42 protein-coding genes, 1 pseudogene and 1 riboswitch are annotated in these 50,795 nt (G+C 45.1%); of the genes and pseudogenes, 30 read left to right on the top strand and 13 right to left on the bottom strand.

What is annotated here, in order from left to right; all coding sequences use genetic code 11:
* Both FTU01_RS12795 and FTU01_RS12790 read left to right on the top strand, forming a co-directional pair.
* Positions 1-120 (top strand): annotated as a pseudogene (locus tag FTU01_RS12795) (IS30 family transposase); the annotation flags it as partial.
* Positions 121-169: 49 nt separating this feature from the next.
* Entirely contained in the window at positions 170-481 is a 312-nt protein-coding gene (locus FTU01_RS12790; protein WP_159124191.1) for a hypothetical protein, read from the top strand.
* 141 nt (positions 482-622) lie between these two features.
* On the opposite strand, the gene FTU01_RS12785 is transcribed toward FTU01_RS12790, so the two are convergent.
* On the bottom strand, positions 623-817 hold the full coding sequence (locus FTU01_RS12785) for a DUF3565 domain-containing protein (protein ID WP_004781474.1): 195 nt from the start codon (positions 815-817) through the stop codon (positions 623-625).
* 130 nt (positions 818-947) lie between these two features.
* Here FTU01_RS12785 and gshB point away from each other — a divergent pair, with 130 nt between their 5' ends.
* A complete protein-coding gene (gshB, locus tag FTU01_RS12780; RefSeq protein WP_180002589.1) occupies positions 948-1,895 on the top strand; it encodes a glutathione synthase in 948 nt (315 codons plus the stop codon).
* Between the two features lie 39 nt (positions 1,896-1,934).
* On the opposite strand, the gene FTU01_RS12775 is transcribed toward gshB, so the two are convergent.
* Positions 1,935-3,137 (bottom strand): CynX/NimT family MFS transporter, encoded by a 1,203-nt coding sequence (locus tag FTU01_RS12775; protein WP_180139374.1) that lies wholly within the window; start codon positions 3,135-3,137, stop codon positions 1,935-1,937.
* 409 nt (positions 3,138-3,546) lie between these two features.
* On the opposite strand from FTU01_RS12775, the gene murG reads away from it, so the two are divergent.
* The 7 genes from murG (at position 3,547) to lpxC (ending at position 11,656) form a co-directional block, all read left to right on the top strand.
* Positions 3,547-4,644 carry an undecaprenyldiphospho-muramoylpentapeptide beta-N-acetylglucosaminyltransferase gene (gene murG / locus FTU01_RS12770; protein WP_159123787.1) on the top strand — a complete coding sequence of 366 codons (1,098 nt, stop codon included), beginning with the start codon at positions 3,547-3,549 and terminating at the stop codon, positions 4,642-4,644.
* 12 nt (positions 4,645-4,656) lie between these two features.
* A complete protein-coding gene (murC, locus tag FTU01_RS12765; protein WP_005232692.1) occupies positions 4,657-6,105 on the top strand; it encodes a UDP-N-acetylmuramate--L-alanine ligase in 1,449 nt (482 codons plus the stop codon).
* Positions 6,106-6,158: 53 nt separating this feature from the next.
* Entirely contained in the window at positions 6,159-7,088 is a 930-nt protein-coding gene (locus FTU01_RS12760) for a D-alanine--D-alanine ligase (protein WP_180139373.1), read from the top strand.
* Between the two features lie 3 nt (positions 7,089-7,091).
* Complete coding sequence (locus FTU01_RS12755; RefSeq protein WP_180139372.1) at positions 7,092-7,946, top strand: cell division protein FtsQ/DivIB; 855 nt, start codon at positions 7,092-7,094, stop codon at positions 7,944-7,946.
* A gap of 71 nt (positions 7,947-8,017) precedes the next feature.
* Positions 8,018-9,280: a cell division protein FtsA gene (gene ftsA / locus FTU01_RS12750; RefSeq protein ID WP_159123790.1), complete on the top strand. Its 1,263-nt coding sequence runs from the start codon at positions 8,018-8,020 to the stop codon at positions 9,278-9,280.
* Positions 9,281-9,439: 159 nt separating this feature from the next.
* The gene (gene ftsZ / locus FTU01_RS12745) at positions 9,440-10,627 is read left to right on the top strand and encodes a cell division protein FtsZ (protein ID WP_034170248.1); all 1,188 of its coding nucleotides are present in this window, start codon (positions 9,440-9,442) and stop codon (positions 10,625-10,627) included.
* Positions 10,628-10,753: 126 nt separating this feature from the next.
* Positions 10,754-11,656 carry a UDP-3-O-acyl-N-acetylglucosamine deacetylase gene (gene lpxC / locus FTU01_RS12740; RefSeq protein WP_180139371.1) on the top strand — a complete coding sequence of 301 codons (903 nt, stop codon included), beginning with the start codon at positions 10,754-10,756 and terminating at the stop codon, positions 11,654-11,656.
* Positions 11,657-11,755: 99 nt separating this feature from the next.
* On the opposite strand, the gene FTU01_RS12735 is transcribed toward lpxC, so the two are convergent.
* Positions 11,756-12,196: a DciA family protein gene (locus FTU01_RS12735; protein ID WP_004781492.1), complete on the bottom strand. Its 441-nt coding sequence runs from the start codon at positions 12,194-12,196 to the stop codon at positions 11,756-11,758.
* Between the two features lie 110 nt (positions 12,197-12,306).
* Here FTU01_RS12735 and FTU01_RS12730 point away from each other — a divergent pair, with 110 nt between their 5' ends.
* From FTU01_RS12730 to recJ, 10 genes are all read left to right on the top strand, one after another.
* Entirely contained in the window at positions 12,307-12,996 is a 690-nt protein-coding gene (locus tag FTU01_RS12730; RefSeq protein WP_034170247.1) for a M23 family metallopeptidase, read from the top strand.
* A 350-nt stretch (positions 12,997-13,346) separates the two neighbouring features.
* On the top strand, positions 13,347-16,049 hold the full coding sequence (aceE, locus tag FTU01_RS12725) for a pyruvate dehydrogenase (acetyl-transferring), homodimeric type (RefSeq protein WP_180139370.1): 2,703 nt from the start codon (positions 13,347-13,349) through the stop codon (positions 16,047-16,049).
* A 2-nt stretch (positions 16,050-16,051) separates the two neighbouring features.
* Positions 16,052-18,079, top strand: coding sequence for a 2-oxo acid dehydrogenase subunit E2 (locus FTU01_RS12720; RefSeq protein WP_180139368.1), 2,028 nt, complete (start codon positions 16,052-16,054; stop codon positions 18,077-18,079).
* Between the two features lie 88 nt (positions 18,080-18,167).
* Positions 18,168-18,308: riboswitch (yybP-ykoY riboswitch) on the top strand.
* A 73-nt stretch (positions 18,309-18,381) separates the two neighbouring features.
* Positions 18,382-18,957: a TMEM165/GDT1 family protein gene (locus tag FTU01_RS12715; protein WP_159123792.1), complete on the top strand. Its 576-nt coding sequence runs from the start codon at positions 18,382-18,384 to the stop codon at positions 18,955-18,957.
* 186 nt (positions 18,958-19,143) lie between these two features.
* A complete protein-coding gene (locus FTU01_RS12710) occupies positions 19,144-19,941 on the top strand; it encodes an MBL fold metallo-hydrolase (protein WP_159123793.1) in 798 nt (265 codons plus the stop codon).
* Positions 19,942-20,040: 99 nt separating this feature from the next.
* A complete protein-coding gene (locus FTU01_RS12705; protein ID WP_166137458.1) occupies positions 20,041-20,406 on the top strand; it encodes a YkgJ family cysteine cluster protein in 366 nt (121 codons plus the stop codon).
* A gap of 262 nt (positions 20,407-20,668) precedes the next feature.
* Complete coding sequence (gene guaB, locus FTU01_RS12700) at positions 20,669-22,135, top strand: IMP dehydrogenase (protein WP_034170242.1); 1,467 nt, start codon at positions 20,669-20,671, stop codon at positions 22,133-22,135.
* 122 nt (positions 22,136-22,257) lie between these two features.
* Positions 22,258-23,589 (top strand): phosphoglucosamine mutase, encoded by a 1,332-nt coding sequence (glmM, locus tag FTU01_RS12695; protein WP_180139367.1) that lies wholly within the window; start codon positions 22,258-22,260, stop codon positions 23,587-23,589.
* A 15-nt stretch (positions 23,590-23,604) separates the two neighbouring features.
* Complete coding sequence (gene pdxH, locus FTU01_RS12690; protein ID WP_180139365.1) at positions 23,605-24,261, top strand: pyridoxamine 5'-phosphate oxidase; 657 nt, start codon at positions 23,605-23,607, stop codon at positions 24,259-24,261.
* Between the two features lie 2 nt (positions 24,262-24,263).
* Entirely contained in the window at positions 24,264-25,967 is a 1,704-nt protein-coding gene (recJ, locus tag FTU01_RS12685; protein ID WP_180139364.1) for a single-stranded-DNA-specific exonuclease RecJ, read from the top strand.
* Positions 25,968-26,028: 61 nt separating this feature from the next.
* Here recJ and FTU01_RS12680 read toward each other — a convergent pair whose 3' ends face one another.
* Together FTU01_RS12680 and FTU01_RS12675 are read right to left on the bottom strand one after the other, a co-directional pair.
* Entirely contained in the window at positions 26,029-26,781 is a 753-nt protein-coding gene (locus FTU01_RS12680; RefSeq protein ID WP_180139363.1) for a putative porin, read from the bottom strand.
* A 171-nt stretch (positions 26,782-26,952) separates the two neighbouring features.
* Positions 26,953-27,738 (bottom strand): putative porin, encoded by a 786-nt coding sequence (locus FTU01_RS12675; protein ID WP_034703585.1) that lies wholly within the window; start codon positions 27,736-27,738, stop codon positions 26,953-26,955.
* Positions 27,739-28,242: 504 nt separating this feature from the next.
* Between FTU01_RS12675 and prfB the strand changes: the two genes are divergently transcribed.
* From prfB to FTU01_RS12650, 5 genes are all read left to right on the top strand, one after another.
* A protein-coding gene (gene prfB, locus FTU01_RS12670) for a peptide chain release factor 2 (RefSeq protein WP_180139362.1) occupies positions 28,243-29,338 on the top strand; the annotation gives its coding sequence in 2 pieces (ribosomal slippage) (positions 28,243-28,314 and positions 28,316-29,338; 1,095 coding nt in all).
* 146 nt (positions 29,339-29,484) lie between these two features.
* Entirely contained in the window at positions 29,485-29,784 is a 300-nt protein-coding gene (locus tag FTU01_RS12665; RefSeq protein WP_121979733.1) for a helix-turn-helix transcriptional regulator, read from the top strand.
* Between the two features lie 15 nt (positions 29,785-29,799).
* Positions 29,800-30,885, top strand: a complete 1,086-nt coding sequence (locus FTU01_RS12660; protein ID WP_166139484.1) for an alkene reductase — start codon at positions 29,800-29,802, stop codon at positions 30,883-30,885.
* 81 nt (positions 30,886-30,966) lie between these two features.
* Complete coding sequence (locus FTU01_RS12655; RefSeq protein WP_180139375.1) at positions 30,967-32,247, top strand: 3-deoxy-D-manno-octulosonic acid transferase; 1,281 nt, start codon at positions 30,967-30,969, stop codon at positions 32,245-32,247.
* Between the two features lie 276 nt (positions 32,248-32,523).
* Positions 32,524-33,237, top strand: coding sequence for a 16S rRNA (uracil(1498)-N(3))-methyltransferase (locus FTU01_RS12650; protein ID WP_180139361.1), 714 nt, complete (start codon positions 32,524-32,526; stop codon positions 33,235-33,237).
* Here FTU01_RS12650 and FTU01_RS12645 read toward each other — a convergent pair.
* Positions 33,211-34,191: a mechanosensitive ion channel family protein gene (locus FTU01_RS12645; RefSeq protein WP_159123798.1), complete on the bottom strand. Its 981-nt coding sequence runs from the start codon at positions 34,189-34,191 to the stop codon at positions 33,211-33,213. The genes FTU01_RS12650 and FTU01_RS12645 overlap by 27 nt on opposite strands.
* Before the next feature lie 107 nt (positions 34,192-34,298).
* Positions 34,299-34,874, bottom strand: a complete 576-nt coding sequence (locus FTU01_RS12640) for a DUF805 domain-containing protein (protein ID WP_159123799.1) — start codon at positions 34,872-34,874, stop codon at positions 34,299-34,301.
* Between the two features lie 261 nt (positions 34,875-35,135).
* On the opposite strand from FTU01_RS12640, the gene acs reads away from it, so the two are divergent.
* Both acs and FTU01_RS12630 read left to right on the top strand, forming a co-directional pair.
* Positions 35,136-37,082, top strand: coding sequence for an acetate--CoA ligase (acs, locus tag FTU01_RS12635; protein ID WP_159123800.1), 1,947 nt, complete (start codon positions 35,136-35,138; stop codon positions 37,080-37,082).
* Positions 37,083-37,212: 130 nt separating this feature from the next.
* Positions 37,213-38,394: an acyl-CoA dehydrogenase family protein gene (locus FTU01_RS12630; protein WP_180139360.1), complete on the top strand. Its 1,182-nt coding sequence runs from the start codon at positions 37,213-37,215 to the stop codon at positions 38,392-38,394.
* A gap of 62 nt (positions 38,395-38,456) precedes the next feature.
* Here the strand turns inward: FTU01_RS12630 and FTU01_RS12625 are convergent, their stop codons facing one another.
* The 4 genes from FTU01_RS12625 to msuE form a co-directional block, all read right to left on the bottom strand.
* A complete protein-coding gene (locus FTU01_RS12625; RefSeq protein ID WP_180139359.1) occupies positions 38,457-39,866 on the bottom strand; it encodes a deoxyribodipyrimidine photo-lyase in 1,410 nt (469 codons plus the stop codon).
* Between the two features lie 126 nt (positions 39,867-39,992).
* Positions 39,993-40,607 (bottom strand): riboflavin synthase subunit alpha, encoded by a 615-nt coding sequence (locus FTU01_RS12620; RefSeq protein WP_125279183.1) that lies wholly within the window; start codon positions 40,605-40,607, stop codon positions 39,993-39,995.
* Positions 40,608-40,759: 152 nt separating this feature from the next.
* On the bottom strand, positions 40,760-41,875 hold the full coding sequence (sfnG, locus tag FTU01_RS12615; protein ID WP_180139358.1) for a dimethylsulfone monooxygenase SfnG: 1,116 nt from the start codon (positions 41,873-41,875) through the stop codon (positions 40,760-40,762).
* Positions 41,876-41,903: 28 nt separating this feature from the next.
* Entirely contained in the window at positions 41,904-42,638 is a 735-nt protein-coding gene (gene msuE, locus FTU01_RS12610) for an FMN reductase (protein WP_180139357.1), read from the bottom strand.
* Positions 42,639-43,011: 373 nt separating this feature from the next.
* Between msuE and FTU01_RS12605 the strand changes: the two genes are divergently transcribed.
* Positions 43,012-43,662 (top strand): response regulator transcription factor, encoded by a 651-nt coding sequence (locus FTU01_RS12605; RefSeq protein ID WP_004781530.1) that lies wholly within the window; start codon positions 43,012-43,014, stop codon positions 43,660-43,662.
* Positions 43,663-43,729: 67 nt separating this feature from the next.
* Here the strand turns inward: FTU01_RS12605 and FTU01_RS12600 are convergent, their stop codons facing one another.
* Positions 43,730-44,497, bottom strand: coding sequence for a hypothetical protein (locus tag FTU01_RS12600; RefSeq protein ID WP_166139501.1), 768 nt, complete (start codon positions 44,495-44,497; stop codon positions 43,730-43,732).
* 417 nt (positions 44,498-44,914) lie between these two features.
* Positions 44,915-48,406 (bottom strand): PAS domain-containing hybrid sensor histidine kinase/response regulator, encoded by a 3,492-nt coding sequence (locus tag FTU01_RS12595; protein ID WP_159123807.1) that lies wholly within the window; start codon positions 48,404-48,406, stop codon positions 44,915-44,917.
* Between the two features lie 182 nt (positions 48,407-48,588).
* Here FTU01_RS12595 and FTU01_RS12590 point away from each other — a divergent pair, with 182 nt between their 5' ends.
* Positions 48,589-48,921, top strand: a complete 333-nt coding sequence (locus FTU01_RS12590; RefSeq protein ID WP_004781535.1) for a DUF485 domain-containing protein — start codon at positions 48,589-48,591, stop codon at positions 48,919-48,921.
* A gap of 1 nt (position 48,922) precedes the next feature.
* Positions 48,923-50,638: a cation acetate symporter gene (locus FTU01_RS12585; protein ID WP_180011055.1), complete on the top strand. Its 1,716-nt coding sequence runs from the start codon at positions 48,923-48,925 to the stop codon at positions 50,636-50,638.
* Positions 50,639-50,795 lie beyond the last annotated feature (157 nt).

Below are 50,795 nucleotides of genomic sequence, written 5' to 3'. Positions count from 1 at the left end.
GTCGCTATGTCACTGAATACTCGTCCTAGAAAAGCGTTAGATTGGCTTACACCATTAGAGAAATTTGCTCAGCTTGTTGATTATCATAAGGCTTTTGAAACTGTCGCACCTCATGTTTGAATTCGCCGAATTTCATAATTTTAATTGATTTAAAATAAGAGTACTAGGAATGGATTACTGGAACAGTGTTTTATTTATATCGATTATAACGGTGGTAGGTTTGGCCATTATTGTCATGCTGGTGGGCTACAAGATGTGGAAAAACTTGGTGGTGACTTTACTGATCTCTACAACGATTGGCTTTCTGATTATATGTACTATTAACTTTATCTTTGGGGAAAATCTGAATTTGCCCTGGATTCCTGATCAGAGCTGGCATCATAAGATCACTTTGGAAATTGCTCTGATGAGCTTACTGATTGGCGGGGTCAGTACCTTTATTATTATGCTGGGAACCATGATTTCGAAAAATAATCGTTAAATCATAAAATTAGATGTATTTAGTTGAAAGATAATGCATTTATAAGCAAGGTATTATTATTTTTATTCAGGTTTTAATCAATTTTCTAAACGAGATAAAATACTCAGGGTGAGTATATATACTGATTTGATTTAGAAGATATTAATCCTCGTGTATTTCACATTTTTTGCAGTCCAATAAGACGCCCAGTTTTTCTTTACGGCCTTGTTCGGTCATGACCCAAGGACGGTTTTGCCAAGGTGGATCATGCCGCACATGCTGACCATGACCACAGGCCAGTTCAGCGACCCAATGATTTTCTTCATCCAGATGAAAGCCGACAATTGCCTGCTGCATGATAAATGCTCTTGTTGATTAAAGTATTTAAGCATTTATACAAAATTAGTCATGCAAAATCACCATAAACAAAAGAAACTGCACAGGCTATACTCCTTGCTAATGTATTTTTAAGAAAGAGCACAGAGACATGCGCGTACTTGTTGTGATGGATCCCATCGAAAATGTAAACCTGAAAAAAGATTCAACCATGGCCATGTTATGGGCAGCTGCACGCCGTGGACATGAACTGGGTTATGCATTACAGCAAGATTTATATATCGACCAAGGTAAGGCCTTTGGTCTGATCTCGCCTTTGCAGGTATTTGAAGACTATAACCATTACTACGAACTGGGTGAAAAGAAAAAAGAATCGATTGCGGCTTATGATGTGGTGCTGATGCGTAAAGATCCGCCATTCGACATGAACTTTGTCTATACCACTTATATTCTGGAACAGGCAGAACGTGAAGGAGCATGGATTATCAACAAACCGCAAAGCCTGCGTGACTGCAATGAAAAGCTGTTTGCTACTCAGTTCCCGCACCTGCAAGTTCCGACTTTGGTAACGTCGCAACAAAGCCTGCTCCGTGAATTTTTAAAAGAGCATGTTGATGTGATTGTAAAACCATTGGATGGTATGGGCGGCACCGGAATTTTCCGTCTCTATCAGGATGGTATCAATATTGGCTCAACCATTGAGATTCTGACCAACAATGGTAACCAGCCGATTATGGCACAGCGTTATATTCCTGAAATTGTAGAAGGGGATAAGCGTATCCTGATGATCAATGGCGAACCAGTACCGTATTGTCTGGCCCGTATTCCGCAAAATGGTGAAGTGCGTGGCAATCTGGCAGCAGGTGGTTTAGGTCAAGCACGTCCATTAACTGAGAATGATAGAGCCATTGCAGCGCAAGTGGGGCCTTATCTCAGAGAAAAAGGTTTGGTATTTGTCGGTCTGGATGTGATTGGCAATTATGTCACTGAAATTAACGTCACCAGTCCAACCTGTATCCGTGAAATTGATACTCAGTTTGGTACCTCCATTGCAGATGACCTGTTTGATGTACTGGAAGCCGGTCTGGGTCAAGCCTAAGCTTTCAATAATAAAAAAGAGCCTCGTCTGAGGCTCTTTTTATTGGCCATAATGCTTGAATAAAAGCAGGGTCATTAAGATTCCTAATATAGAGAGGCTGGCGGTAACTGCCGCGATATAAGCCCAATTCTGTGTAGTCGAAACCAGTGCTGCGCTCAAAGGCGGCACAAAAAATTGAGCACAGGCTGAAAGCTGTAAAACCAGACCCACACTGGCTGCTGCGGCATTGGCACGCGGGGCATGCTGCAAAGTAATGGCAAAAACAGTGGTCGGGATAATTCCACCAATCAGTGAAAACAGTACAGCACTTATAAACTGTAAGTCGAACATGAGCCATGAACTGGCTGCAAAAGCCAGAAAGCTGCTGCACAGCATGGCTGTAAATCCGGTACTGAATAGCGTCTTGGGTTTCCAGCCACGTTGTAACAACATACCTGCACCAAAAGTGCCGCCCAGATTGGCAAGTACCACGATTGAAACCAGAACGCCTGCAACTTTTAAATCAATACCATGTTCGACGTACATGCTGGGCAGGAACCCGGTCACGGTAATCCACTGACTGGTATAACAGGCAAAAATAATAGCTAAACACAGAATGGGTGGATGGGTAAGGGTAACTTTGATAATCTGCCAGAATGAAGTATTTGACGGTACTGGTTGAGGAATTGTGTTAGATGCAAATGCCATTGAATCTATTCGCAGGTATCGTTTAATGATGCCTGCAATAATCAAGCATAGACTGCCGAGAATAGCCCAAATATTCTGCCAGTTCAGGTATTCGAGTAAAACAGGAATACTAAAAACAGCAAGACTGACACCGACACCCATATAGGAACTCCAGAGTCCCATTTTAAAATTCAGTGTTTCAGGCCGACTGATCCGTTTTAAAATTGCAGGCGCGCACAAGGAAATAGTTAAAAATCCAATCCCTTCGGTAAAGCGGAAGAAATATAAGGCTGTGGCATGCTGAATCCAAAGGCCAGCGATACTGCTCAGTCCTAAAATGATTAACGCCAAAATCATGCAGCGCTTTAAACCCACTTTTTCCGAAAAAGCACCAATACAAAGGGCGAATAGCATCCCGGCCCCTTGTACTAAAGATAGGGAAAACCCGGCTTGCATAAAACTTAAGCCTAAATCCTGTTGCAGAATGGGAATAACAGCAGACAGTTTGCCGACATGCATGGCCGCCAGATAACCGGCTAAAATAATCCATAGATCACGAATTGATATTTTTGACATCTATAATGCTTGAATCCATTTAAGGAGTATGCAGATCAATTTGAAAAAAATTATATAGAGATAGGGATAACATAAAATTTTATTCAGATTTATATGATTTAGGCATAAGTTAATAGGATGAATTAAATGGAAAAATAGCCAGTAAATAGTGAAAAATGTATAGATTTAGGGAATGACTATAAAAAGATTAAATGAAAAATATTTAAAAATTATGCTTATATTTCACTTAAGTCTAAGGAAAAATGCAGACCTTATAATAAAACTAGTTTAAACTTCAAATTAGTATGAAAAAAACAATGAAACGCTTGTTGAAATAAGGTAAATAAACTTTCAAGGGCAAGCGTTTGTGATTACAATTGATGACTTAAATTAGACCTCCTGTTTCATTTTTTAATTGAAGAATTAGACCGTGACCGACGCTCAGCAAAAACAGCCTAAACATGTCATGATGATGGCCGCAGGTACGGGTGGACATGTGTTTCCAGCGTTAGCCGTTGCAAAAGATCTACAACAACAAGGAATTGAAGTGTCCTGGTTGGCAACACCAGCGGGCATGGAAAACCGATTATTAAAAAACCATAATATTCCAATTTATCAAATCGATATTCAAGGTGTGCGTGGCAATGGTTTTGTGCGTAAAGTCTTGGCCCCGTTTAAAATTTTAAAAGCCACTCTTAGTGCTATGAAGCATATGAAACAGCTCAAAGTCGAAGCTGTTGCAGGCTTTGGCGGTTATGTGGCAGGACCGGGTGGTCTGGCAGCGCGGATCCTGGGTATTCCTGTAATTATTCACGAGCAAAATGCAGTCGCGGGTTTTACCAATACCCAGTTGTCACGGGTCGCTAAAACGGTATGTCAGGCTTTTCCTGATACTTTCCCGGCACAAGATAAAGTAGTAACCACCGGTAATCCGGTACGTAAAGAAATTACAGAAATTTTAAATCCGTCCTGGCGTTATCAGGAGCGGGAAAAAGCTGGCCAGCCGCTACGAATTCTGATTGTTGGTGGTTCACTTGGGGCACAAGCCTTAAATGAACGTGTGCCGGAAGCCTTGAAACAGTTGAATGTGCCGTTAAATGTCTATCATCAGTGTGGTCAAAATCATGCTGAAGCAACGCGCGCACGTTATGCAGACAAACCCGCCTCCTTGCAGGTTGAAGTTCAGCCGTTTATTGAAGATATGGCCCAAGCTTATAGCGACGCCGATCTGGTCATTTGCCGTGCCGGTGCACTGACAGTTACTGAAATTGCAACTGCTGGTGTAGCTGCGATTTTTGTACCGCTACCAAGTGCGGTTGATGATCACCAAACTGCGAATGCCAAATTCTTGGCCAATCAGCAGGCAGCCAAAATCTGCCCGCAGGCTACTTTGACGCCAGACAGTTTAAAAACCTTATTAGAGCCGATGCTTGACCGTCAGGTATTGATGGAAATGGCGATCAAAGCACGCCGTCAGGCTCAACCCGATGCGACCCAGCATGTGGTCCGTTTAATTCAAGAATTGTAATCCGAGTAAATTATGTCTCCAGTAACCCCAGCAGACCAAGCAAAGAAATTAATTAAAGTCCCGGAAATGCGCCGGATCAAGCATATCCATTTTGTAGGGATTGGTGGTGCAGGGATGTGCGGGATCGCGGAAGTACTGAAAAACCAGGGGTATAAAGTTTCTGGTTCAGACATCAAGGCCTCTAAAACTACGGCTCAATTAGAAGAAAATGGTATCAAGGTCTATATCGGCCATGCAGCCAGCAATATTAAGGGTGCCAATGTCATCGTGGTATCTACCGCGATTGATAAGGAAAACCCGGAAATCAAGGCGGCTCTTGAAACCCGTACACCGGTAGTCCGCCGTGCAGAAATGCTGGGTGAGCTGATGCGTTACCGTCACGGGATCGCGGTTGCAGGCACTCACGGTAAAACCACAACCACCAGCCTGATCACCTGTATGCTGGCAGAAGAAAATCTGGATCCAACTTATGTGATCGGCGGTTTGCTAAACCGTACCGGTGTGAATGCCGCTTTGGGTGCAAGTCGTTATATCGTGGCAGAAGCCGATGAATCAGATGCCTCATTCCTTTATCTAGAACCAATGGCTGCCGTGGTAACCAATATTGATGCTGACCATATGGATACTTATGGTGGCAGCTTCGATGTTTTAAAAGACACCTTTATCCAGTTCCTACAAAAACTGCCATTCTATGGTTTAGCGGTTGTGTGTGGTGACGATGCCAATATCCGTGAAATCATGCCACGTATTGGTCGTCCATTACTGACTTATGGTTTTAATGAAGATAATGACATTCGTGCCGTCGATGTCGTACAGGAAGGTATGCGCAGCCACTTTACCGTATTACGTAAAGATCGTGAGCCGCTACGCGTGACTGTGAATCAGCCGGGTCTGCACAATGTACTCAATGCCTTGGCTGCAATTGGGATTGCAACGGATGAAGGCGTATCCGATGCAGCTATTTGCCGTGCACTGGAAGGCTTCAGTGGTGTAGGTCGTCGCTTCCAGGTACAAGGTCAATTTGAACTTGAAGGCGGCGATGTGAAACTGGTCGATGACTATGGTCACCATCCAAAAGAAGTAGAAGCCACTATTAAAGCGGCTCGTGCCAGCCATCCAGATCGCCGTCTGGTGATGATGTTCCAGCCGCACCGTTTCAGCCGTACCCGTGACTGTTTTGATGACTTCGTAGAAGTGCTTTCACAAGTCGATCAGCTGCTCTTACTTGAAGTGTATCCGGCAGGGGAAAAGCCAATTGTAGGTGCAGATAGCCGCGCATTGGCACGTAGTATCCGTTTACGTGGGGAAGTTGAACCAATCCTGATTGATCCGGTTGAGGGGAACCTGAGCCAGGTGATGAAAAAGGTATTGCAAGCAAATGACTTGTTATTAACCCAAGGCGCAGGTAATGTTGGAGCAATCTCAATCGAACTTGCTCAAAATCATTTATATGTAAAGTAAAATAGTCATGTTATGACTGATTGAACAGATTCAAAAAGTTTAAGGATATAAACGTGTCAAATGCTTCAAAATTCGGAAAAGTTGCCGTATTGCTGGGTGGTAAATCTGCAGAGCGTGAGGTTTCGCTAGATAGTGGAACCGCCGTACTTGAGGCATTAATGCGTTCTGGGGTCAATGCAGAAGCGTTTGATCCACAAGAGCGTAGTGTTACCGAGCTGGTAAATTATGATCGTGCGTTTGTGGTATTGCATGGTCGTGGCGGTGAAGACGGTCAGATTCAGGGTGCGCTGGAATGGTTGAATATTCCATATACCGGTACAGGCGTACAGGGTTCTGCCATTGGTATGGATAAAGTCAAAACCAAACAGGTTTGGCAGGGTTCAGAATTACCTACTGCGCCATATCGTATCGTGACCAAAAACTCGAATGCGCAAGAAATTGTATCTGCTCTAGATTTGCCGCTGATCATTAAGCCTGTACACGAAGGTTCGAGTATTGGCATGAGTAAAGTTGAAAAAGTAGAAGACTTTGCCGATGCGATTGCCAAAGCCACTGAACATGATGCCGTGGTTATGGCAGAGAAATGGATCACAGGCCGTGAATTTACCATTGTAATTCTGAATGGTCAGGCCCTACCTGTCATTCGTCTGCAACCGCCAGAAGATGTGGCTTTCTATGACTATGAAGCTAAATATCAGCGTAATGATGTGGAATATGGCATTCCATGTGGCTTAAGCGAGTCTGAAGAGAAAGAATTGCAAGCCTTGGCTCTACGTGCCTTCCAGGCGGTGGGTGCAAGTGGCTGGGGCCGTATTGATGCAATGCAGGATGAACAGGGTAAGTTCTGGTTACTGGAAGTGAATACTGTTCCAGGTATGACCAGTCATTCTCTGGTACCAAAAGCGGCAGCAGCAATTGGCTATAGTTTTGATGCGCTCTGTGTAGCGATTCTGGAACAAACATTAAACGGTGCGGCACACTAAGTTATGGCTCAACTCCCAGCAACCATGCGCCGTAAACGTGCTGCGATTACCTCAATTCACGACAAGCCGCCGACACGCAAAGAAAAACTGACCAACCTGGGTGGTTGGGTCTTGTTGTGTGTCGCGCTGGTGGTGCTGGCTTTTGGGATTTTTGGCCTGTACAAGGTGATGACTGATGCTCAGGTAGCAGAGCTGAAAGTGGCAGGAACGCGTTCAGCAGCTGAAGAGCGCCAGGTCATGCAGTACGTTTCACCGATTGTGACTGAAAACTATTTTACTTCGGACCTGGAATCGATTCGTGACCGTGCACTGGAATTGTCCTGGGTGGATCGTGTCGTGGTATCTCGTGCCTGGCCAGACAAAATTCATGTCCGGGTAATGCCGCATCATGCCATTGCACGTTGGGGAACAGGGCGTTTACTAAGTGACAGTGGTGTGATTTTTACGGAAGTCACACCCAAGAATTATCAGGCATTACCGTTACTACATGGGCCGGCGAGCCATGCAGAAACCATGATGCGACGTTATAATGAAATCAATCAGTTATTTTTACCACAAGGTATTCGTTTAAAAGAATTATATTTAACTGAACGAATGACCTGGTTTATGCAGTTTGATTCAGGTTTGCGTGTGATTGTCGATAAAGACCAAACCATGAGCAAGTTGCAACGTTTGAGTCATCTGTCCTATAGCGAACTAAAACCGGTATGGTCGAAAATTTCAGCGATCGACCTGCGTTATCGCAATGGATTGGCGATTCAATGGAAAAATTCAATTCCGCCTAAAATTGTAAATGGTCAATTTATTGTAACCATTAATGACACGGGCGTTGAGAATAATGTAACAGTAAAGCCATAATGACCGGCTTTAAAAACTAGAGGCCTTATAAAGCCATAAATCTAACAAACACGTAATGGTAGTAGTTAATAATGAGTGAAGCTGTTCCCTCGGTTGTGGCGATTGACATTGGGACACACAAAGTTTCAGTTTTGATTGGTAAGGTACACGCGCCAGACAATATCCAAGTGATTGGGATGGCGACCGCTCGTAACCGAGGCATGAATAAAGGAAAAATTGTCAGTCTCGATAAAGTCATTACCGCCATTAAAAACGCCGTACAAGAAGCGGAAGATATGGCTGAATGTCGTGTGCATTCTGCGTGGATTTCGATCCCAAGTGCTGAATTAAAAAGCTTTTATGCCTCGGGTCGTACCACCATTGATAATAGTGAACATTCAATTACGACCAGTGAAGTGGTACGGGCACTTGAGCTGGCCAAAGCCAGTCATGTCACCTCAGATCATTATCTGGTCAGTGCGGTGCCTTTAGGCTTCGAGCTGGATGATGCACCGGAATGGGTACTCAACCCGATCCGTATGTCGGCACATAGCATGACGGGACATTATCATTTGATGATGTTACCGATCAGCACCATGCAGAATATTGACCGCGCTTTAAAAGGGGCCAATATCGGTGTGGAGAAAATGGTGGTGTCCTGTCTAGCTACTGCTGAAGCCAGCCTGCTGAAAGATGAAAAAGAATATGGCGTGTGTCTGGTAGATATCGGTGCGGGAACCACCAATATTGCTGTTTATTTAGATGGCCGTTTGGCGTTAACCCATACTATTCAGCGTGGCGGTGAACATGTGACCCGTGATATTGCAGCAGTTTTACAGACCACGACAGAAGAAGCAGAACGTCTGAAATTGCTCTATGGCTGTGTTGACCTAAAAGTGGTTAAACCAGAGCATATGATTCAGTTCCAGGGCATTGATGGACCACAAACCATTAGCCGGATTGAACTGACTGAAATTATCATGGCGCGTTATGAAGAAATCATGGGTCTGGTGCGTGATGAACTGGTGAACCATGGCGCGATGCAGGGACTGTATCATGGTGTGGTGCTGACTGGTGATGCCAGTCAGATTGAAGGTATGGTCAGCTTTGTACGCCGTACCTTGGGTGTATCTGCACATCTGGGCAATCCGCCGGTACAGGTCTATGCAGATGAACAGCACCAGGCGGCTTTACGTCGTTCCCAGTACGCAACAGTGGCTGGTTTGCTGATGTTTAGCCAGAGTGATACCCAGGAAACCCTCGTTGAGACCGAAGACGGGGACAAGTTATCAGTAACACAGCGCATTAAACGGGCATGGTCAGGTTTTAACGAAACGTTAAAAGCGATCTTTTAAGCGATTTTTATTGTGAATATTGTTGGGAAGTTGTAGTTAATCGGGCTTGTACTTGACAAGTGCTTGCTTGAGCAGCATTCTTAAAAACAATTTTTATCAAGATTAAGGCAGTATACGGGCTTAGTGACTGCCAATTATGAATTAGGAATTTTATAGGTCATGGCCTCATTTGAATTTTTCGAAGAAGATCATAGCGATAGCAATGGTCAAGCCCGTTTCACTGTATTTGGTGTAGGTGGTGCGGGTGGTAATGCTGTACAGCATATGTTGCAGTCCGATATCCAGGGCGTAAAGTTCGTCTGTGCCAATACAGACAAACAGGCACTGGATCGCATGGAAGCCGAATTTAAAATTCAGCTGGGCGAGCAAAGTACACGTGGTCTGGGTGCTGGAGCAAATCCACAGGTCGGTCAAGCGGCAGCAGAAGAAAGCCGTGAACTGATCCGCCAGCAGCTTGAAGGTACTGATATGGTTTTCGTCACTGCCGGTATGGGTGGTGGTACAGGTACCGGTGCTGCGCCAGTCGTTGCTGAAATTGCTAAAGAAATGGGTATCCTGACTGTTGGTGTGGTGACTACGCCATTCAACTTTGAAGGTAAACGCCGTCTGCAATCCGCCGAAAAGGGAATTGAAGCACTAGAACAGCACGTAGATTCTCTGATCATCATTCCAAACCAGCGTCTATTGAAAGTCTTCCGTGATATTTCAATGAAGGATGCGTATAAAAAAGCGGATGATGTACTGTTGAATGCGGTACGTAGTATCTTTGATCTGGTGGTACGTCCTGGTCACATTAACCTTGACTTCGCCGATCTGAAAACTGCAATGAGTACGCGTGGTTATGCCATGATGGGTGTAGGCTTGGGTCGTGGTGAAAACCGTGCACGTCAGGCAGCAGAGCAGGCGATTCGCAGCCCATTACTGGATAACGTCACCATTATGAATGCTAAAGGTATTCTGATTAACGTGACGGGTGGTGATGATGTAACCTTCGGTGAAATTGAAGAAATTACTGATGTTGTAAATCAGATCGTGGATCTAGACGAAGGTCAGGTCTTCTACGGTACAGTATTTGATCCTGATGCTCGTGATGAAATCAGCGTCACGGTGATTGCGACTGGTCTGACTCGCCATGCTGCAGATTCGGTTGAGCCGACTAAACGCGCGAATGTACAGGCAGCACGTCCATCAGCATCACAGGCAGTAGTTGAAGATGATGATGTACCGGCAATTCAGCGTCAGCAAAATGAAGCAGGTGCAGCAGCTAATCCTGCAGCTTCAGTTTCTAGCCCGCGTCCAACACCAATGAGCATCCAAGATTATCTTAAAAATCAACAGCGTAAGTAATATGTAACAGCATGTGTTTACGATGATTGCACAGAAAAGGTGGCTTTAGAGCCACCTTTTGTTTTTTATCAATGGCCAAATATGCTAACGTATAGCGGTTTTATTGGTGAACAGATGATAAAAAGCATGTTGAAACAACGTACCCTGCAACGTATCGTGAAAGCGAGCGGAATCGGTCTTCATAGTGGGCAGAAGGTTATGATTAACTTTGTGCCGCACCACGCCGATGGGGGCATTGTGTTTCGTCGTATTGATCTGGATCCACCCGTCGATATTCCTGCGGATGCCTTATTGATCCAGGAAGCTTTCATGTGTTCGAATCTGGTTCAGTCAAATGCCAAAGTGGGTACGATTGAGCATGTGATGAGCGCTATTGCGGGACTGGGCATTGATAACCTGATTATTGAAGTGTCAGCTTCAGAAGTTCCCATTATGGATGGCAGTGCCGGACCTTTCATTTATCTGCTCATGCAGGGCGGCTTGCAAGAACTAGAGGTACCAAAGAAATTTATTAAAATTATTAAACCTGTTGAAGCCCTGATCAATGATAAACGGGCGATTTTCAGCCCACATGATGGCTTTCAGCTAAATTTCACCATTGATTTTGATCATCCTGCCTTTAAAAAAGAACATCAATCTGCCAGCATCGATTTTTCTACAGAAACCTTTGTTTATGAAGTCAGTGAAGCGCGTACATTCGGCTTTATGAAAGACCTTGACTACTTGAAAGCCAATAATCTGGCTTTGGGTGCAAGCTTGGAAAATGCCATTGGCGTAGATGAAACCGGCGTGGTCAATGAAGAAGGTTTACGTTTCTCGGATGAGTTTGTACGTCACAAAATTCTAGACGCGGTAGGTGATTTATACCTGCTAGGCCACCAGATTATTGCCAAATTTGATGGCTACAAATCAGGGCATGCTTTGAATAATCAACTATTGCGTAACGTGAAAAGTGACCCAAGCAGCTATGAAATTGTAACATTTGATGACGTAACTCAATGTCCAATTAGTTATGTAACTGTGACATAAGTCCTTGTCTTTGTGTCTTTGTGTTATAACTTAGCTGCATCTAATGTGACACCTGTCACATAAAAACAACATTGGAATTTATTACATCTCATTGCAATGTTACTTTTTATTGCTTGCCAAACGTAGTAAAGCTTGGCTAAGCTTAGGGTCGCTTATAAAGTCAGCAGCACCGCGAAGTAATTCCTGTGTTTCTGGACTCAAGGCTCTTTCAGATTTTTCTGGAACCGGTTGAACAGGGGATGGATTCCTTAAGCAAACCTGGATTTTAGTAAGATCTTTTAATTCGTTTATTTGAGAGAGTTGTGAGATGTATTGCTTTTGAAGATAGGCCAATTGAGAAATCATGGCTTGGTTTTCACCAGTAATCGTTAACACACCATTTTGATAGCAGGCAACTTGCCATTGTTCGGGTTGAGGCAATAGCGGTTGTACGAGTTTCGTAAGCTTCTGCCATGCAGAAACTTGTGATGAGAGAAACGAAAAGTTTCCTGTTTTTATCTGTTTTCTTGTTTTTTGAAAGACGTTGACAGGTTCCGACATACATAATTCCTACATGTTTATGTCTTAATCTTATGCGCTTCTTAAAGTGGATATCAAGGAAGAGATCTTCAAGAAACTCGATTAGCAGTTTAGAGAGGTTTTTTATGCATATGCCTATGCGACGTATCCTATTGGCATTTTCTATTTCGGTTTCAGCTGCTTCAGTAGCTTTTGCAGATTTAGTGGATCTGAATCAACAAGATGCTACACCTGACCGTCTTGAGCAGTTAACACGTACTTTATCGCAGGGTTCTTATACCCATCCTGAAGATATTGATATTCCCGCACAAACTAAATTAAATGTTCAGCTACGTGAAAAACCGGTTGAACTGAATAATCAGACCATTGCTCAAAAATATGGCAATTCTTCATCCAGTAAAGTTGCATCTTCAAATAATCCTTATTCGTGGTTAGTGGCTCATCCATTACCCGACATGAAACGTGTCAGCTCAAATTTTGGCGGCCGTACCATGGGTGGTCGTGCTGAAAATCACTCAGGTCTAGATCTGGCTGCTGCAAGCGGTACACCGATCTATGCAACTGGTCCTGGTATCGTAACCAAATCGGGTTGGGGTACAGGTTATGGTCAGTATGTCGAAATTAACCATGGTAATGGATACCTTACTCGTTATGCCCATGCTTCACGCTTGATTGCACGTGTGGGAGATCAGGTGCAAGCCGGTGATCATATTGCGAATGTAGGTTGTACAGGTCGTTGTACTGGTCCTCATCTACACTATGAAGTAGTAAAAGACGGTCAACGTAAAAATCCTTCAACTTATTTAGCAATGTTGCCTTAAGCGTAGCTTTGCTCAAAATAACTGAAATACTTTAATACGTCTGATACTTGATACTCATAAAAAATCAATCAAACCGCTTTTAAGGCAATTAGACTGAACATTTCTTCCAGGGAGTAGAGAAGGAGTTCGATCTAATTGCTTTTAGATATTATATTATCACCGAGAATTATAACTGTCGTATAAAAAATCGCCATTATTGACTTCTTTTTGTTACTTTGTGTAATAAAGTGTCAATGTATATTTAGATAATAAATAGTACTCCAGAACCGCATTCAGCCAAGGCCATACCTGTATAAGCCGTAAATATGATACATATAAGTGATCAATTTGGCTTTCAGGAACTGTAGATTATGGCGTTTTATGGAGATACCGACGCTCAAGAAACCCAAGAATGGCAAGACGCTTTTGACTCCGTTTTGCAACACATGGGAACCGAGCGCGCCGCCTTTTTACTTGAAAAACTTTATCAACGCGCAATTGCCAAACATGTTCCTATTCAGCGTTTAAATACTCCCTACTTAAACACTATTTCTGTAGAAGAACAACCTGCGATGCCGGGCGACCAGGACATGGAGCGCCGTATTCGCGCACTGATTCGCTGGAATGCTTTGGCAATGGTGCTTCGCGCAAATAAAACCGGTGATGACCTGGGTGGTCACTTGGCCAGCTTTGCTTCATCTGCCACTTTATACGATGTGGGTTTTAACCATTTCTTCCGTGCCAATAACGACAGCTTCGGTGGCGACTTGATTTACTATCAAGGTCACTGTGCACCGGGGATTTATGCCCGCTCATTTTTAGAAGGCCGCTTAACTGAAGAGCATCTGAATAATTTCCGTCGTGAAGTCGGCGGCAAAGGCCTGCCTTCTTATCCTCATCCTTACTTGATGCCAGACTACTGGCAGTTCCCGACGGTATCGATGGGTCTGGGTCCAATCATGTCGATCTATCAGGCGCATATTCAGAAGTATCTGATGAACCGTGGCCTGATTAAGGAAGAAGACCGTAAAGTCTGGGCTTATCTGGGCGATGGCGAAATGGATGAGCCGGAAAGCCTGGGTGCGATTTCACTGGCGGGTCGTGAGAAGCTGGATAACCTGATCTGGGTGGTGAACTGTAACTTGCAGCGTTTAGATGGTCCGGTACGTGGTAATGGCAAGATCATTCAGGAACTTGAGTCATTATTCCGTGGTGCTGGCTGGCGCGTGATTAAAGTTGTCTGGGGTCGTCATTGGGATCCGCTACTGGATAAAGACAAATCTGGTGCACTCAAAGCGATTATGGAAGAAGCAGTAGATGGTGATTACCAGCGCTATCAGGTGAAAGGTGGTGCTTATGCACGCGCACATTTCTTTGGTAAATATCCAGAAGCAGAAGCTTTGGTTAAAGACCTGAGCGATGAAGATATCGATAATCTGAACCGTGGTGGTCATGACCCGTATAAAGTCTTTGCTGCCTATGCAGAAGCGACTAAGGCCAAAGGTCAGCCAACGGTCATTCTGGCGAAAACAGTAAAAGGTTATGGTCTGTCTGATGAAATTGAAGCGGTGAACAAGACCCACCAAATCAAGAAAATGCAGCTGGAATCATTGAAATACGTACGTAACCGTTTCAACTTGCCATTTACTGATGAACAACTGGAAGAAATTCCATTCTACCGCCCAAGTGAAAACTCGCCTGAAATTAAATATATGAAGGCACGCCGTGAGGCACTGGGTGGTTATCTGCCAGCACGTCGCAAAGAAAGTGAATCTTTACCGATTCCTGAGCTTTCTGTTTTTGATGCTGTGCTCAAAGGTTCAAATGGTAAAGAACAGTCCACCACCATGGTCATGGTCCGTCTCATCTCTGCCTTATTAAAAGAGAAAGCGATCAAGGACCGTGTGGTACCGATCGTGCCAGATGAAGCGCGTACCTTTGGTCTGGAAGGGATGTTCCGTCAATTGGGGATCTATGCAGCGCATGGTCAACAATATACCCCTGAAGATCAGGAACAGTTGATGCATTACCGTGAAGCCAAAGACGGTCACATGCTGCAAGAAGGGATTAATGAAGCCGGTGCGATGAGTGCATGGGCGGCATTGGCGACCAGTTATTCAACTAATAACCTGCCAATGATCCCGATGTACATGTACTACTCAATGTTTGGCTTCCAGCGTATCGGCGATATTGCCTGGGCAGCAGGTGATGCACAGGCGCAAGGGTTCTTGCTGGGTGCAACCGCTGGCCGTACGACCTTAAATGGTGAGGGCTTGCAGCATCAGGATGGTCATTCGCATATTCTGGCCAACACCATTCCAAACTGTGTCTCTTATGACCCGTGCTTTGGCTATGAGCTTGCCGTGATTGTGCATGATGGTCTGCAACGTATGTATGTGAATCAGGAACGTGTGTTCTATTACCTGACCCTGATGAACGAAAATTACGAACATCCGTCAATGCCGCAAGGTGCAGAAGAAGGCATTAAGCGTGGTATGTATCTGTTGGAAGAAGACGAGAAAGCGACAGTTCAGCTGATGGGTTCAGGTGTGATTCTGCGTGAAGTGATCAAGGCCGCAAAAATCCTGCGTGAGGAATATCAGATTCATGCCAATGTCTGGAGCGTGACCAGCTTTAACGAACTCGCTCGCGATGGTATGGCATGTGAAGAATATAACCGCCTGCATCCACTGGCTGAAGAAGCGAAAGAGCCATGGGTGTCTCAGCAGTTACGTGACAAGGACGGTATTGTGGTATCGGCTACCGATCACATGCGTGCCTATAGCGAACAGATCCGTGCCTATCTTCCAGATAGCCGTCCATTCGTAGCCTTGGGTACCGATGGTTATGGCCGTTCAGATACCCGTGGCAACCTGCGTAGCTACTTTGGTGTCGATGCTGCACATATTGTCGTAGCAACCTTGAAGAAGCTGGCAGATGAAGGTGAAGTCGATGCACGTTTAGTGAAAGATGCGATCTCTAGCTTTGAGTTAGATACTGATCGTCCGGTGGCTTGGGCGCCACAGGCGACCCCGGAACTGCATGCTGTTGCTGACTACAAAGAGGAGAACTAATCATGCAAATTACGACTCCAGATATTGGTGTAGACAAGGCAACTGTGGCAGAAATCCTGGTGAAGGTGGGTGACACCATCGCTGTAGATGAAAGTATTGTGCTGCTGGAATCGGATAAAGCCTCTGTTGAAGTGCCAAGCACTTCAGCAGGTGTGGTCAAAAACATCCTGATCAATCAGGGTGATGAAGTATCTGAAGGTACTGTCCTGATTGAACTGCAGGCTGAAGATGATGTCGGTACGGTAGAAAGTCAGGAAGCTGATGCTGCTGACAAAACTTCGGAAAATACCCCAACTGAATTGCCTGATGAGGAAATCCTGCAGGAAGTGGCGACACATCAGCCTAAAGCCTCTAGCCAAAGTGAACAGTCCTCTCAATCGGCTTCTACATCTACTGTAGAAGTGAAATTGCCGGATATTGGCGTAGAAAAAGCCCTGGTGGGTGAAATTCTGGTTCAGGTTGGCGATGAAGTTGAAGTTGATCAAAGCCTGGTCGTGGTTGAATCGGATAAAGCGACAGTTGAAGTACCAAGTACGGTTGCAGGTACTGTGGAAGCGATTCATATTCAGGAAGGTGATTCAGTCAAAGAGGGGGTGCTGATTCTGACAGTGAAAACTGCAGATTCAGCACCAGCTGCTGAGCAAGCAGCGCCTCAAGCAGAAGAAAAGCCAAAAGCTCAAGCAACACCTGAAGCCAAAACTGAAACAGCACCACAACAGGCGGCATCCCCTGCAGGCGATATTGAAGTAAAAGTACCTGACTTGGGTGTAGACAAGGCTGCTGTAGCAGAAATTCTGGTACAGGTCGGTGATACGGTGGAGAAAGACCAGAGTATCATCGTGGTCGAGTCAGATAAAGCGACAGTAGAAGTGCCAAGCACGACTGCCGGCGTGATTAAGGCGATTCATGTTGAGATGGGCCAGAGTGTTTCTGAAGGTGTGGCACTGATTACGATTGAAGCTGAAGGACAAGCATCACCTGCTGCAGCTCCAGTGGAAAAATCAGAAGCACCTGCAGTCAAAGCTACGCCTGCACCCGCCGCAGCTCCAAAAGCTGAACCTGCTGCGACACCTGAAACGCATAGTGCAGACAAGCTCACCAAAGAGCAGAACGCTGCCAATGCCAAAGTTTATGCTGGTCCTGCTGTGCGTAAACTGGCTCGTGAACTGGGTGTGGTATTGGCAGAAGTGAAAGCTTCTGGTCCGCATGAACGTCTAATGAAAGAAGACCTGTTTGCGTATGTGAAAGATCGTCTGACTGCACCGCAAACAACAACCGCACCTGCGGCAGCTACAGCTCCTGCTGGCTTACCAAAACTGCCTGATTTCAGTGCTTTTGGTGGGGTAGAAGAGAAAGCCTTGACGCGTCTGCAACAGGTTTCGATTCCGCAGTTATCGTTAAATAACTACATCCCACAAGTGACCCAGTTTGATGCAGCCGATATCACTGAGCTGGAAGCTTGGCGTAATGAGCTGAAAGGCAACTTCAAAAAAGAAGGTATTGGCCTGACCATCATGGCTTTCATTATCAAGGCTGTAGCTTATCTGCTCAAAGAAGAGCGTGAGTTTGCCGGTCACCTGTCTGATGACGGTAAATCGGTATTGCTACGGAATGAGATCCATATGGGCATTGCGGTTGCGACGCCAGATGGTCTGACTGTTCCTGTATTACGTAACCCGGACCAGAAGTCGATCAAGAAGATCGCTATTGAGCTCGGTGAGTTAAGCCAGAAAGCGCGTGACAAGAAATTATCACCTAAAGATCTGCAAGGTGCGAACTTCACCATCACCAGCTTGGGCTCAATTGGCGGTACAGCATTTACGCCGTTGGTGAACTGGCCGCAAGTGGCGATCTTGGGTATTTCTCCTGCGACCATGCAACCGGTATGGAATGGGGAGGGCTTTGATCCACGTTTGATGCTGCCACTGTCACTGTCTTATGACCATCGCGTAATTAATGGTGTCGATGCTGCACGCTTTACCAATAAGCTGACCAAGCTGTTAAAGGATATTCGTACACTCTTGATCTGATTCATGAATGTATGAAAATAAAAACCCTGCTCCGGCAGGGTTTTTTTATATGACAATTTGTAAATATAAACACGGTTGGCTATAATGGGCGCACTTCATTGGGGAGTAGCCGCCTTTTGCGCAAAGCAGAAGGGTGATGGTCAACATATTTGCTCAACAGGGCATGGTCATCATAGCAAAGAACCAAATAAGCTTCTCGAAGCTTTCTTTTGTTGGCAAGACCTTTGATTTACCATTCTGCAGATTTTGGCTGGCGGGAAGGGTGAATCATCGGTAGAAAATGCCAGCCAGAGAAAGACCGCATGTACGAATTCCTGCTTTCCACGGCCATCGTTGCACTTGCCGAAATGGGTGATAAAACCCAGTTACTGGCTTTGCTTCTTGCAGCACGTTTCCGCAAACCGACACCGATTTTAATTGCAATTTTACTGGCAACCCTGATTAACCATGGTCTTTCAGCAGCCCTGGGGCAATGGGTCACTACCGTTATTGGGCCAGAAATTTTGCTGTGGATCGTGTCAGTCGGTTTTATTGGGATGGCAATCTGGATGCTGATTCCGGATGAATTAGGGGATGAAAACGACAGTATCAATAAATGGCAAAAGTACGGCGTGTTTGGTGCGACTTTTGTGCTGTTCTTCCTGGCTGAAATTGGTGATAAAACCCAGATTGCGACAGTGGCACTGGCAGCACGTTTTGACAGTGTGCTTTGGGTGATGATGGGTACTACCGTCGGAATGATGATTGCCAACGCACCTGCGGTATTTATCGGTGATAAACTGGCGAATAAACTTCCAATCGGCCTGATTCATAAAATTGGCGCCAGTATTTTCTTGATCATCGGTGTCGGCACCTTGGCACAACATTATTTATTTTAAAAATAAAAATCAATTTCGTATAAATCCTGAGCTAAAAACTCGGGATTTTTTATTGTGAAATTGTGCTCAATTTACTGATAAATAAAGTGATATATCCAGTTTTATTGATTGTAAGTTCATTTAATTCCCTATATGTTATATGCCTATAGAAAAACCATCCTAAACGAAAAAAAATGGGGATTACTGATGGCCTTCGAGCGCACCACATCGCAAGTCTTGTTTGATAATGGGACACATAAATGTATTAGTTTTACCAGTCTCGTTAAAGGTGAAGGTGTCCAGGCAAACCAATTTCTGATTTTAGACAATGAGCGTGCTGCAGTACTTGATCCGGGCGGTGATTTAACTTATGTACCGTTGACCATGGAACTGAACCGCTATACCCGGTTAAGCAATCTGGATTATGTGATGGCATCGCATCAGGATCCGGACATTATTACCTCCATGCCGCGCTGGCTGGTCTATACCGAAGCCAAAGTCGTAGCTTCCAAGCTCTGGGCGCGTTTCTTACCGCATCTGAATTCAGCCTTTATGAGTGACCGTATGAAAGGTAACTGGCTGGATCGTCTGGTTGAATTGCCGGATCATGGTCAGATCATTCCACTCGGTCAATCCAGCATTATTGCTATTCCAGCGCACTTTTTACATTCAGTCGGTAATTTCCAGTTTTATGACCCGATTGCCAAGATCCTGTTTTCTGGTGATATGGGGGCGTCAATGGTCGAGGATGCTTCAAAGCCACTGGAAAATTTTGCAGCGCACATTCCGAAAATGAAAGGATTTCACCAGCGCTATATGTGCAATAACAAGGTGATTCGTTTATGGGTACAGATGGTACGTACCATGGATGTAGACATGATTGTGCCACAACATGGAACACCATTTGTGGGTAAAGAACAGATTAACCAGTTTCTGGACTGGATTGAAACACTGGAATGTGGCACTGATTTAATGGATGAAACTGTTTTTACTTGTCCTGAATAGTTCAAGAAAATTTTAAATTTTTTCTTGAGTAGAAAAACAACATTTTTTATATTTTCCGCCGGCAAAAAAACTGTTTTTGATGACGAGAATTTATAAGAAATGTTGTCTCAAGTTCCTACACAAGATGCATGTTTAAGTTGTGGCGCATGTTGCGCCTATTTCAGGGTTTCATTTTATTGGGCAGAGGGGATTCCCATGCCTGAGCACTATACTGAGCCTGTCACCTCGGTCTATTCATGCATGGCGGGAACCAATCAGAAAAATCCGCGCTGTGTTGCGCTAGAAGGCAAGATTGGCGAGCAGGTGAGTTGCGGCATGTACGAGCTACGTAGCTCATCCTGTAAAGAAGTGCAGATCGCTGATGCCCAGTGCAATAAAGCACGGATGGCACACAATATGATTCCATTCATCCAGATTGAGCCGGATGAAGCCGAAAATGATGATAATTTCGAACGGGTGAGCTAAATTCAAACTCAAGATTTAAAAAGCAGGGTATGGACTCTGCTTTTTTTATGGGAGAAAAAATTAGTAAGGGATTTTGTAAACCGAATAAATATGATGACTGCTCTGGCATATTTAAATTGTTGATTGAATAGTTAAATTTACAGGTTTAGATATTCGGATTAAATCTAAGTCCAGATTTAGACAAAATAAATTTTGCAATTGCAATGAAATTTAGAGCTAAATTTGTTTATAATAGCGCACGGAAATTACCAGTGAGACTGTTATGTTGACCATCGTTCAAGACGCGTTAACCTTCGATGATGTCCTATTACTCCCTGCCTACTCTACTGTTCTCCCAAAAGATGTCTCTCTAAAGACACGCCTGACTCGCGGCATTAACCTGAATATCCCACTTGTTTCAGCAGCTATGGATACTGTGACTGAGTCACGTATGGCAATTGCGATGGCACAAAATGGCGGTATCGGTATTCTGCACAAGAACATGGATATTGCTGCCCAGGCCGCAGAAGTACGCCGTGTGAAAAAATTTGAAGCCGGTATGGTGAAAGATCCGATCACAGTTACCCCAGAAACTACAGTACGTGAACTGATCGCTGTAACTCAAGCGAATAACATCAGTGGCGTACCCGTGGTTAAAGACGGTAAAGTGGTTGGTATCGTGACAGGTCGTGATACACGTTTTGAAACCAATCTGGAACAGCCGGTTAGCAATATCATGACTGGCCAAGACCGTCTGGTGACTGTGCGTGAAGGCGAATCGAAAGAAAACATTCAGGCCTTATTGCAAAAAAACCGTATTGAAAAAGTGATCGTTGTTGGCGAAAACAATGAATTAAAAGGCTTGATCACGGTAACTGATTTCCGTAAAGCGGAACTTTATCCAAATAGCTGTAAAGATGATCTAGGTCGTCTACGTGTAGGTGCAGCAGTTGGTACTGGCGCTGAAACACCAAGCCGTGTAGAAGCACTGGTTGATGCTGGTGTAGATGTGATCGTTGTGGACACTGCACATGGTCACTCTGCGGGTGTGATCGAGCGTGTACGCTGGGTCAAACAGAACTACCCACAAGTTCAAGTGATTGGCGGTAATATCGCCACTGGTGATGCTGCGCTTGCCTTGCTTGATGCGGGTGCGGACGCCGTAAAAGTGGGGATTGGTCCTGGCTCAATCTGTACAACTCGTATTGTGGCTGGTATTGGTATGCCACAAATTTCTGCAATTGATTCTGTTGCACGTGCATTGAAAGAACAGATTCCATTGATTGCTGATGGTGGTATCCGTTTCTCTGGAGATATGGCAAAAGCGATTGGCGCTGGTGCAAGTACCATCATGGTGGGTTCACTGATGGCCGGTACTGAAGAAGCACCGGGCGAAGTTGAATTCTTCCAGGGCCGTTACTACAAGGCTTACCGTGGTATGGGTTCTTTGGGTGCGATGGCCGGTGCAACTGGTTCTGCTGACCGTTACTTCCAGGATTCTAAAGCCGGTGCTGAAAAACTGGTTCCTGAAGGTATTGAAGGTCGCGTACCGTACAAAGGCCCAATGGGCAATATCGTGCATCAGATGATGGGCGGTCTGCGTTCTTCTATGGGCTATACCGGTTCTGCAACGATTGATGATCTTCGTCAAAATGCCAAGTTTGTGAAAATCACATCTGCCGGTATGTCTGAGTCTCACGTGCATGATGTAACCATCACCAAAGAAGCGCCAAACTACCGTATGGGCTAACTTTCGCTGATTGTTTACTCTAAAAAAGCCGTCATCCTCATGACGGCTTTTTTGTTTTGGTGTACAGTGTTGCACAATGAAAAAGGATGATGTAAATCACCCGCTAAGAAGTGAGACAAAGCATGAGTTATTTTGGTACCGATGGTATTCGTGGAAAATTTGGTGAGTTACCGATTACACCTGAATTTGCCCTGAAATTAGGTTTTGCGGCAGGAAAAGTATTAAAACGAAATAGCAAAAAAAACAAACCATTGGTGGTACTGGGGAAAGATACCCGTTTATCTGGTTATATTCTGGAATCTGCGCTACAGGCAGGACTCAATACGGCAGGTGTCTATGTGCATCTGCTTGGACCTTTGCCAACGCCAGCCATTGCCCATTTAACCCGCGCTTTACATGCCAGTTTAGGTATTGTCATTTCTGCATCACACAATCCGTATTTCGATAACGGGATTAAGTTTTTCTCGAGTGAAGGTAAAAAACTGCCTGATGCTTTGCAGGATGAGATCAACCAGGAACTGGAAAAAGAACTGGTGATCGAAGATAACGCGAACTTGGGTAAAAGTTTCCGCGTGAAAGATGCCAATGGCCGTTATATCGAATTCTGTAAATCAACCTTCCCATACCATTTAGACCTGAATGATTTAACCATTGTTGTTGATTGTGCCAATGGTGCAGCTTATAGCGTAGGGCCTGCGGTTTTTCGTGAGTTGGGTGCTAATGTTATTTCCATTTACGATGAGCCAAATGGTCTGAATATCAATGAGAACTGCGGTTCAACTCATCCAGAAAATCTGCAAAAAGCAGTGGTTGAACATGGTGCTGATTTAGGTATAGCCTTTGATGGTGATGCTGACCGCGTGATTATGGTCGATAAAAACGGTGAACAAATTACCGGCGATCATATTTTGTATATCCTCGCGACTCAGGCAAAAAACAAGCCAGCTGGGATTGTTGGTACCTTGATGAGCAACATGGCGCTGGAACTGGCCCTCGAGAAAGCTGGGGTAGAGCTGCTACGTGCCAAAGTCGGTGACCGTTATGTACTGCAAGGTCTGGAAGAAAAAGGCTGGTCGATTGGTGGTGAGCCATCAGGCCATATCCTGACTTTGGACAAGAGCACCACAGGCGATGCGATTATTGCTGCGCTGCAAGTCTTAACCGTGATGGTCGAGCAGAAGAAAGCACTGCACGAGTTAGTGGCTGATTTTAAATTATTGCCGAATGTCTTGGTGAATGTACGTCTGAATACCATGTTTGACCCGTACTCAGTGCCTGCTTTGACTGCAGAATTTAGCAAAGCTGAAGAACAGCTCAAAGGCCGTGGCCGTTTACTGATCCGTAAGTCAGGGACTGAACCGGTGATCCGTGTCATGGTGGAAGGCGAGGATCTTGCAGAGGTGACCACCCTGGCAAATTCATTGGCTGATGCGGTACGTGCCAACGCCGCTTAAATGGGGGAAGAGTGAATGAGCGATCTGATTAAGGATCTAAGTGAACTGCGTCTGAGCTACCAAAAAGGCGAGCTACATGAAGATCAGGTCAATCCCAATCCGCATATGCAGTTTTTGCAGTGGTTTAACCATGCCCTTGCTGCACAGCTGCATGAACCTTATGCCATGTCATTGGCAACTGCAAATGCACAAGGTCGTCCGCATGTGCGTACAGTGTTGCTGCGTGGTGCCACTGAAGCGGGTTATGATTTCTATACCAATTATGACAGTCAAAAAGGTCTGGATCTGGCCGAAAACCCGTATGCAGAATTGCTGTTTTACTGGCAGGAACAGGAACGTCAGATCCGGATTAGCGGTAAGGTAGTTAAAATTTCGGAAGAAGAATCGACTGATTATTATCATAAACGTCCACGTGAAAGTCAGATCGCTGCTCATATCAGTACTCCGCAAAGTGGTGTGGTTGCGAGTCGTGAAGAACTACAGCAACGTTTCTGGAATCTGCATCAGCAGGTTGCCAATCAGGAAGAGCTGGATAAACCGGTATTCTGGGGCGGCTATCGTTTGCAGCCGGACTATTATGAATTCTGGCAGGGGCGCCCCAACCGTTTACATGACCGCCTGAGTTATGAAAAAATCGATGGGGCGTGGAAACTACAACGATTGATGCCATAACAATGCCTAAACTTGAAATCAAGCAAAGACCTTTACTGACACGCCCTGAATCTTTTCAGGGCGTGCCTTCATTTGTAGCTAACATTCTGGCACGCCGTGGCGTGGAATCTGAACAGGAGCTGGAGCTGAAACTCAAGCATCTGCTGGCTCCGACCATGAAAGGCTTAACGGAAGCGGTCCAGCTGATTGATCAGGCTATAGATGCCGGCCAGAAAATCGTAATTGTCGGTGACTATGATGCTGATGGGGCGACCAGTACCACACTGATGGTACTTGCTCTGCGTGATATGGGTGCTCATGTCGACTATCTGGTTCCTGACCGGTTTAAGTATGGTTATGGCCTGACACCTGCGATTGCGGATCTGGCTTTTGCCAATTTTACGCCGGATCTTTTAATCACAGTGGATAACGGGATTTCCAGTCATGAAGGTGTGAAGCAGGCGCAGGATCATGGCATGCAGGTGATTATTACCGATCACCACTTAACTACCAAGCCTACCCCTGCAGCAGAGGCTGTGGTCAATCCCAATCAGCTGTGTTGTGATTTTCCAAGTAAGGCCTTGGCGGGAGTGGGGGTAGCTTTTTATGTCTTGGCGAATCTATCGACTCATCGTAAAAAGCTCGGTAAATCTTCAACGGTTATTACCAATTATCTGGATCTAGTCGCTTTAGGCACTTATGCAGATGTCGCAAGTCTGGATTATAACAACCGTATTCTGGTGGATGCCGGCTTAAAACGGATTCAGCAGCATCTTTGCCGACCTGGCATCAGTGCCTTGCTGGAAATTGCTGGTCGTGATGCTGCCACGCTCAAAGCGCAGGATCTGGGTTTTGTGCTTGGTCCACGTATTAATGCGGCAGGTCGTATGGAAACCATGGATATCGGGATTGAGTGTCTGCTCGCTCCGGATCTGGCAACCGCTTATCCACTCGCAGAACAGCTGAATCAGCTCAATGTCGAACGCCGTCAGGTAGAAGGCAAAATCAAACAGGAAGCTCTGACTGAACTGGAAAAAATCCAGCTGGATGAGAATACTTTGCCAGCCGCACTGATCATGTTTGAACAGCACTGGCATCAGGGCGTGATCGGGATTGTAGCGGGGCGCTTAAAAGAACAGTTTCATCGTCCAAGTATTGTTTTCGCAGCAGATGAAGATGGGATTCATATCAAAGGTTCGGCACGTTCCATCGAAGGGATTCATATCCGGGATAGCATTGAACGGATAGCAGAGCAGTATCCGCATCTGGTCAGCCATTTTGGTGGGCACGCGGCCGCAGCGGGATTAACCATTAAAAAGCAGCACTTTGCTGAATTTAAACAGGTCTTTGAACAGCTGATTGCAGAGATGGATGAAAGCCTATTTACAGCTACGCTGTGGACTGATGGGGAACTACCGGCATCAGCTTTCCAAATTGAAACGGTCGATTTACTGCAAAACTTAAGTCCATGGGGACAAAAGTTTCCTCAACCGATTTTTGAAGGCATCTTTAAGATTCTGGATTACCGCTGGCTCAAGGATGTACATCTGAAATTACGTGTTGCCTTAGAGAATGGACAGGTTGTGGATGCGATTGCTTTTAGTGCCATCGATAAATACAAGTTTGATCCGATGAAACAGCATGTACGTCTGGTCTATGAACTGGATAAAAATGTCTTTAATGGCAATGTTAGCCTGCAAATGCGAATTGCTCATCTGGAACAATAAATTATTCAAATAAAAAACCGCTCAATTGAGCGGTTTTTTTTTGGACTTTTAATCTTGGGGATTAGAAGCGGTATGCACCACGTACGCCAAAGATATTACCTTCGTCAGCAAAATCAATTGAACCTTCTAGACTAACTTGCTGATTGAAGAATTTCTTCGCGCGAATAGTGAAGACATCACTATTATCAATATCGGAATCAGAATAGCCCAGACCAACACTGAAGGTTTTGTCTAAATATAAATCTGCACCAAGGCTATAAGCATCCAGATCACCGAAGCTTGCACCACCTTCAAAGTTCATGTCGTATTGACCGACTTGAGTGACATATTTGGCACGTAAGGTTGGATCAACATCATCGCCTGCGTCATTGTCATAACCAGCTAAGCCAACAGCCACTAATAGACCAGGAACCGGTAAATAACCTAATTCTGCTGAGTATATAGTTGTGTCATCATCACCAATTGGTGTATCAGTAGATGATTGACCAATATTACCACTTACATAAAAATCTGAATTTGGAACAAAATATTCAACACCTACATTAAATGTAGTCACATCAAATAAATCGTAATCAATATAAGAAACCGCTGCATTGATATTGCTTGCACGATTTAAAAATGCTGCTTCATTAAGAGGCGAGTTCTTAACTTGGACTGGATTGAAGTAGTAAGTGCCATCAATTGCGAAACCAGTAGAAGTATCCCCATTGTCTGGATCAACCAGAGCAATTGTACCGCCCACTTCAGCTTGATAAGCGTGAGCAGTTCCTAGGCTAGCAATAAGTGCTGTAGCAAGAGTAAGTTTCTTAAGCATTTAGAGTTCTCTCTTTGTTATAAAATATGGCTGTTTTATTAACAGTTGTAACAGATTGTACAGATAATAATCGCCCCGTCAATGTGCAAAAACTACCTAAATGCTTGTTTAAAGTGCAATAAAAAACCCATCCGAAGATGGGTTTTTTATAATGAAATTTCTTAGTTTGGATTAGAAACGGTATTTCGCAGCTAGACCAAATTTGTTGTAGTCTTGGTTACCAATTTCACCAAAACCTACACGACCTTCCAAGCTCACTTGTTCATTAAAGAATTTACGTGCACTTACACCAAATTCATTTGAGTCATATGGGCCATTGTCTTTGCTTTGATAATCAGCACCAACACTTAAAGTTTTGTCGATGAAGTAGTCAGCTTTTAAGTTGTACTCATCCAGGTCGCCAAAGGCAGCGCCAGCTTCAAGGTTAATATCTTTACCATTGCTTAAGGTAGTCACATATTTAGCACGTAAAGTTGGATCTACACCGTCATCATAGTCATTGTCATAACCTTTCACACCTGCTGCAATTAACAGACCTGGTGCAGGTAAATAACCGACTTCAGCACTATAAACGGTTTCGTCAAAATCAGGTGCATAGTCGTATTTAGAATCATCACGACCTACGCTACCACTCAAATAAAAATCTGAGTTTGGTACGAAGTATTCAGCACCTACACCATAACGGTGACGTTCTGAAGAGTCGTAATCATCATATTGATATTGAGCTTTCACATTACTTGCACGATCAAGGAAAGCTGCTTCGGCTAATGGTGCATTACGTGTTTCAACTGGATTAAAGTAGTATGTGCCATCAACACCAAAAGAGCCGCTTGAGCTACCATTATCCGGGTCTGTTAGGCCTGCAGATGCACCCACTTCTACTTGATAAGCATGAGCTGCTGTACCTGTAAGAGCTACGGCTGAAAGTAATGCTGAAGCGATTGCTAGTTTTTTCATGCGGATACTCCCCTCTGAAAAATATGGCTAAAATTAATACACTTTTTGTTACAACTTTAAGTCTAGACCAATTCTAATAATCGTCAATCAAAGGAAAGTTACTACATTGTGAGTAAGGTAATATTATGTAATTTTCATTTAATAACTAATTGAATTCAAAAACTAAAAATGAAATGTTTTGTTTTATTAAAAGTGTGTAGATATTGTGGAATGTATTGAAAATGCTATTTTTTATCTTATTTTGTAGGGGTTTTAGGGTTTTAAAATGAATAAAAAACTGAGTATAAAAATACAGCGAAATATATTTAAGAATAGAATGAGAAAGTATTAAAAATAATATTTAGCTATTTTATCGGGCTGACAAATTTTGTAATTAAAAAATGTGCTAGTGACATTTTCTTGCTTAGCTTTAAAGATGGATTTATCGCTATAAATTGGCGAAATAGACTGTGATATAATATTGACCTAAGAATTTATACCTAATTTTGATTGAGAGTAATTCACGTGGAAATTAATCCGTATCTAAACCAATTAAAAGACTTAAACGAACGTGGTCAAACACTACGGGGGTATCTTTGACTACGATCTGAAAAAAGAGCGTTTAGAAGAAGTCCTGCGTGAATTAGAAGACCCGGCGATCTGGAATGACCAGAGTCGTGCTCAGGCCATGGCCAAAGAAAAAGGCGAGCTTGAGAATGTACTCAATGTACTGGACGGCTTAACCACCCAGCTTGAAGATGCCCAGGCAATGCTTGACCTTGCGGTTGAAGCAGATGAAGAGGCCATGCTGGAAGATGTACAGACTGAGCTGAATACGGCTGAAGAAGAACTGGCGAAGCTTGAATTCCGCCGTATGTTCAGCAACCCGATGGATCCAAACCCTTGCTATGTGGAGATTCAGGCAGGTTCCGGCGGTACTGAAGCACAGGACTGGGCGTCTATGCTGCTACGTATGTACATGCGCTGGATCGAACGTCATGGTTTTAAAGCTGAACTGATGGAAGAATCTGACGGTGATGTTGCCGGGATTAAATCTGCGACGATTCGTGTCGAAGGTGAGTATGCCTATGGCTGGTTACGTACCGAATCTGGTGTACACCGTTTAGTGCGTAAATCACCATTTGACTCGGGCAACCGTCGTCATACGTCATTTTCTGCCGTGTTTGTCTCACCTGAAGTAGATGACAATATCGAAATTGAAATCAATCCTTCAGATGTCCGTACCGATACTTATCGTGCATCAGGCGCGGGTGGTCAGCACATTAACAAAACTGACTCTGCCGTGCGTTTAACCCACATTCCAACTGGTATCGTGGTGGCGTGTCAGAACCAGCGTTCACAACATGCCAACCGTGACCATGCTTGGAAGCAGCTGCGTGCCAAGCTGTATGAGCTGGAAATGAATAAACGTAATGAAGCTGCACAGGCATTGGAAGATTCTAAGTCCGATATTGGCTGGGGTAGCCAGATCCGTTCTTATGTTCTCGATGATTCACGTATCAAGGATTTGCGTACAGGGGTAGAAAACTCTAATACTGGCGCAGTTCTGGACGGTGATCTGGACAAATTTATCGAAGCAAGCCTGAAACAGGGCCTGTAAGAAATCGTTTAAAAGCTGGCGTAACAAAGCTTTAACAGACTGTGACTCTTATATCTAAATTATTCGATATATAAATCGAAAAAATACGATATAATGATCACAGACGCTGAATGAAGTTTCGTTGCGCCACTGATTGTGATGTGCCTATGGACCTTGATCTAATTTTTAAAGCCTTAGCCAATCCGACCCGTCGACAAATTCTGGAGTGGTTAAAATCTCCGGAGCAATATCTGTCTGCGGAAGAGTGTGGTGGCTTTCAACGTGGGGTCTGTGCAGGTCAAATTGAACGTTTGGGCCAGGTTTCCCAGTCCACCATGTCCAATCACCTGTCGGTATTACAGCAGGCTGGCCTGATCACTGCGACCAAGCATGGACAGTGGTCATATTTCTCCCGCAATGAAACTTTGATTCAGCAATTTATCGAACACCTACAACAACACCTTTAACAGGTGGGAGTAACGATGGCTGAATTAAATTCTCCTTTAACGCTCGGTGCGTTAGAGCTTAAAAACCGTGTCATCATGGCGCCGCTGACCCGTAGCCGCGCAACTGCTGATCGCGTTCCAACCCCCATGATGGTTGAATACTATGCGCAACGTGCAAGTGCTGGCCTGATCATTTCTGAAGCGACAGTGATTTCTGAAGAAGCCAACGGTTATTTAAATACTCCAGGACTGTTTACCGATGCTCAGGTCGAAGGCTGGAAAAAGGTCACTCAAGCGGTTCATGAGAAGGGCGGTTTAATCGTTGCCCAGCTTTGGCATGTTGGTCGTGTATCACATCCGGATCTGTTAAATGGTGAAACACCAGTGTCTGCAAGTGCAGTACAACAGGCGGGTCATGTCAGCTTATTACGTCCAAAGCGTCCATACGTTACGCCACGCCCCTTGGAAGTTTCTGAAATTCACGCGATTACCGAGCAATACAAGCAAGCCGCGATTCGTGCCAAAGAAGCCGGTTTTGACGGTGTTGAATTACATGCTGCCAATGGTTATCTGATTGACCAGTTCCTGCAAAGCAAAACCAATCAGCGTGAGGATGAATACGGCGGTTCAGTCGAAAACCGTACACGTTTCCTGCTAGAGGCAACTGATGCACTGATTGAAGTATGGGGTGCGGATCGAGTAGGGGTACATTTTGCGCCGCGTGGTGATGACCATGACATGGGCGACAATGATCCACGTGAAACATTTGGCTATGCCATGGAGCAACTGGGCAAGCGCAAGATTGCCTTCTTCTTTACCCGTGAATATCTGGCTGAAGACAGTATTTCCGAATATATGAAAGAGCGTTCTGGTGGAGTGCCTTATATTGCCAATATGCAACTGAGTCGTGAAGATGCGATTGAGCTACTGGCAGCTGAAAAGGCAGATGCAGTCGCATTTGGTAAAGCCTATATTGCGAATCCTGATCTATACGAACGTCTGCTTGATAATGCACCGCTTAATGAGCTGAAAATGGAAAATATGATCGGCAGTCAGGTGGCTGAAGGTTATATTGATTATCCAACTTTGGCAGAAGTTAGAGTATTAAGCACCATAGAATAATTCGAAATAAGAGCCACATCGATTAACATGTCGATGTGGCTCTGTTATATTTTGCCGATTGAATCTGTTTTGGGGCGCAATGTGGCTACTCCATTCTGGTATAACGCAGCCTTGGCGCTAGCGAAACCGCTTTATCAATCCCGTATACGTAAACGTGCGACCAGTCCGGAACAATTAGAACAAGAACTGTTGGAACGTTTTGGTCCTTTCCAGTCCCCTAAAAATCTGCAGGCGATCTGGTTTCATGTAGTATCCGTAGGGGAAACCAATGCCGCTCAACCTTTAATTGAACATTACTTAAAACTTGGGCATCCGGTTCTAGTGACCAATACCACCAAGACCGGACAGGCACGTGCCAAATCTCTCTTCTTAAAAGAACCTTATTTAGACTTATTCCAAGCTGTATATTTGCCAGCTGACCAGAAAACCCTGATTCGTGATTTTTATCAAAAATATCAGCCTAAATTGCTGTTATTGATGGAAACCGAGCTCTGGCCAAATCTGATTGATCAAGCACCTGCTTTTAATGTGCCATGTCTGTTACTGAATGCCCGTCTTTCTGAAAAATCCGCCAAGGGCTATGGCAAAGTCAAAGGCCTAACCCGTGGCATGCTTAAGAATTTAACAGGTCTTTTGGCTCAGGATACAGCAACCCAGCAGCGTTATATTGATCTAGGTATAGTTTTAGAAAAAACTCAGGTCTTGGGCAATATTAAGTTTGATATCACGGCACCGCAGCAATTTATTGATCATGCTGCTCAATTAAAACAGGAATGGTCTCTACAAAGTCGGAAAATTATCACTCTCGCCAGTACACATGCCCCAGAAGAGCAGCAATTGATGGCTGAGCTTAAAGCTGCGTTAGATGCAACTCCAGCATTGGTTTGTATCGTGGTGCCACGCCATCCGGAACGTTTTGATGAGGTGTTCCAAGCTGCACAGTCCTTAGGTTTAAGAACCCAACGTCGTAGTCTGGGGCAACGTATCGAAGAAGATACTCAGGTTTATCTGGCAGATTCCATGGGCGAGATGTGGCTGTGGTATGCCTTGAGCCAAGCCTGTTATGTTGGCGGCTCTTTGAATGAACCAGGTGGTGGGCATAATATTCTGGAGCCGGTTGCGCTGAATGTCCCAACGATTCTGGGTAAAAACTATTTTAACTTTCAGACGATTGTCGATGAGTTTGTCCAGGCGCATGCCGTAGAAGTGGTGCAGGATGCTAAGCAGGCTGCTGAGACTTTGCTAGAAATTCTGAATAATTCAGCTAAAGCTGAAAGCTTGAATACTGCTGCACAAAAGATTATGCAGCAAAATCAGGGTTCACTTGAAAGGCATATTCAGGTGATTGATCAATATCTTTGATTATATTCTGATTTGTGAAGAAGCTGATTTTCATGGATTGATTGTATAAGGTTAAAACTAAGCCTTATCTTTATAGATTTAATGCTAGCGCTCTTCTTTCTTTTACTTTTGTTTCGGCAAAAGTAACAAAACCATTTGTCATCCACAAAACTCGTCATATACCATCTTTTTGCAGAGATATCGCAGAACCTATATCAGGCAAAAAGAGTCCTGCCTCGGACAATTGTGGATGAAGTTTCCGCGTATCCAGTGATGGATTTGTTGAGTTAATTTTTTATGAATATCGTCCTGCTTGATCCCCGCCAAACCGAATCTGAACTATGGCCGATTAGCTCAAAGCGACAACTGGAGCATTTGCAACAGCATCTTGAGATTCAGGTTGGTGACATATTAAAAGTTGGGATTCGGGAAGGGAAACGGTATTTAACTGAAGTTGTCGAAATTTCTGAAAAAGCAGTTTTATTGAAACCCATTCAAGAAGAATCAGTTCCTGCAAAGCTGCCTGTTACCTTGATTGTGGCCTTGCCACGCCCTAAAGTTTTGCGCCGTCTGATCATGGATGCTGTGACCATGGGGGTAGAAAAGATCATTTTATTGCATAGCTATCGGGTGGATAAAAGCTATTGGCAGACCCCATTTTTGCAGCAGCTGAATCATTATATCGATCTCGGGCTAGAACAGGCAGGAGATACGCTTGCTCCGAAAATTGAGCTGTATAAACGCTTTAAACCTTTTGTTGAAGATATTTTGCCGGGACTCATTACAGCAGACTGTCCAGCCTTTGTTGCACATCCTTATGCCGAACAGCCGATGCCATATGCACTTCAGCATCCTTGCACGATTGTCATTGGCCCCGAAGGTGGCTTTATTCCGTATGAAGTTGATTTGCTCATAAAAAACGGCTGCCAAGCAGTGAGCCTTGGCAACCGTATTCTCCGTACTGAAACGGCGATTTCATATGTTTTAGGTCGACTGTTTAGCGCGAGCTGAGGCATCTTCATGGCCATCGCCACGATAGACTTTCACTTCCTGCACCGGATATGGAATCGAAATATTATGTTCAGCAAAGGCTTGTATCACCCGTTCCTGAACTGCACTGATTGAGGTGCCTATGCCTGTTTCAGTGGTATTGACCCACCATAAGGCTTTGAGAGTAATCGAGAAGTCTGCCAGTGCAATCACATTGACGCTAAATGCAGGTTGACTCAGGATGGTCGGATCTTTATCCAGAATTGCAGTAATAATATCCTTGGCTTTCTGGATATCATCTTCATAACCGATCCCGACCGAAAATTCACAGCGGCGACGGGTATAAGCAGTATTCACCGTGACTGCACTGGTATAGACCGTAGCATTTGGAATCACGATACGACGACCATCTGGCGAGCGTAAAAAGGTTGCACGAATCTGGATATCTTCCACGGTACCCTCCAGACCATTCACGATAATGTCATCGCCAATCTTGAAAGGTTCACCCAGCAAAATCAGTACACCTGAGAGCAGATTCTGGAAAATATCCTTAAATGCGAAACCGATCGCCACCGAACCAATCCCAAGCGCACTCATCAGCTGACCTGGGGTGAAACCTGGAATCGCAATCACCAGCCCGATTAATACGCCAAAGAAAACAATCACCGTACTACCGACACGGTTCAGCACCAGTACCAGATTCTGTCGGGTATAAGTACGGTTTTCTAAAGTCTTACGGACAAAAAACTTAAACAGTTTTGACAGTAACCAGAAAATGACAATGACTGTCAGTGCGATGCAGAAATAAGGCACACGCTCCCAGAAACCCTCCATGATCTTGTCAATGGTGCTATAGGCATCATTGTACTTGGAGGTATGTTCGATCACGGTTTGGGCAGTTTTTTCAGTCGCCTGATGCAGGAGCTCAGTCGTCCCTTCAGTTACCTGGCTTAAAGTATTCTCTTGCTCAGCCACAAAAACTCCACAATTTAAATTTCGCTTATTTTGCCTCAACTACAGCAAAAAATTAACAACAGCGAAATTTATACACAATATATTTATGCAAAACAGACACAACTGCCTTAAAAGAACTCAGTCGTTTTTTGTTTCACTTCGCTTGGGATTCTTGAAGGCTCACCTTCACTCATATAAGAGAATAATGCAGTCGTCGCCAACAGGCTGAGTACGGTAAAAATGATCACCAGCCAGGCCACAATCTTTTCCCAGACGGGGCTTGTACGTATCGGACCATACTGATTGCTACCTCTTGTTCCTGGAAAAAGTACGATATAAATCCAGACCAACAGATTGATCAAAGGCACGAAGAATAGCAGCATCCACCAGCCACTGCGGTCCAGATCGTGTAAGCGCCGTACTGTAATCACAATACCGAAATACAGGTAGACCAGCATGATCGCCAAGGCAAACAGGCTGGACAGGCCGTGCAGGGAAATTTGCCAGTTTGAATCTACCGATAGGCTGGCAATGTTCACAATATCAATACTTAAACCTAGCGCAATACTGCTGCATAAGAAAATAAACTGTAAAAATGCGGACCAGGCAATAAAACTCAAACGTCCAAATCGGCCCCTGATCGATAAGGGATGATCTGCTGCAGGAAAAGGAGGAGGGAAATAGGAAGGTTCAGTTGAATTCATGGGCAAGATCCTAAGCCTGTATAAAATACAGCGAGAGTGGGAGACTCATTTTATTTGACGATAGCAATATCTAGCTGACTTTGGCCATAGCTGAGTATTATCCGAAGTTATTCTGATTGAATTTGAATAAATAATCTACGACGAAAGCATGATTGTCGGATTTGAAATATGCAGTACATACTGCCATTATGCATAAAAAACAATCAACAAAATGCCATCAAGCTCTCGTGATGAGATAGAACAAGATCAAGGAAGCGAACAATGAAAGAAATCTATCCAGTACCAGCAGAATTTAAGAAAACCGCACGTACCACTGATACAGAGTATTTTGAGCGTTATCAGCAATCCATTGAACAACCGGATCAGTTCTGGGCTGAACAGGCACAGCGCCTGGACTGGATCAAACCTTTTACCCAGGTTAAAAATACCAGTTTTGATAAAGACAATTTTAAAATTGAATGGTTTGCAGATGGCCAGCTCAATGTCAGTGCCAACTGTCTGGATCGCCATCTTAAGGAACATCCTTATAAACCGGCGATTATCTGGGAAGGGGATCATCCATCCCGTCACAAGATTATTTCTTTTCATGAGCTTTATGATGAAACCTGCCGTTTCGCCAATGTCCTGAAAAAGAACGGAATTAAAAAGGGCGACCGGGTGGTGCTGTATATGCCAATGGTCTCGGAAGCCGCAATTGCCATGCTGGCCTGTGCCCGGATTGGTGCAGTGCATTGTGTGGTGTTTGGTGGTTTCTCACCTGATTCTCTGGCCAGCCGGATTGAAGACAGTCAGGCCAAAATGGTGATTACCGCAGATTCGGGCATGCGTGGGGGCAAAGCCATTCCACTGAAAGCCAATGTGGATGAAGCCCTGAAAGTCGCCGGTACCGAATCGGTTGAACATGTCATCGTTGTACATCGCACTGGCAATCCGGTGGAAATGCAACAGGGGCGTGATCTCTGGTATCACATGGAAATTATGACCGTCAATGAGATCTGTCCGCCTGAGCCGATGAATGCGGAAGATCCGCTGTTTATCCTGTATACCTCGGGTTCAACCGGAAAACCTAAGGGCGTACTGCATACCACAGGCGGCTATCTGACTTATGTGAACTGTACTTTCCGAGAAGTTTTTGACATCAAACAGGATGATGTGTTCTGGTGTACTGCCGATGTCGGCTGGATTACCGGGCATTCCTATGTACTGTATGGTCCGCTCTCTAATGGTACGACTACGGTCATGTTCGAGGGAGTGCCGCAATATCCGAGCTGGGCACGTACCGGACATATCGTTGACAAGCATAATGTCACCATTCTCTATACTGCACCGACAGCCATTCGTGCCATGATGCGTGAGGGGGATGCCTATGTACGGGAAAGTGATCGTAGCAGCCTGAGAATTTTAGGTTCGGTCGGTGAGCCGATTAACCCGGAAGCCTGGAACTGGTATTACTCGGTAGTCGGTGAAAGCCGCTGTCCGGTGATTGATACCTGGTGGCAAACCGAAACTGGTGGCTTCATGATTACGCCTTTACCAGGTGCGACCGACCTGAAACCGGGTTCTGCAACCCGGCCATTCTTTGGTGTGCAACCCGCCATTGTCGATGCAGAAGGCAAGGAAATTGAAGGGGTGGCAGAAGGGAATCTAGTAATTAAGGATTCCTGGCCAGGTCAGATGCGCACCATCTGGGGTGACCCAGACCGCTTTATTGACGCCTATTTCTCGACCTATCCAGGTACCTATTTTACCGGTGATGGTGCACGTCGTGATGAAGATGGCTATTACTGGATTACTGGTCGTGTCGATGATGTACTCAATGTTTCCGGTCATCGTCTGGGTACGGCAGAGATTGAAAGTGCACTGGTGGCCCATGAAGCGGTTGCCGAAGCGGCTGTTGTCGGTATGCCGCATGACATCAAAGGTCAGGGGATTTGTGCATTTGTCACCTTGCAGGCAGGGACTGAAAGTACTGAACAGCTGCGCGGTGAACTGGTAGCTTGGGTACGTAAAATTTTAGGGCCAGTGGCAACGCCAGACGCCTTGCACTGGGCACCTGCTTTACCTAAAACCCGTTCAGGTAAAATCATGCGCCGGATCTTAAGAAAGATTGCTGCCAATGAGCTGGACAGTCTGGGTGATACCTCGACTCTGGCTGAGCCACAAGTCGTGGATCAGTTAATTGCTGAAGTGCAGCGTAATCAGGCATAAGTTTAGGACGTTCAAATACCGGCATTATTTGCCGGTATTTTTGTCTCAGGAATAAGCTCTGCATGCTTTCGAATATAGTGCCAAGCTGCAATCTGCTAAGCTAAAACCATGCTGAACTTAGGTCAAAAGAATGAATGTACGACAACAATATCTAGATCAATCTCCCCTGCAAATTGCCCAGCAACTGACAGAAACTTTTGCCCAAACAGCCGCAGCTCGTGACAAGCAGGGCGGTAATCCTAAAGCCGAGCGTGATCTGATTCGTCAGAGCGGTTTACTGGGCCTGTCTATTCCAAAACAGTACGGCGGTCAGGAAGCAGACTGGCAGACAATTTTTAAAACCATTCAAATCATTGCCCGAGTCGATAGTTCATTAGCACATGTTTATGGGTTTCATCATTTGCTGATTGCAACGGTTCAATTATTTTCCCAACCAGAACAGTATGGCCCATGGTTTGAACAGACCGCTCGGGAAAACCTGTTCTGGGGCAATACCTTAAATCCACTGGACCGTCGAACTACCGCAACAAAAATTGCTGAAAAAGAATATATTTTTGATGGAAATAAAAGTTTCTGTTCGGGCTCCATTGATTCCGATATCTTACTGTGCTCAGGCTATAACGACGCTGGAAAATTACTGATCGGGGTAATTCCAACAGCACGTAAGGGTGTAAGTTTTCTCGGTGACTGGAATAATATGGGTCAACGCCAGACCGATAGCGGCACCAGCCATTTTGAGCAGGTCAGAATTCATGAAGATGAATTGCTGTTAAATCCGGGTCCACTGAGCACGCCGTATTCAAGCTTACGTCCTTTGATTGCCCAATTGATTTTTGTACACATGTTCCTCGGTGTAGCAGAAGGTGCGTTTGAAGTCGCCAAACAAACCGTACAGACTCAAAAAGCCTGGTCAAAATCACTGGTAGAAGAGGCAGTGAATGACCCCTTTACCCAGAAGCATTTTGCCGATTTTTATGTGCAGCTGGAAAGCGTGCGTTTGCTGGCTGATAAAGCGATTCAAACCTTACAAGCTGCTTGGGATCTGGGCAATGATCTCACTGCCGAGCAGCGTGGTGAAGTTTCAGTGGCGATTGCTACAGCCAAAATCGCGGCCACCAATACATCTCTCTATATCACCCAGAATATTTTTCAGGTGATGGGCGCGCGTGCGACCACAGCCAAACTGAATCTGGACCGTTTCTGGCGTAATGTTCGCACCCAGACCTTACATGATCCGGTAGATTATAAATATCAGGAAGTTGGGGAATGGATATTGACCGGGAAAGTGCCTGATCCAAGTTTTTATTCTTGATATGAAAATAAAAAGCCTCTGATACTGGAGGCTTTTCATATTAGATGAAGTGATAGTTTCTTCTAAATCTGCTTAAAGGCTTCTATGGCTCGTACACGAGAGGCTTTTAAATCGACAATCGGTTTTGGATAATCCAGTTCCAGATCAGGATTTTTGGCATAAGGTTCATGAATGGATTTGGCATCCAGATGCGCCAGTTCAGGCACCCACTGGCGGATATAGTCTCCATTGGGATCAAACTTCAGGGACTGGCTGACCGGATTAAAAATCCGGAAGTAGGGCACAGCATCCATGCCGGTTGATGCACACCATTGCCAGCCACCATTATTCGCAGCCAGATCGCCGTCAATCAGGTGCTGCATAAACCAGCTTTCACCCAGTCGCCAGTCGATCAGCAAGTTCTTACACAGGAACATCGCAGTAATCATCCTGACCCGGTTATGCATCCAGCCAGTTGCCAGCATTTGCCGCATGCCAGCATCGACAATTGGAATTCCGGTCTGGCCTTGCTGCCAGGCAGCTAGATCTTCGGGGGCATTGCGCCACTGGATCTTATTGGTATTTTGCTTAAATGGTTGGTGTTTGGAGACACGTGGAAAATCAAACAGGGTCTGTAGATAGAATTCCCGCCACAAGAGTTCATCTAACCAGGTCTGCTGACCCACATCCTCAATCTGGAAATAGCCATCCTGAAAAAGAGCTTGCATACATTGGCGAACTGAAATAACACCGATATTCAGATAAGGGGAGAGGCGGCTGGTACCATCAACTGCTGGCAGATCACGGTCGGTTTTATAATGAGCCATTTTATCCTCGATAAAATCATCGAGCAGATCCAAGGCAGTTCGATCCTCCGCAGGCCAAAGTTGGGCAGCATGCTCTACCACATAATCCGCTGAGAATTTTTCAAGATCAACATTGGGGAGCTTAGTTGATAATTGGATTGGATCTTGAGCTTCAATCTCTGGATAGCAGGCGGGTACATCCAGAATTAGCCGCTCATAGCATTTTTTCTTAAAGGCACTATAGACCTGATAGGCTTGATTAGACTGATTCCGGATACTGCCAAGGGGAAACAGGATGCGATCATGATAGAACTCGACCCTGATTTGCTGCTGTTGCAGTAATTGCTGTACTTGAGCATCACGTTCCAGTTCATTGACGCCAACTTCAATATTGGTATGCAGATTTTCAATTTTCAGGGTTTGACACAGATTCAATATTTCTGGCGCTAAATTTTCCCACAAAGGAATATTCAATATGATCAGCGGGATATTCAGTTGCTGTAGCTGCTGTTTTAAATATTTGAGCCGGCGCAGATAAAAATCAATTTTGATCCGGGCATCCTGATGCAGTTGCCATTGTTCGGGAGAGAGGACTGCTAGCGCAATGCAAGGTCCTTGCTGAGTAGCATGCCAGAGTGCGGCATGGTCATGTATACGGAGGTCTTGGCGGAACCAGATCAACTGCATGGGAATAACGTTCTGAATCGGAATCAGATTATTTTATTCATTCCACCTGAAAATTCTGTATAGAAACGTAGATATGGGCAGAATGATCAGTTAAAAAACCGCCTATGGTATAAGCGGCTCTTTCATTTAACGCTGGTGAATATTTTCTAAGGTATCCACCAAGGTACGCGTGGTCTGGTCAATTTCATAATTGACTTCATCACCTACTTTGGCATTTTTCCAGGTGGTCAGACGCAAAGTTTCGGGAATCAGATCAATCGAAATTTCACTATTGGCGCGATCGACGCGATTGATGGTCAGGCTGCAGCCGTTCAGACCAATAAACCCTTTCAGGAAAAAGTATTTGATATTGCCATCCGGGATCTGAATATCGATATGGTAGGTTTCACCCCGATGTTCCAGATTTTTAATGATTGCTGTGCCTTCGATGTGCCCATACAGATTATGCCCGCCATTTTCTGCACCGACTTTGGCAGAGCGTTCGACATTCACTTCATCACCCACTTGAAGAGATTTTAAGGTGGTGAGAGCAAGGGTTACATCGGAGATATCGAAGTGAATCTGATTTAGCTTCTGATCAATAGTCGTTACGGTGAGGCAGACGCCGTTGATCGCAACACTGGCGCCAATAAAGACATCCTGAAAAAACTGATTTTCGTTGCTCACGATAATGGTAATGAAGCCATTGCCCTGGCGAATATCCACGACTTTTTCCAAGCCTTGTACGATACCGGTATACATAATTTAAATTTCTATCTCATCGGGTTTGGCTTCATTCTAGTCAAGAATGAAGCAGGCGGCTATCTCTATGCCGAGAACACTGTGTTGCACAAAAAAAATCCCTCAAGCCGAGCCTTGAGGGAATGAATCGTTATGCTGAGCATTATTATAGTTTAAACGAGCTCAGCTTCTTGTTCTTCTTGTTGCTGTTCAGCTTGCTGCGTTTCGAGTTCACGCACGAGTGGCAAGACTTTTTCACCGAAATATTCCACTTCTTCAATAAAGTGCAGGAAGCCTGAAAGAACCAGATCAACACCGACTTTTTTCAGTTCGATGATACGTTCTGCAATCTGCTCTGGCGTCCCGATCAGGTTGGTACGGAAACCATCGTTATATTGCACCAGATCTTTAAATGTGGATTTGGCCCAGTTACCTTCACCTTCTTTACTCGCTGCGCCCGCTTCACGCGTTGCCTCACCGAAAGATTTCACCGCCTGAACATTGGCCTTGGCCACGATTTCTCGCAGTACTGCTTGCGCTTCCTCTTCGGTGTCACGAGCAATCACAAATGCATTTACGCCAATTTTCACAGAGTGATTGTTCGCTTTGGCTTTTTCACGAATATCATCGATCTGTTTTTTCAGCTCTTCCGGCGTATTGCCATTGGTGAAGTACCAGTCAGACACACGAGATGCCATATCGCGTGCTGCCCGGGAACTCCCCCCCTGGAAGATTTCAATATGCGGTTTTTGTAGCGGTTTTGGACTCAAGGTATAGTCTTTGAACTGGTAGTATTTACCATCAAAACTAAAATTGTTTTGAGTCCAGACCCCTTTCAGGCTGCGAATAAATTCTTCTGAACGTGCATAACGTTCATCATGTTCCGGCCATTCTTCACCAATTGCATCAAACTCGCCACGGAACCAGCCACTTACGACATTAATCGCAATTCTGCCATTGGTCAGATGATCAATGGTTGCCAGCTGCTTCGCTGCCAGCGCAGGCTTCCATGGACCCGGCAAGACCGCGGCAATCACTTTTAAACGTTCAGTTTTCGCCAGGATGCCATGACTGAAACTCACTGATTCATGCTGGTTTTCAGCGTTATAGCCCGCAGTAAAACGGATCTGGGTCAGGGCATAGTCAAAACCTGCTTTCTCAGCAGTTTGCGCCAGACGGACATTATAGTCATAGCTCCAGTCAGTACGCTGTTCAATGTCGCTGACCACCAGACCGCCACTGACATTTGGAACCCAGTAAGCAAATACAATATTTTTATCTTGTGACATTATTCTTACCCTCTGAATGAAGTGGCCATTAAGCCACTTGAGTCTTTGGCACTTTCTTGCTGTGCAAACGGGATTCTGCGGCATCCAGGCTTGGCACTGCAGCTGAAGGTAAAACTTCTTCCTGTTCGATTTGCTTGTTGATGCCTAGGCTCTGGTTGGCTTGCTGAGATTTTTCTTTAATGACCTCAGCACGCTGCCCCTTTGCTGGCGCCCATTCAAGGATTGGTAGGGCACGAGCCACTGCCAGGGTAATACGGGCACGAAGTAATTCGCTGTGAATAGTATATTCAGGCGTAAAGTCACGATCTGTGGCATATACCCCGATTGGTAAGGTTTGTGCCTGGAAGAAGCTGAATAATGGGCGTAATTGGTGCTCAAGAACCAGCGCATGACGGTCACTACCACCAGAAGCTGCTAAAAGAACCGGTACATCTACCAGCGCCGTTTGTTCTACGAAGTCAAAGAAATGCTTGAACAGGCCCGTAAATGAAGCGCGGTAAACAGGCGTACCAACAATCAGGGCATCTGCTGCTTCAACGGCTGCCAGATCATCCTGCACGCGTTGCGGTAACTGGTTACGGTAAATTGCACCACCTAAAAGCTGGCCAATTTCACTGAACTTGATGAAATGTACATTGATTGGCGTCGCTTCACCCAGTTCATCCAGAATGGCTTGAACCAATGCTTCGGTTTTAGATGGGTGATTCAGGCCGCCAGAAACAGCCACGATGTTTAAAGGTTTTTGCTCGGAAAAATGGGGCATGTGAAGTACCTAAAAATGGTTAAGCTCGGAATGACCCTATTAATCCCGATTGCCGCAGTAGGTGTAAAATAACGAAATGCTGAAAAGTTATCTGATTTTTCTATATAAGCGGAAAATGTGCTTCTGAAACGGATAGAGCTGGATAAATGGCTGATAACTATATTTATATTGAATAAAGATAAGCTATGCATAATAGGAATAAATCATATATAAAAAAGTGATGAGAATTAAAGAATTATTGAAATAAGCCAAAATTTAAAAAAATTAAAGAAAAACTCCACATTATTTAAAAAATTGGTGATCTTGCATATCCATAAACTGGCTTGTGTGGTTAGAATAGGAGCTACTGTGCACAAGATCTCTCTCACGTCCTATGAATATTTTAATCGTTGATGATCATCCACTGTTTCGTCATGCTCTGATCCAAGCTGTTCGTTATAGTCTGCCACAAGCGCAGATTCATGAAACTGCAGCAGTCAATGAATTTTATGAACGTCTAGAAAATGGTCCTGAGCCTGATCTTGTCCTTCTGGATTTAAACCTGCCAGGTGCATCGGGCTTTTCTGCTCTGGTCCACGTTCGCGCCCAATATCCTTCGATTCCAATTATTGTCGTTTCTGCTCACGAAGAAGCCAGCATTATCCAGCGTGCGATTGCACATGGTGCAATGGGCTATATTCCAAAATCTGCACATCCAAGCCATATTGGTGAAGCGATTCGTGAAGTCCTCGAAGGTGAAATCTGGTTACCACCCAATCTGCCAGCCAACATGAACTTCGATCCGCGTGCTGCAGACGAAACTGCATTGGCAGAACGGATTCAGTCACTGACACCGCAACAATTCCGTGTCTTGATGATGGTAGCCGAAGGCTTGCTGAACAAACAGATTGCTTATGAACTGGATGTTTCAGAAGCCACCATTAAAGCGCACGTGACAGCAATCTTCCGTAAGCTAGGTGTACAAAACCGTACCCAGGCGGTGCTTGCCATCAATGCCTTGAATATTGAAGAAAAGAAAATGTAAGTGATGCTGCTTACAAAATAAAAAAGACCTCAGATGAGGTCTTTTTTATTGCGAGAATGTTGCCAGATTAAGCAATATAATCCTGTTTTTGGGTAACATCGGTACAGAACATGGGATTCAGTGCGGATTGCAGTTCATCAATCTGTTCTTGGGTGACATAGCCTTTAGAGATGAGGTATTCTGCTACGCGATCATCCCGTAGACTCAGGAAAGTCGCATCATACACACCTAAGTCTACAAACAGGGCAGCAGTTTCCAGACTGTTAAAACGGTCCAGATAAACTTCATCTTCATACATCAGGAATACATGCTCGTCTGTGCTATTCGGATCGACCTGTAGGTGCTCTGCCAGTTCATGCGGGCAGGTTTTGATAAAGAGCAAGTCAGAGAGTTCATCAAACTGGGTGGTATCCAGGCAATCTTCTTCATTTTTCACTTTGCCGAGCCACGCTTTAAAGACCAGTACGGCACCACCACGCAGCAGCATACTCCAGATCTGATGACGGGTTTGTACAGGTAAATCTTCAGCTTCTGCTTCCAGAGATTCAATCAGCTTGTTTTCCTGTTCAGCCAAACGTTCAAATAAACCTAAACCTTGCGGTTTGTAGGCATAAGGTTCAAAGACATCAAAATGCAGTTCATCAAAAACTTGCAGGGCTAAAGGAACCGCATGCTGATACAGGGTTTCAAGTGCCTGAATCTGGGTATCGTCGAGTTTGCTGTATTTAAACATTTGCGTCCAGTCGATGCTGGGTAATAAGGCATTAGCACCATATTGGCGATGGAATTGCTGAGTCTGTGCGGGAAGCTGAGCAATTGATTCATCGAGTTTCATTTTTATAACTCCTATCTAGCAGTGCAAATAGACCAGCTGCCAAAAGGATTTAGGCATTGTCAGATGGAAACTGATCGTTTCTTATATTGTCTATTTTTAGAGCTAAGCCTGTTGTATTAAAAATACGACCAAAGTTCTATCTGCCATAAAATAGGATTAAAAATTAATTTAAAACAACAACTTAAATAATTGTAACTAGGTGTACACATGTATATTAATAGAATTGGTGGCTTTTGCCATAGAGAATGCTGAAATGATAATTTTGAGCAATTTATCAGCAGGAATTATGTGAAATTTGGTGCTTTTAGCACATTGGCCTGATTTTTTTGCCAGTCAGGTAAAGATAGGTATTTATTCAGTATAAAAAATGCCCATCTTAAATCATTAAAATGGGCATTGAGATAAAAATAAAAAGTTCTAACTACCAGAGATTTTCAGACCGGATAACCAGGAACGAAGTGAAGCGGGTTTCAATGGTTTCTTCAGCAGGACAATATTTAAATCCTTCAGGCGCTGTGGCAGTTCCGGATCAGAATCTGCGGTAATCAATGCCACCGGAATATCACTACTACGATGTTCCAGAATAAAGTCCAGACCGATCTTGTCCTGGTTTAAATGCTGATCCACCAGCCAGACCTGAATATTTTCCTGCTGGATCATTTCGGCGGCCTGTTCAGGCTCGGTGGCTTTAAAGACCTGATAACCCCATTTGGTCAATAAGGTCGACATGCCTTCCAGAATGGTTTCATCATTGTCCAGACATAGAATCTTAAAGGCCTTGGACTTCAACGGCACAGCCTGAACAGGGGCGGCAACGACTTTCGGTGCTGCGGTCAGTGGCACTTCAATCATGAAGCAGGAACCTTTGCCCAGCTCGGAAGAAACATGAACTGGATAATCCAATAGACCAGTCATACGTTGCACGATGGCGAGACCAAGCCCCAGACCCTGTTCACCCCAAGGCGAAGTATGGCCACAACGCTCGAATTCCTGGAACAGCTTGATGCGCTGTTCTTCAGCAATACCGGGACCGGTATCCCAAACCCCGATCCGGATATGATTTGGCCGGTTGCTAGAACGCAGTACACCGACCACGACCTTACCTTTGGCGGTATAACGTAGGGCATTGCTGACAAAGTTCTGGATAATCCGGCGAATCCATTGTGGATCGGTGTCAATCCAGAACTGGGCATCATGCACTCGCAGTTTGATGCCACGTTGTGCCGCAATGGATTTGAATTGCAGTTCCAGATCACTTAATAAATCATGCAGTGGATAAGCCTGGCGTTTCGGCTGAATCGTACCGCCCTCCAGTCGGGCAATATCCAGCAGAGCTGAGAGCATGCTTTCTGCCCCATGCAGGGCACGATCCAGTTGCTGCAGGGTCTTGCGATCTTCTTCGCTTTGTACACTTTGCTCCAGCGCCGTACTGAACAGACGTGCAGCATGCATTGGCTGTAACAGGTCATGACTGGCGGCAGCAATAAAGCGGCTCTTGGACATATTGGCTTTGTCGGCTTGTTCACGCGCCAGTTGCTGTTCAGACAGGGCATCAGCGAGCTGCTGGGTACGATCCTGAACCCGGGCTTCCAGTAATGCTTCATTTTCACGGAAGGCAGTAATATCGGCAAAGGTCGTCACGAAACCACCGCCTTCAATTGGGTTACCCCGCATCTGAATCACGCGGCCATCTTTACGGATCCGTTCAAATTCATGCGCACTGCCGACCTGCATCCAGTGAATCCGTTTACGCACATGTTCTTCGACCGAGCCCGGACCACATTCACCGCGTTCAGCGTTATAACGGATCAGGTCAGCGATTGGACAGCCGACATAAACAATATCTTTTGGATAGTCGAACAGTTTCAGGTATTGGTTGTTCCAGGCGACCAGACACATATTTTCATCAACCACACTCACCCCTTGGGTCATATGGTCGATCATGGTCATGATCAGGTTCTGGTTAAAACGCTGCCATTGTGAGGCCTGATCCAGAATATTCGCCACCTGACCGAGGGCCAGGCCATTATTCACCATCGCGGTAGTCAGCAGGGTACGTGCCGAGGCTGCACCAATGGTACCGGCCAGATACTGCTCAGTAAAACGCCACCACATGCCATTGGCACTGCTATTTTCATTCAGTTCCACACTATTTTGAGCACAGAACTGCTGGAAGGCCTGCATGGTTGGACCTTCACCGGTAATGCGCTTGGCCAGCGTAATCAGGTCACCAACTTTTAAACGGGCCACATCCTGATGCGAGTAGCTGACATCAGTAGATGGACTTTGAGAAGGAAGCGGCTTGGTTTCATAGTAGAAGAAACTTTCCGCCTGAATCTGTTCAGCCACACTTGGACGGAACATCCGGGAAACCCAGATATATAGGAATGTGTTCAGACCTAGTGCCCAGACCACACCATGCGTTAAAGGATCAAAAGATTCGAAACCGATCAGGGCTTCAGGACGTAACCAGTTCCAGCCCAAAGGACCCTGTTCCAGAAAACTCTGGCTGAACTGCTGATAGGCTTCTGGCAGGCTGCGCAAAATCGTTGGTAATAGCAGGGTATACGACCATAAAGCGAAACCGGTCAGCAGGCCAGCATATACACCTTGCTTACTCCCGCCACGCCAATACAGACCACCAATCAGGGCAGGGGCGAATTGTGCCACGGCACTAAAGGCCAGCAGACCAAAGACTGAGAGCTGGTCAATATCATTAAAAAAGTTGAAGAACAGAAAGCCCATCAACATCACGGCCAGAATACAGATCCGGCGGGTAAATTTGAGTACCAGTGGCAAACGCTTGTCATGCCGTGAGATCAGGTTTAAGCGCCAGAGCGCCGGCATGATCAGGTCATTACTTAGCATGATCGACAGGGCGACTGAAGATACCAGTAACATACCAGTCGAAGCCGAGAAACCGCCTAAGAAGGCCAATAAGGTCAGCCAGTCCTGATTATAGCTAAGCGGTAAAGACAGTACCGCGACATCTGGAATCGCTAAATATTGGGGAGCCGCATGCAGTGCCCAGCTGGCAATCGGGATAATTGCCAGTGTGGTCAGAATCAGATAAATGGCAAACCAGCGACGTGCACCACGGATATGTTTTTCATCCCGTAATTCAACCACTGCTACGTGGAATTGACGTGGCAAGCAGATAATCGCCAGTGCAGCCAACAGGGTCTGTACCCAGAAACTTTCCGGTACGCCAAACAGCTGTACATCATGGAAGGTTGACTGAATATCGCTACTGATCTGAGGCAGATTTTCTGGTGCTTCAAAAATAAAGAAACAGGCTACGGCCAGCAAGGCAAATAACTTAACAAAAGACTCAAAGGCGACAGCCAGCATCAGACCGCCATGCTGTTCGGTGTTGGCAATCTGCCGGGTACCGAAAATCATCGCCAGAATCGCCAGGACGCCAGTCAGGAACAGTACGCTATTGGTGGTACTGGCAATCCCGGCTGAAGGTTCCAGAATGACCGCCGCACTCAAGGCAATTGCACGTAACTGCAAAGCCAGATAGGGAATGATGGCAATCACCGCCAGAATGGTGACCAGCGAAGCCAGAGGCCCACTCTTACCATAACGTGCAGCGACGAAGTCGGCGATAGAGGAAATCGCATGATGCTGGCGTACCCGTCCCAGACGGCGCCAGATATCGTAACCAATCGCGACAAAGAGCAGGGGACCAAGATAGATCGGCAGGAAAATAATTCCTTCACGAACCGCAGCACCGGTCGCGCCATAAAATGTCCAGGAAGAACAGTAGACGCCTAAAGTTAAACTAAACAATAGCATGCGGCCACGGGTACTCAGCCGGCTGGCATGTTTTTCCCCATAGAAAGCGCAAGTAAAGAGTAAAGTGATATAGAGGGCGAGCACCCCTATGATGAGCCAACTGTTCATATAGCCTGATGTGTACTGTGCATGACGCTATGATACCGCATCATGCACTCAGCAGTTTAAATTGATCATTTTTTAACGACCAAAGTCTAAATTACAAGTCATTCTAAATGTTGTTATTTTGCAACAGTGATAATTCGAATTAAAAAATAGTAAGCCCATGGTGGGGCTACAGGAGTGTAACTATGGATGAGGCTCAAGTAGAAAGAATTCTACAGAATCCCAAATTCAAAGAAATGGTACGTAGAAAAAGTACGCTGAGCTGGACCTTAACCGGCATCATGCTATTTGTCTATGTCGGTTTCATGTTGCTTGTTGGCTACAACAAAGAATTTCTATTGTCTTCAATTTCTGGCGGTGTAACGACCTGGGGTGTACCTCTAGGTATCGGTATCATTATTTTGTCTTTTATATTGTGCTGGGTGTATTCCTACATTGCCAATAACAAACTTGATCAGCTGAACAGAGAAGCAATTCAGGAAGTGGAAGCGATTACAAAAGAAAAGGGGCAACACTAAGATGAAAGGGATTTCATATCAAGCGCTTGCTGCTGCAGCGCTGACCTTGCTCAGCTCGGCAATGGCATTTGCTGGACCAGATCTGGGTGCTGCGGAGCAGCAAGCGACCAACTGGCACGCGATTATCATGTTTGTGATTTTCGTTGGAGCAACCTTATTTATTACCAAATGGGCTGCCAAACAAACCACAAATACTAATGATTTCTATACTGCCGGCGGCGGGATTTCTGGCTTCCAGAACGGTCTGGCCATTGCTGGTGACTTCATGTCTGCAGCATCTTTCCTCGGTATTTCCGCGATGGTATTCCTGTCCGGTTTTGACGGATTGCTGTACTCACTAGGCTTTATGGTGGGTTGGCCAATCGTTTTATTCCTGGTGGCAGAACGTTTGCGTAACCTGGGTAAATTTAACCTGTCTGATGTAGTGTCGTTCCGTCTGGAAGAAAAACCGGTGCGTACTCTAGCTGCATTAAGTTCACTGGTTGTGGTTGCGTTTTACCTGATCGCACAGATGGTAGGTGCAGGTCAGTTGATCAAGTTACTCTTCGGTCTGAACTACAATATTGCTGTGGTGATTGTTGGCCTGTTGATGATGGCTTACGTAATCTTCGGTGGCATGCTAGCGACCACTTGGGTACAGATCATTAAAGCAGTAATGCTGTTGTCTGGTGCGACATTTATGGCTTTCATGGTAATGAAGGGCGTAGGTTTCAGCTTTACCAATATGTTTGAACAATCGATTCAGGTTTACTCTAAAGTACATGACTTGAGCCTTGCAGATGCAACCAAGATTATGGGTCCGGGTAATCTCGCTTCGAATCCGGTCGATGCGATTTCTCTTGGTCTGGCGCTGATGTTTGGTACAGCAGGTCTGCCACATATCCTGATGCGTTTCTTTACAGTAAAAGATGCCAAAGAAGCACGTAAATCAGTGGTGGTTGCAACAGGCTTTATCGGTTATTTCTACCTGTTAACCTTCATTATCGGTTTCGGTGCGATTCTATACGTAGCGAACAACCCGCAGTTCCTGGACATTGCAAAAATGGCAATCACAGGCAAGCTAGAGCTGGTGGGCGGTAACAACATGGCCGCGGTTCACCTGGCAGATGCTGTGGGTGGTGACCTGTTCATGGGCTTCATTTCTGCAGTGGCATTCGCAACCATTCTTGCGGTAGTTGCAGGTTTGACCTTGTCAGGTGCTTCAGCAATTTCACATGACTTGTATGCAAACGTATTCAAGAAAGGCCGTACTACACCTGAATCTGAACTGCGCATGTCTAAAATTGCAACTCTTGGTCTTGCTATCTTTGCGATGATCTTGGGAATTCTGTTCGAGAAGCAAAACGTTGCCTTCATGGTAGGTCTGGCATTCTCGGTAGCAGCATGTGCCAACTTCCCGGTACTGGTTCTGTCTATGTTCTGGAAAGGCCTGACCACACGTGGTGCTGTCATTGGTGGCGTGGTTGGTCTGGTGACTGCGGTAGTGCTGATTGTACTGTCTAAAGCCGTTTGGGTAGATACTTTCGCGATTTCAGATACACCAGTCGTTCCATTTAATGGTCCTGCATTATTTGCAATGCCATTGTCTTTCTTCTGCTGCTGGTTCTTCTCCATCACAGACCGCTCAGTGAAAGCACAGGCAGAACGCAAAGCTTTCGATGCACAGTTTGTTCGCTCACAAACAGGTATTGGAATCTCAGGTGCATCTGATCATTAAGATCTGATGTCCTAAAAAAGCCTCCTGATGGGGTAATGCCAGTCAGTTAAGAGATTGACTGGCTTTTTCTTGGGTATTTTTGAGGTTTTCCTTTTACAACCCTTGGATAACTCCTCACTCTTCTCTCAGGTATAACATACCGATTAGATTTCTCCAT

The organism is Acinetobacter sp. YH12043 (assembly GCF_013419915.1).
Taxonomy (GTDB): domain Bacteria; phylum Pseudomonadota; class Gammaproteobacteria; order Pseudomonadales; family Moraxellaceae; genus Acinetobacter.
Note: the sequence above shows the minus strand (reverse complement) of the source record. Positions and strands in the feature narration are given on the sequence as shown.

Bases quoted from the DNA above. Each gene is read 5' to 3' on its own strand.
- FTU01_RS12790 (WP_159124191.1), top strand. From the start codon at position 170: ATGGATTACTGGAACAGTGTTTTATTTATATCGATTATAACGGTGGTA.
- FTU01_RS12785 (WP_004781474.1), bottom strand. From the start codon at position 817: ATGCAGCAGGCAATTGTCGGCTTTCATCTGGATGAAGAAAATCATTGG.
- gshB (WP_180002589.1), top strand. From the start codon at position 948: ATGCGCGTACTTGTTGTGATGGATCCCATCGAAAATGTAAACCTGAAA.
- FTU01_RS12775 (WP_180139374.1), bottom strand. From the start codon at position 3,137: ATGTCAAAAATATCAATTCGTGATCTATGGATTATTTTAGCCGGTTAT.
- murC (WP_005232692.1), top strand. From the start codon at position 4,657: ATGTCTCCAGTAACCCCAGCAGACCAAGCAAAGAAATTAATTAAAGTC.
- FTU01_RS12755 (WP_180139372.1), top strand. From the start codon at position 7,092: ATGGCTCAACTCCCAGCAACCATGCGCCGTAAACGTGCTGCGATTACC.
- ftsA (WP_159123790.1), top strand. From the start codon at position 8,018: ATGAGTGAAGCTGTTCCCTCGGTTGTGGCGATTGACATTGGGACACAC.
- ftsZ (WP_034170248.1), top strand. From the start codon at position 9,440: ATGGCCTCATTTGAATTTTTCGAAGAAGATCATAGCGATAGCAATGGT.
- lpxC (WP_180139371.1), top strand. From the start codon at position 10,754: ATGTTGAAACAACGTACCCTGCAACGTATCGTGAAAGCGAGCGGAATC.
- FTU01_RS12735 (WP_004781492.1), bottom strand. From the start codon at position 12,196: ATGTCGGAACCTGTCAACGTCTTTCAAAAAACAAGAAAACAGATAAAA.
- FTU01_RS12730 (WP_034170247.1), top strand. From the start codon at position 12,307: ATGCCTATGCGACGTATCCTATTGGCATTTTCTATTTCGGTTTCAGCT.
- aceE (WP_180139370.1), top strand. From the start codon at position 13,347: ATGGCGTTTTATGGAGATACCGACGCTCAAGAAACCCAAGAATGGCAA.
- FTU01_RS12720 (WP_180139368.1), top strand. From the start codon at position 16,052: ATGCAAATTACGACTCCAGATATTGGTGTAGACAAGGCAACTGTGGCA.
- FTU01_RS12715 (WP_159123792.1), top strand. From the start codon at position 18,382: ATGTACGAATTCCTGCTTTCCACGGCCATCGTTGCACTTGCCGAAATG.
- FTU01_RS12710 (WP_159123793.1), top strand. From the start codon at position 19,144: ATGGCCTTCGAGCGCACCACATCGCAAGTCTTGTTTGATAATGGGACA.
- FTU01_RS12705 (WP_166137458.1), top strand. From the start codon at position 20,041: ATGTTGTCTCAAGTTCCTACACAAGATGCATGTTTAAGTTGTGGCGCA.
- guaB (WP_034170242.1), top strand. From the start codon at position 20,669: ATGTTGACCATCGTTCAAGACGCGTTAACCTTCGATGATGTCCTATTA.
- glmM (WP_180139367.1), top strand. From the start codon at position 22,258: ATGAGTTATTTTGGTACCGATGGTATTCGTGGAAAATTTGGTGAGTTA.
- pdxH (WP_180139365.1), top strand. From the start codon at position 23,605: ATGAGCGATCTGATTAAGGATCTAAGTGAACTGCGTCTGAGCTACCAA.
- recJ (WP_180139364.1), top strand. From the start codon at position 24,264: ATGCCTAAACTTGAAATCAAGCAAAGACCTTTACTGACACGCCCTGAA.
- FTU01_RS12680 (WP_180139363.1), bottom strand. From the start codon at position 26,781: ATGCTTAAGAAACTTACTCTTGCTACAGCACTTATTGCTAGCCTAGGA.
- FTU01_RS12675 (WP_034703585.1), bottom strand. From the start codon at position 27,738: ATGAAAAAACTAGCAATCGCTTCAGCATTACTTTCAGCCGTAGCTCTT.
- FTU01_RS12665 (WP_121979733.1), top strand. From the start codon at position 29,485: ATGGACCTTGATCTAATTTTTAAAGCCTTAGCCAATCCGACCCGTCGA.
- FTU01_RS12660 (WP_166139484.1), top strand. From the start codon at position 29,800: ATGGCTGAATTAAATTCTCCTTTAACGCTCGGTGCGTTAGAGCTTAAA.
- FTU01_RS12650 (WP_180139361.1), top strand. From the start codon at position 32,524: ATGAATATCGTCCTGCTTGATCCCCGCCAAACCGAATCTGAACTATGG.
- FTU01_RS12640 (WP_159123799.1), bottom strand. From the start codon at position 34,874: ATGAATTCAACTGAACCTTCCTATTTCCCTCCTCCTTTTCCTGCAGCA.
- acs (WP_159123800.1), top strand. From the start codon at position 35,136: ATGAAAGAAATCTATCCAGTACCAGCAGAATTTAAGAAAACCGCACGT.
- FTU01_RS12630 (WP_180139360.1), top strand. From the start codon at position 37,213: ATGAATGTACGACAACAATATCTAGATCAATCTCCCCTGCAAATTGCC.
- FTU01_RS12625 (WP_180139359.1), bottom strand. From the start codon at position 39,866: ATGCAGTTGATCTGGTTCCGCCAAGACCTCCGTATACATGACCATGCC.
- FTU01_RS12620 (WP_125279183.1), bottom strand. From the start codon at position 40,607: ATGTATACCGGTATCGTACAAGGCTTGGAAAAAGTCGTGGATATTCGC.
- sfnG (WP_180139358.1), bottom strand. From the start codon at position 41,875: ATGTCACAAGATAAAAATATTGTATTTGCTTACTGGGTTCCAAATGTC.
- msuE (WP_180139357.1), bottom strand. From the start codon at position 42,638: ATGCCCCATTTTTCCGAGCAAAAACCTTTAAACATCGTGGCTGTTTCT.
- FTU01_RS12605 (WP_004781530.1), top strand. From the start codon at position 43,012: ATGAATATTTTAATCGTTGATGATCATCCACTGTTTCGTCATGCTCTG.
- FTU01_RS12600 (WP_166139501.1), bottom strand. From the start codon at position 44,497: ATGAAACTCGATGAATCAATTGCTCAGCTTCCCGCACAGACTCAGCAA.
- FTU01_RS12595 (WP_159123807.1), bottom strand. From the start codon at position 48,406: ATGAACAGTTGGCTCATCATAGGGGTGCTCGCCCTCTATATCACTTTA.
- FTU01_RS12590 (WP_004781535.1), top strand. From the start codon at position 48,589: ATGGATGAGGCTCAAGTAGAAAGAATTCTACAGAATCCCAAATTCAAA.
- FTU01_RS12585 (WP_180011055.1), top strand. From the start codon at position 48,923: ATGAAAGGGATTTCATATCAAGCGCTTGCTGCTGCAGCGCTGACCTTG.